Consider the following 54967-nt stretch of genomic DNA (forward strand, 5'->3'; position numbering starts at 1 on the left):
GCCGCGCAGGGCATTCGGGGCGTGCCGTTCTTCATCTTCGGCGAGAAATATGCGCTATCGGGCGCCCAGCCCGATGAAGTGTTTGATCGCGCTTTGGCCCAGACCATCGACGAGCTCTGACGCGGGCCGCGGTGACTGGCATTGCCGTGCCGTTCGTGTAGGCTCGCACCGCTCATTGTTCGAGGTCAGATCGGTGAAAATACTTGTCCGTATTGTGCTGGTGGCGGCACTGGTGCTGGTGATCGCCTATGCCGGGGTGGTCGGCTACATGTATGTCAATCAGCGGGCGCTGCAATATGACCCGGCCGGGCCGATCACCGCGCTGGCCGATACGACGCTGCGCGTCGCGCAAACCGTGACCATTCCATCCGGAGACGGGGTGATCAATGGCTGGTATCAGGCGCCGGCTGCCGGCAAGCCGCTGATCATCTACTACAAGGGCAATTCAGGCAGTTTCAGCGAGGAACACGAACGCTTCGAGCAGTTCGTGGCCGATGGTTATGGCTTTTTGTCGTTCGACTATCGCGGCTTTCCGTTGTCGCCCGGCGCGATCAGCCAGGCGGGGATTCTCGAGGATGCCACCAGTGCCTTTGACTGGGCCAGCCAGTTGGGCTTTCCCATCCTGATCTGGGGGCGCTCGCTGGGCACGGGGCCAGCGAGCTATGTCGCCAGTATCCGCGACGCCGAGGCCTTGTTGCTGGAGACCCCATTCCTGTCGGCCGCAACCGTGGGCAGTGAGCGCTATCCCTACCTGCCGGTGGCGTTGGTGATGCAGGATCAGTTCCCGGTCAATCATTGGATCGTTGATGTCGCGGAGCCGGTGCTGGTGGCGCATGGCACGGGCGATCTCACCATCGATGTCAGCAATGGCCAGCGGGTCTATGACCTGGTGCCCAACAAGGATGAGCTGTGGATCGAGCCGGGGGCCGGGCATGGCGATCTCTGGGATGGGGGCATCTGGCAGCGCGCCAAACCCTTCTTTGGGCGGGCGATGGCCGCTCGGTGACGGCACCGCTCAAGACGCCGATGTCGTCGCCGCGGACCCGCTTTTGAAACGAGCGGCGGCGCACTGTCGTGGCCGGGCTGACCGATCGCGGTCGAGCTGCAGCGGATGGCTTTCGGCTCCTGGACCATCCTTGCACACCAGAGCTGAGCTGGCGCGAACTGGACACAGCAAAACGCCGCCCCGAGGGACGGCGCTGCAAATTTCTGTGCGACAGTGCGCTTAGTTGCGCGGCGTTGTCGCTGCGCTAGGACGCACGGGCTGACCCGGACGTGGTGCCGGAGCCGGCAGACCACCTTCACGCTGCAGGCGCTTGCGAGCCAGCTTGCGGGCCCGGCGAATTGCCTCGGCCTTCTGGCGAGCCTTCTTCTCAGATGGCTTTTCGTAATAGTTACGAAGCTTCATCTCCCGGAACACGCCTTCGCGCTGCAGCTTCTTTTTAAGCGCGCGGAGCGCCTGATCAACATTATTATCGCGAACGACTACTTGCAAAGGTCAACCGCCCTTTCGAAGCTTGGACATGTGGGTTTGGATCGTGGCGCCGCGGCAAGATACCCCGTCGCCGACCAGCAGGGCTGATCACCGTGGGCCGCTCTATAGCTCAGCTATCGGACCTTGTCCACCGACTCGTGGAGAAAAACCAGGGAAGTCGTGCGGTACGGCTTGCCTGAATTGCCGGCGCGGCAAACAGTCCGCACAATGGGTTACCCAAGGAGGCGGGACTTGACTGATACACTGATGCTGCTGCCGGGTTTGAACTGTGACGAGCGGTTATGGCGCGATGTTGCAGCCGGGCTGGCCGACATTGCAGACTCCAAAGTGGTCGATCTGAGTGTTGGAGAAACGATAGCCGGCATGGCGCACCTCGTGCTGGCGGCGGCACCGCAGCGATTCTGTCTGGCCGGGCTATCCATGGGTGGCTATGTGGCGCTCGAGGTCATGCGACAGGCGCCGGAGCGGGTAATGGGGCTGGCCCTACTCGATACCTCGGCCCGGCCGGACGACGATGCCCGGCGCGAGGTGCGGCGGACCGGCATGGCAGCGGCGGCGCAGGGCAAGTTCGGGCTGGTGGTGCGGGCAATGCAGCCGGGCCTGCTGGCGCCGCAGCATCTGGACCAGCCGGTGGCTGCCGAGGTGATCGCGATGTCCGAGCGGACCGGAGCCGAGGTCTATCTGCGACATCAGCGGGCGATCATGGAGCGAATCGACTCGCGTCCGTCGCTGGGCGCGATTGACGTGCCGACGCTGGTGGGGGTGGGAGAGTCTGATACGCTGACACCCCCGGAACTGGCGCAGGAGATGGCTGGTGCCATCCCGGAGGCAGTGCTGGTGGTGTTTGCGGGCGCCGGGCATATGTCGACCATGGAGGCGCCCGAGGCCGTGGGCGCGGCGATGCGCGCCTGGCTGGCGCGCGTCGGATGGTTCAGAAGCGGCGGGTGATGCGGTTGATATGGCCCATCTTGCGGCCCGGGCGGGCTTCAGACTTGCCGTAGAGATGAGGTTGGGTATTACCGGCGGGCACACGGGCGACATCATCGCCGATGAGATTTTCCATCACTACATCGGCCATGCGCGCCGGGTCGCCCAGCGGCCAGCCGAGCACGGCGCGGATGTGCTGTTCGAACTGGTCGGTGAGGCAGACTGCTTCGGTCCAGTGGCCTGAATTGTGCACGCGGGGCGCGATCTCGTTGACAATCAGGCTGGGGCGGTCGGTGCCGGGCACCACGAAAAACTCGACGCCGAGCACGCCGACATAGTCGAGTGCCACCACGATGACCTTGGCCAGCATGGCGGCATGCTTTTCGACGCCGGGCGCGATATTGGCCGGCACCGTGCTGGTGTGCAGGATGTGGTTGGTGTGGACGTTTTCGGCCGGATCAAAGCTTTTGACTTCGCCGCTGGCATTGCGGGCCACTACAACCGAGATTTCCATTTCGAACGGCACAAAGGCCTCAAGCACCAGCGGCTTTGGCTCAAGTGCCGCAAAAGCTGCTGCAGCATCAGTGCGCTCGCGCAGCACCCGCTGGCCCTTGCCGTCATAGCCCAGCCGCGTGGTCTTGAGCACGGCTGGCAGACCCAGTGCGTCAATGGCGGCCTCCAGATCGGCCAGCGTCGCGACGGCGCGATAGGCCGCGACGGGAATGTTCTTGCTGGCCAGGAAGGTCTTTTCGGCCAGCCGGTCCTGGGCAATGGCCAGGGCGTTAACCCCCGGATGCAAAGGCTTGCGTGCGGCCAGCAGTGCGGCCGTGGCCGCCGGGACGTTCTCGAATTCATAGGTGATGACATCGACTGCATCGGCAAAGGCGGCGAGTGCAGCCTCGTCGTCATAGGCCGCCACGGTCTTGTGCGGGGTAACCTCAAAGGCCGGGCTATCGGGGTCGGGGCAGAAGATATGGGTGCGCATGCCCAGGCGGCTGGCCGCGAGCGAGAGCATGCGCCCGAGCTGGCCACCACCGAGAATGCCAATCATGCTGCCGACGGGCAGCGGCGTGGTATTTTGCGTCACAGTCTACTCGGTATCGGCAGGAAACAGGGGGACAGCGGCCGTCTGGCGGGCACGATAGCGGTCGAGGCGATCAGCCAGATCATCATCGAACAGCGCCAGCACGGCGGCGGCAATCAGTGCGGCGTTGATGGCGCCGGGCTCGCCAATGGCCAGCGTGCCGACGGGAATGCCGCCGGGCATCTGGACGATGGAGAGCAGGCTGTCCTGCCCGTTAAGTGATTTGGAGCGGACCGGCACACCAAACACCGGCAGCGGGGTCATGGCGGCAATCATGCCGGGCAGGTGGGCTGCACCCCCAGCGCCGGCGATGATGACCTTGAAGCCCTCGGCCCGGGCATTGCTGGCAAATTCGAACAGACGCTCAGGGGTGCGGTGGGCCGAGACAATGCGCGCCTCATACTCGACCTCGAGGGCTTCGAGGGTTTCGGCGGCGAGACGCATGGTGGGCCAGTCCGACTGGCTGCCCATGACGATGGCGATCTGTGGTTGGGTGAGCACGGCCGATTCCCCCATCGGTCTTTGCAAAGCGCGGACCTAGCCTAAATGTTGCCATACATCAAGGCTGCGGCGCCATCAGGCGATGATATCGGGCAGAAGAATATTCTCCAGCTCGGTGATGCGATCCTTGAGCGCCAGCTTGCGCTTTTTGAGGCGCTGAATGAGCATGCGATCGGCCACATGAGACTGGGTCAGCGTATCGATTGCCGCATTGAGATCGCTGTGTTCCTGGCGTTTTGTTGCCAGTTCCAGACCATATTTGGCTTCTTGTTCTTTGGTGAGCGACAACATCAATTCGAGCGCACCCAAACCCCGTAACACATACCCTTGGTTAACCGATCAGACGGGCATTTGCACCCAATTTTCCATGCACCCATCAAGACGGTCGACATTGCGTGAATTATTTGTGACGATCAGTCGTCCACAGAGGCTTGCAAGGAGTTGTTATGACGACTGAAGGGCATATCGCGGCGCTCGAACGGCGCCATCAAGAGTTGGATCGCCAGATCGAGGCCGAGCTGCATAATTCCAAGGCCGACAGTCTGACGGTTACCGCGCTGAAGCGCAAAAAACTCGAGATAAAGGACGCACTCAACAAGTTCAGCATGACAGGATAAGACGGCGGCGCCGTTTCCCCCAATTGGGGTGGAGGGTCACAGTGAAAGCTGCGGCCCTTTTTTGTTGCCGGAGTGCGGCGATGCGGTCAGAGACCGAGAAACACCCCGCGTGCACCATCCCAGACCAGTTTGAGCGCGAGCAGAAAAACCAGCCAATAGGCAATGCGATAGAACAGTTGCATCGAAATGCGGCGGACCAGGAAGATGCCGGCAAAGACACCGGCAATCCCAACCGGGATGAACATGGCCGAGAGCTGCAAATTGTGGACGTTGAGCTGACCCAGAAAGAAATAAGGGATCAACTTGGCGGAGTTGACGATGAAAAAGAACACCGCACTTGTGCCGGCGTAAATCGCCGGCGGCAGACGTTGGGGCAGTGCATAGATCTGGTATGGCGGACCACCAGTGTGGCTGATGAAACTGGTGAAGCCGGCAAAACTACCCCAGAATATGCCCCAGGGACGTGATGGCGGCAGTCCCTCGAGTTTCTTGCGCAGTGGCAGGATGGCGTCGAGAATGAACAGCAGGGTCACGATGCCGACAAACAGCAATACCATATCGTCGGACACGAAAGACCACAGCACCCAGCCGACAAGCGTGCCCACGGCGGCTCCCGGCAACATGATGCGCAGCAGACGCCAGTCCACGTCATTGCGATAGGCATAGACGGCGATGATATCCATGGCGATCAGTACCGGCAGCAATACGCCTGCGGCGTCACGGGCCGGCATGATCAGGCTGAGCAGGGGCACGCCAACCATGCCCAGACTGCCCAGTAGGCCCGCCTTGGACAAACCGACGAGCAGTACGGTGAAAACGGCGACCGCGACGAAATAGGGATCGAGCATGGGCATGAAGTCAGTCCGGGAGGGTGCGTACTACTCGGTACGCCCAGGCTCGTCGTTGTCAAGCCTGGGGGCGGACGTATCCGCCTTCATGGTCGCGTTGAGCAGGCCCATGGCGCTCCGGACCATGCCGATATAGGCCTGTTCGTCGCCGCGGACCGCAAAACTGTCCTGCAGCAATTGATTATCATGTTCTTCGAAGGCGCGAGCCAGACGCTCGGCCTCATCGGTATCATAGCCAAGCCTGACAAGCACCTTGGCGCCCAGATTGATGGCGGAGAGGAAGGTCTCACGCTCGAAGACCTCGATGCCCATGGCCATCAGTTCATGGGCATGACCACGATCAACGGCACGGGCTGCGACGGTGACGTGGGGGAAATGGCGGTGAACATTGCGGGCAACGGCCAGAATGCGATCGCGGCCCCCAACAGCGATGACCACCAGATCTGCACGCTGCACACCAGCGGCATGCAGCAGATCAAGGCGGGCGGCATCGCCATAGAACACCTTGACGCCAAATCGGCGCACCAGGGCAATCTGAACCGGATCATCATCGATCAGGGTCATTTCGAAGCCCTGCGCGCGCAGCATGCGCGTGACGATCTGGCCGAAGCGACCATAGCCCAACACAACGATCTTGCGTTGTTCATCAATGGATTCGTCGGGGGGCGGTGTAGCCCGGCCATGGAGGCGCGGGGCGATTAGCTTGTCAAAGATGAACAGCAGCAGCGGCGTGGTGACCATGGAGAGCGCCACGACCACGCTCATAATGTCGTAGTCGGCGGTGGCAATGGCGTTCTTGGTGCGGGCCAGTTGCAGCACAACAAAGGCAAACTCGCCGGCCTGGCTGAGCATGACCGCGAACAGCATGCGGTCGGCAAAGTGCATGCGGAACATCGACGCCAGAGCGAACAGGACCACCATTTTTATGGCGACCAGCCCGATGACGATAATGGTGATGCGGATCGGATCGGTGGCCAGAACGGAGAAGGCGATCGACATGCCCACCGAGATGAAGAACAGCCCCAGCAGCAGCCCCTTGAAGGGCTCCAGATTGCTCACCAGTTCATGGCGATACTCGCTGTCGGTGAGCAGCACGCCGCCGATAAATCCCCCGAGTGCGGGGGAAAGCCCAAGTTGCTGCGTGACAAAGGCGGCGCCAACCACCATGGCCAGCCCCGTGGCGGTAAAGGCCTCGCGCACGCCGGTGCGGGCGACATAGCCCAGCAGCGGGTGCACCAGATAGCGGCCTGCCAGCAGGGCGGCGATGAAGGCACCGACCACGGAAAGCGGCATCAGCCAGTCGACAGGATTCTCCAGCGCCGCAACGGCCTGGTTGACCTCGGCATCTATGGCCGCACCACTGCTGGCAATGGCGAGCAGGGGAATGGCCGCCAGCACGGGAATGATGGCGACATCCTGCACCAGCAGCACGGCGAGACTGGCCCGGCCGGTGTCGGTAGCGGTGATGCCGCGCTGCTCGACGGTTTGCATGGCAATGGCGGTCGAGGACATGGACAGCGCCAGTGCCATGATGACGGCGACATTCCAGGACATGCCGGTCAGCGTCAGCAGTAGGGTGATGACCGCTGAGGTGACAATGACCTGGGTGACGCCCAGGCCGAGCACCTTGTGACGCATGCGCCACATTTCCCTGGGCTGCAGATCCAGGCCGATCAGAAACAGCATCATGACAATGCCGAATTCGGCAATGTGGCGGATGGTATCGGTGTCGGCCACCAGGCGCAGGCCATAGGGGCCGATCAGCACGCCAGCGGCAAGATAACCCAGCACCGTGCCGAGACCCGCGGCCTTGGCCAGGGGGACCAGCGCCACGCTGGCCGCCAGCAGGACGAAAATGGCCAGCAGGAGGTTGTTTTCCATTCTGCTGGCCAGTTCCTAGTTAGTTGTCGGAATCGTTGTGAACCGATTTGAGCTTGGAGAAAACCGAAGCAGCATCGAAATCGTCCTGCGCTTCGGCGGGGCGATGATCGTTGGCCGCAAATTCGCTGTTCTCGTCACTGTGGCCACGGGCGCCGGAGCGGGCCAGGGCTTCCTCGGCGGTCATCAACATGGTGCCTTCTTCGGCCTGATCAACGCCCGGACCACCCTTGGAAGCGCGCCCGACTTCCAGATCGAGGTCAATCTGGCTGCACAGACCCAGAGTGACGGGGTCCATGGCGGCCAGATTGGCGGCATTCCAGTGCGTGGACTCGCGCACCGAGTCGATGGTCGACTTGGTGGTGCCGACCAGACGCATGATCTGGGCGTCCTTGAGTTCGGGATGATTGCGTACCAGCCACTTGATGGCGTTGGGACGCTCATTGCGACGGGAAATCGGGGTGTAGCGCGGGCCCTTGCGCTTGGCAGCGGCGACGCGAACCTTGGGTTCGCTGAGCTTGAGGCGGTAGGCCGGATCGGCTTCGGCCTTTTCGATCTCTTCGCGAGTCAACTGACCGTTCTGGATCGGGTTGGCGCCCATGATGCCGCCGGCGACGTCGCCATCGGCAATGCCCTGAACTTCGAGCGGATGCAGCGTGCAGAAGGCGGCGATCTGGTCGAACGACAGCGCAGTGTTGTCGACGAGCCAAACGGCAGTCGCCTTGGGCATCAACAGTGGCTGGGTCATGATAAATCTCTCCTGCAGGCGCGGCCGGTTTTCCTCCGGACCGCTCCGCCTCTTTGCTTCATGCTGAGGGGGAACTTCGCCAATATATGGATTCCTGGCCCGATCCGCAATGGTAATATGGCATTTGCCCACTGGCTGGTCGGCTATTGCCCGGCGCCGAAGGGACTCACCAGCACCAGTTTGCCGATGTGACCGCGGGCTTCCATGCTGGCATGGGCCTGCGCCGCCTGTTCGATCGGGAAGCTGGTGACCATGGGCCTGGTGAAACCGGGTGCTGCCAGCGCCGGCAGCAGGTGGGCCCTAATATAGCTGGCGATGACAGCCTTGGTCGCCGCCGTCTGGGGGCGCAGCGTCGAGCCCGAGAGCGTCAATTGCTTGGCCATGATGGTGCGCAGCGAGATTTCGGCCTTGGCCCCGTCAAGGGTTGAAACCTGCACAATGTGTCCGCCACGGGCCGAGGCGGCCAGATTGGTCTGGGCCATGGCGCCGCCAATGATGTCGAGCACGCGATCAACGCCGCGACCCTCGGTAAGCTCGAGCGCGCGGGTCGCAATATTCTCGCTGGTGTAATCAATGGTGGCGACCGCGCCCAGGCGGGTGGCATAGTCGGCCTTGGCGGCGGAGGAGACAACGGCGATCGCGCGGGCGCCCAACAGGGTGGCGATCTGGATCGCGGCGCCACCAATGCCGCCGGCAGCGCCGTGTATCATGACACTCATGCCGGGATCGAGCCCGGCGCGCAGCACCAGGGTCTGGGTCACGGTAAACCAGGTTTCAGGTAGGGCGGCTGCTTCGCTGAGGGTCCAGCCAGCGGGTACCGGCAGCGCCTGGCCCGCCGGGACGGCGACAAAATCGGCATAGCCGCCGCCATTGGTCAGCGCCATGACCTGATCGCCAATCTGCCAGCCCTCGACAGCGCTGCCGATTGCGGCGATCACGCCGGCAACTTCCAGACCGGGTAGGGGCGAGGCGCCGGGTGGGGGATCATATTGGCCACGCCGTTGCGCCAGATCGGGACCGTTGACGCCGCTGGCGGCGACGCGGATCAGCAGGTCGCCTGCGCCGCAAGCCGGCATGGGCCAAGGCTGGCGCCGCAGAACGTCTGGGCCGCCGGGCGTGCTGATGGCGACAGCGTGCATGGTGTCGGGCAGGGTATGGGCTTGGGTCATGGCGCCATGCTGTGCGAAGTGGGTTTGTTCCGCAAGCCCGTCACGCTAAGCTGAAAAATCCTAGTGCAGGAGGCCGCCATGGACGAAGACATAAACAGCAAGCCGAGGGCGCATGAGGTCGGCATGGTGATCGATACGATGTCGGTCGAAGAACTCACCGAACGCATTGCCCTGCTCGAAGCAGAGATTCTGCGCCTGCGCGCGGCAATTGATGCGCGGGGGCAGACGCTGCAGGCGGCGAAGTCGATCTTCAAGTTCTGACGGCCCGCTACGGGCACCATAGTTCGTCGGCTGCCCGCGGCGGACGGGATTGAGCGTCGCCGGGGGCCGTAGCGGTGCGGATGCGGCGGGACTGATCGTGATGGTCGCGATTGGCGCTGCCCCGCGCCCCGTCAACCTGAGCGCGACGAGCGGTGTCGGGCGTCGTGCCAGCGATAGCCATCAGACCCATAAGCAGGCCAGCGGCGGCGCTGGGGGACAGGCTGGTCATATCTTGCTCTCCATCAGGGCACGGCGACACGATCAGCTAGGCAGCGAGAGACTGCTGGTCGTCGGAGCGACTCATTGATTGTGCGTTGACTCCAGTTGCCCTGCCCTGCGGGTGGAAGTGAACAGCTCGACAAATGTTAGGGTTAAGAAATCGAGTCTTGTTAACTCGCAATTAACAGTTTGACCGTAACCTCTCATTATTCAGTTTGTTCTGAATTTTTCAGAGCGGTTTCTCCCTCTGTTTGACGCCTCCCTGTTAACTTCGAGAGCGGTTCATCCCGCTCTTTTTTCTTTTCAGGCGTCTATTGCTCATCCCCTTGCCGTTGTTTTAAAACTCCGTTCATTGTCATGGTGCGTGATAGGATAGGATAATGGCTGGCGTAAGCGTCGGCAGTGGTTGGTGCGTGAGGAGACAGCTGGTTGGCGGATGTGAACGAGACTGGATCGGCCATCGCGATTGGCCCCCGCATCGTGGCCGCAGGTGGCTTTGGCGTGTTGTATCGCGAAGGCATGGCGCTGATCGAGGATGTGGCCGGTTATCTGGATGGCGAGGGTCGCGGCGATAGCCGTATTCTCAGCCGCGAGGCCTCCTTCGTCTACGCCACCGAATCCATGCGCCTGACCACACGGCTGATGCAGCTGGCCTCTTGGCTGCTGCTGCAACGCGCCGTCAATGAAGGTGAAATCACCAAGGAAAATGCCCGCTCCGAAAAGGAAAAGGTCAAGTTCTCGGCGACGCCGTCGCAACGCGGCGGCCCGGGCTATGACCAATTGCCGGAGAAGTTGCGCGAGTATATCGACAAGGGTGACCGGCTATTTGATCGGGTCATGCAGTTTGACGCGCTGGAACGCGGCAAGATGAGCGAGCTTGATCCGGGCACCGCCAATGGCATTGCCGATCAGTTGGCGCGGCTGAAGGCAGCCTTTGCCCGGGCTTAGGGCCGCCACCGTGTTGAGGATACCGCAGCGACATAAAAAAACCCGGCACGATGGCCGGGCTTTTCAATTCTGTCGCAGGCTGGCTTAGATGCCCAGACCCTTGAAGCGCTCCTTGAAGCGCGAAACGCGGCCGCCGCGATCAAGCAGCTGGCCCGTGCCGCCAGTCCAGGCGGGATGGGTCTTGGAGTCGATGTCCAGCTGCAGCGTGTCGCCCTCTTTGCCGTAGGTCGAACGAGTCTGGTACTTGGTGCCGTCGGTCATCACCACATTGATCACGTGGTAGTCCGGATGGATATCAGCCTTCATGGTATTCGCCTCAAATCAAACGGGCGCCGCAGCGCCCGGAGAGCATCTAGAATTGGTGTTGGCCGCTTCATACAGAAAGCCCATGCACTCTGCAAGGGCGTGGCGCGGCAATTTCACGCCGGACAAAGCGGTTGCCGCCCGCCTGACCAGTCCCTATATCGGAGCCACAGCGCGGCCCGGAAGTTCCGGACCCCATCTCTACAGAGTGGCGTGACCGAGCGATGACAGACCAGACCGTTCCGGTTCAGGCCGATTCCAGCAACACCCAGAATAAACCCGAGATCGCACCAGTGACGCCGCCGCGCAAGCTGCAGCCGCTGCGTCGACTGGTACCGTTCATTCTGAAGTATCCGGTGCGGCTGTCCCTCACCGTGCTGTTCCTGCTGATTTCGGCGGTGTCGTCGCTCTCGATTCCTGCCGTGCTCGGCGGCGCCATTGATGAGGGCTTCATCGAACAGAACCTGGAGAATGTTGGCCGCTATGGCTGGCTGATCGTGGGCATTGCCGCGATCATGGCATTGGCCAGCGGGGCGCGGTTCTATTTCATCTCGGTGATTGGTGAGCGCGTGCTGGCCGATTTGCGCCAGGCGGTGTTTGTGCACCTGCTGCGGCTGGACGCCCGCTATTTCGATACCAATCGGGTCGGCGAGCTGACCAGCCGTCTCAATGGCGACGTGGCGGTGATCCGCAATGCGGTCGGGTCCAGCTTCTCGCTGGCGCTGCGCTCGGTGGTCACCATTATCGGCGCGCTGATCATGATGTTCCTGACCAGCCCGGTGCTGACACTGGCGGTGGTTATTGCGGCGCCAGCGCTGCTGCTGCCACTGATCGCCTATTCGCGCCGGCTGCGCGGCATGTCGCGCCGTACCCAGGACGCACTGGCTGATCTGAGCGCCATGGCCACCGAGATGCTGGGCGCGACCCGTACCGTCAAATCCTTCACCCAGGAAAATACCCAGGCGGCGATTTATGATGCGCGCAGCGAGGACAGCTATCGGGCCGAAGTGCGTCGCCTCGGCGCGCGCTCGGTGCTGGTGGGCATGGTCATCTTTCTGGGTACATCGGCCGTGGTGTTCCTGGTCTGGTGGGGTGCCCGCGCCGTATTTGCCGGCACAGTCACCGCTGGCCAGCTAACGCAGTTTCTGGTCTATGCGCTGATGGCCTCTGGCGCCCTGACCAATGTCAGCGAAGTCCTGGGCATCCTGCAGACCGTGGCCGGGGCAACCGAGCGGCTGACAGAAATTCTCGATACCGAAGCCAACATCAAGGATCCGGTCAATCCAGTACCGCTGCCCGTGCCGGCGCTGGGAACAGTGGCCTTCGAGAATGTCGATTTCGGCTATCAGACCAGCGGCTTTGAACGCGTGCTGACCGATCTGAGCTTTACCGTGGACTTGGGTGAAACCGTCGCCCTGGTTGGGCCGTCCGGCTCGGGCAAGTCGACCACCCTGGCCCTGCTGCAGCGGTTTTACGATGTCGGGGCCGGGGTCATCCGCGTCGACGGCATCGACATTCGCGATGTGCGGTTGGAAGAACTGCGCCAGCGCTTTGCCTATGTCGAGCAGGAACCCACCATCTTTGCAGGCACGATTGCCGACAATATCCGGTTTGGTAAGCCTGAGGCGAGCCAGGCCGAGGTCGAGGCTGCCGCCAAGGCCGCTTTGGTGCACGATTTTGTCGTGGAATTGCCGCTCGGCTATGATGCGATTGTCGGCGAGCGCGGCGTCATGCTGTCGGGCGGACAGAAGCAGCGGCTGGCGATCGCCCGCGCGATCCTGAAAAATGCGCCGATCCTGCTGCTCGACGAAGCCACCAGCGCGCTGGATGCCCAGAGCGAGCAACTGGTGCAGATTGCCTTGGAGCATTTGATGCGCGGCCGTACCACACTGGTGATTGCCCACCGCCTGGCAACGATCCGCGATGCCGACAAGATCCTGGTGCTGGATGGTGGCCGGATCATTGATCAGGGCACGCATGACCAATTGGTGGCCAAGGGCGGTCGCTATGCCGAACTGGCCAAGCTGCAGTTCCGGCTGGACAACATCCCAGCGGTCTGAGGGTCAGCCCTCGGTCAACTTGAATTCGATACGGCGGTTGCGGCGATAGGCTTCGTCAGTCGTGCCCGGATCAAGCGGGGTAAACTCACCAAAGCCCGCGGCCACCAGCCGGTTGGGTGAAACGCCCTTGCTGACCAGATATTGCGCCACGGAAATGGCGCGGGCTGCTGACAGCTCCCAATTGGATGGGAAGCGCGCATTGCTGATCGGGCGGCTGTCAGTATGGCCGTCAATACGCAGCACCCAGTTGATGTCGGTCGGAATTTCAGTTTCGAGCTGCAGAATTGCATCGGCCAGGGCATCGAGGTCGGGCAGGCCCTCGGGCTGCACATCGGCCTCTCCAGGGCCGAACAGTACTTCGGACTGGAAGACGAAGCGGTCGCCTACCACGCGCACATCGGCGCGGCCCTCCAGGATTTGCCGCAGGCGGCCAAAGAAATCGGAGCGATAGCGGGTGAGATCCTGCACGCGTTGGGCCAGAGCGACATTGAGGCGCCGGCCGAGGTCGGCGATCTGGGTGCGCGACTGCGTGTCGCGGGCCTCGGAGGCCTCTAACGCGGTTTCCAAAGCGCCGATCTGGGTGCGCAAAGCGGCCAATTGCTGGTTGAGCAGCGCCACCTGGGCATTGGCCTCGTCGGACAGTTCCTGGGCTTCCATCAAGTCGCCCTGCAGGCCGGCAATGGCGGCGTCCTTTTCATCGGCACCCTCGCCAATGCCAGCAAGCTGGCTGGCAAGGCTGGCATTGTCGGCCTGGGCACTGCCCAGGGTGGCGGTGAGATTGGCGATCTGGCTGTTGAGATCATCGGCATTGGCGCGCTCGAGCTGCAGCAGATCGGTCAGTTCGGCGATCTGGCTGTTAAGGCGGGCGAGCGCGGTGTCACGGCCCTGCAGTTCCTGGCCCAGGAAGAACTGGGTCAGCATGAACAGGCTGAGCATGAAGATGATGACCAGCAGCAGGCTGGATAGGGCGTCGACGAAACCGGGCCAGTAATTGGCCTCGATGCGCCGGCGGGAACGGGCTCCCGGCATGGGTCTAGTTCCGCCGCTCGTTGTCGGACTGGGTCAGGACGGCGTCGATCAATTCGCGCAATTTGCGGTTGGTTTCACCTTGCTCGTCGATGTGCTTGCGCAGATCGTCCTGCTCGGTGCGGATATGCTTGACCAGGCCGTCAATGCCGCGCGCCAGTTCCGCCATGGCGCGAATGGCGTTCTGGCTGGAGTTCTGGTTCTGCATCGAGCTGCCGAGCTTGTCGAACATGGCCTGCATTTCCGGCCCGCCGGCATTGGCCTGCATGGCACTGACCGGGTGATCGAGCTCGGTCATCGAGGTCATCCAGTCTTCGAGGTCGGTATAGAATGCGTTCTGGGCCTGGCTGGTTTGCAGGTCGAGAAAGCCCAGCACCAGCGAGCCGGCGAGGCCAAACAGGCTGGAGGAGAAGGCGGTGCCCATGCCGGCCAGCGGCGCGGTCAGCCCTTCCTTGAGATTGGAAAACAGGGCGGCGGAATCGCCGGCGGTGACGTCGAGCTGGTTGATGACCCCGGCGACCGAGGTCACGGTCTGCAGCAGGCCGTAAAACGTGCCCATCAAGCCGAGAAACACCAGAAGTCCGGTCAGATAACGCGAGGTATCCTTGGCCTCATCAAGCCGGTTGCCGACGCTGTCCAGGATCGAGCGCATCGAGGTCGGGGTGATCACGGCTTCGCCGATGCGCTCGCGCAGAATGCCAGCAACGGGGGCCAACAGGATCGGGGCGCGCACATCGGTAGTGGTGCCGTCCTGCAGTGAATTGACCCATTTCACTTCGGGGAACAGCCGCACGACCTGGCGGAAGCTGAGAAAGATGCCGATTGCCAGGGCGAAGAAAATCATCGAGTTGATGAAGGGGTTGGCCCAGAAGAATGTGGAGATGGTGCTGAACAGGATGGCGCCAACCAGCACCACCAGCACCAGAAAAATCAGGATCTTGATCAGATAAACAGTGGGACTGCCGAGGTGGTAAGGATCGTAGCCTTGCGTCATCTATGCCCTCTGCCTCGCCCCGAACCGCAAATCACTGCGCGCAAGACTAGTCAGACCTGCGTTATGGGGCAATGACAAAGGTTAATGGGCGGGCAGCTGTGAACGCGGCGCCCGGGCAGGACGCCGCGTCGGAGCGATCCTACTGGATTGGCTTGAGTTCCTTGAGCAGCGCGGGCTGCAGGGTTTCATTGCCCGCCACGATCTGGCCATTCCAGACCGAACCGGGCGAACCGGCATAGTCGGTGACAAAGCCCCCGGCTTCCTTGACCATCAGCATGCCGGGCGCGACGTCCCACGGGGCCAGCCCAGCTTCCCACAGCGCGTCATAGCGGCCGGCGGCCAGCCAGGCCATGTCCATGGCGATCGAGCCGGAGCGGCGAATGCCAGCCACGGCCGGATTGATATGGGCCAGCTGACGCAATTGCAGGCTGTCATTGGCCGTGCCCTGGGTCTTGATGCCGGTGCAAACCACGGCGTCGGCCAGCGACTTGCGACCGGCAACGCGCAGGCGCTTGCGATCATTGAGCCAAGTGCCGCCGCCCTTTTCGGCGGTGTAGAGTTCATCGAGCACGGGATTGTAGATCACCGCCGCGACGATCTCATTGGCGCGTTCGAGCGCAATGGCCACGGCAAAGAGCGGGATTGAGTGCAGGAAATTGGTGGTGCCATCGAGCGGATCAATGATCCAGCGGTGCTGGCCATCGGTGCCGGCCACTTCGCCACCCTCTTCCATCAGGAAGGCATAGGTGGGACGGGCCTTTTGCAGCTCGGTGAAAATGATCTGCTCGGCGCGCAGATCGGCCTTGGAAACGAAGTCGGCAGGGCCCTTGCGGGAAACCTGCAGGTTTTCGACTTCGTTGAAGTCCTTGGTCAGCGATCGACCGGCCTTGGTGGCCGCGCTTACCATGACATTGAGAATTGCAGAACGTGCCATTGTCAGTCCGCCCGACGCAAATAGGTGGTTTCGGTGGTGTCGACGACGATGCGTTCGCCAACGGCGATAAAGGGTGGAACCATGACCTTGAGGCCATTGCCGACCTTGGCCGGCTTGAACTGGTTGGAGGCAGTCTGTCCCTTGGTGACCGGATCGGCCTCAATCACTTCGAGTACCACATTGGGCGGGAAGCGGACACCCAGCGGGGTGTCTTCATGCATTTCGAGGGTGATCTTCATGCCATCCGAGAGGAAGGCGGCGCGCTCGCCGACGAAAGCCTTGGCCAGTTCGACCTGCTCATAGTTCTGCTGATCCATGAATACCAGACTGTCGCCCTGCTCGTAGAGATAGGTGAAGTCGCGGAATTCGAGTTCGACCTGCTCAACGGTTTCAGCCGAGCGGAAGCGCTCATTGAGCTTGGTGCCGGTCAGGATCGCCTTGAGTTCGACCTGGGCATAGGCGCCGCCCTTGCCGGGCTTGACGTGATCGACCTTGACGGCGACCCAGAGGCGGTCCTGGTGGTTGATGACAAAGCCGGGGCGAATTTCATTGCCATTGATCTTGGCCATGCGGGTGGGTGCTTTCGGGTGCGCGACGGTTGGAGGGGGCCACGCGCGCCGGATGCGGCTGGCCGAAGTTGATTGGGCTGATGGGCGTGGCGCTTATTGCCCCAGAACGCCGGTGGGTTCAAGGGTTTTGCGGTTCACTCGATGGGGGCGCGTCGGGCGCCTCGGGATCGGCCTCGCTTGCCGGTGCCGGATTTTCGCTGTCCGGAGCTGTTGTGGTGGGGATTTCGAGGATCGTCTCGATGGTGGGCGCATCGGACGGCACGGGCGACGGCCAGAGCCGGGCGCGCTCCTCAGCCCTGGCCAGGTCCTGCGGCGGAATGGAGATCAACAGCCGGTCCAGCGAGGGATCGTTCAGACCCTGGCGCCGCGACAAGGCGCGCCACATCGCTGCGCCCTCAAGATCGAGCGGCACGCCTTCGCCAACCGCGAGCAGCTTGGCATACCGGTTCTGTGCCACGGCGTTGCCGGCCTCGGCGGCACGGGCGTACCAGCTCGCGGCAGCCTCGACATCCTTGTCGACCCCCTTTCCCATATAGAGCAGGGTGGCATAATCGACCTGAGCGGCGGGCAAATTCTGGATGGCGGCGCGTTCGATATAGCGCGCGCCCGCCTCGGGGTCGGGCGGCAGCCCGGCGCCTTCGATCAGCATGGTGCCGTAGTCATATTGCGCCTCGGGCAGTTCGGCGTCTGCGGCCTCCTTCATCAGGGTGGCGGCGGTGGCGAGGCTGGGCGAGGCATAGACGCCTTCGATATGGAGCAGCGCCATATTGTATTTGGCCGGGATATAGCCGGCCTCGGCAGCCTTGCTGAACAGGTCGGCGGCGCGGGCGCGGTTCTTCGGCACGCCGACGCCCTCCTGATACAGCAGCGCCAGCTCGAAAGTGGCCAGCATGTTGCCATTGTTGGAGGCCAGCTGATACCAGCTGGCCGCGCGCTGGTCGTTCTGCGCGACGCCCAACCCCTTGGCGTAAATTTCGGCAATCAGGGTCTGCGCGGCGGCATCACCCTGTTCTGCGCGAGGGAGGGCGAATTCCAGCGCAGTCAGGAAATAGCCGCGCTGGAAAGCGCCAAAAGCCAGATCGGTGGGGACGCGGGGGCCAAAGACCTGATCGCTGATGCGTTCGCCAGGATTTTCCTGGGGCGCTGCGACCACTGCGGCGTCCTGCGCCACGGCGGGGAGGGGCAGAAGCAGGGTCAACAGCGCCAGATGGCGGAAACGCGGTTTGCTCATGGCGCCGTCAACGCGGCGCTGAGGGCGCTGGCGGCGGCGGCAGGATCGGGGGCCGACCAGATCGAGCTCGACAGCGCCAGAAATTCGGCGCCGCGGGGGTCGACGGCTGGGGTGGCGCCGGGGTCGCTGAGCACGGCGGGAATTTCAAAGGTTGCGGCCCACCATTCGGCAAGGTCAGCGGCAGCGGCGTCACTGCTGCCCTCGAGTGGGCCGAAGAACAGATAATCCACGTCGAGTTCGCCAGCCGTCATGGCGTCATGGCGGGTTGGCGCAGGCCCGGTACCAACGATCATGGCCGGCTTGACGGCGGCGAGCACGGCTTTGACCGCCGCTGGTCCGCCCGTGACGTGGACGCCATCTGCGCCGAGCCGCTTGGCCAGAACCGCATCATCCTCGATCAGCACGGCGCAGCCAGCACTCTGGCCGACACTCACCAATGGCGCAGCCAGCTTGGCATAGGCCGCATCGTCGAGCTTGCCACGGCGCACCAGCAGGGCCGAGAAGGCGGCGCTGTTCAGCACGGCCAGCAGCGTCTGGGCAAAGCTGGCTGGATCGGCGACGTCCGGGGTAATCAAATACAGCTGCGGGGACATGGTTCTCAATACTCGACGCTATCGACCTCTTCATGATCGGCCATTTTGGCAACAAAGAGGAGGCCCCTCCATAGGGGATGGGCAAACGCGGCGCAAAAGAAAATGCGCGCCCCCCGGTTGGAGGGGCGCGCAGCAGTGTGACGTTGGGACGTCAGGTAGAGCTTTAGGCGGCCTTATCGAGTTCGCCGGTCCATTTGCCCAGCGCGGCCAGCGAATTCATATGGGCGCGGTGGGTGAAGGCGGCCTGGGCGGCGGGAAAGTTTTCCCGACGACCGGCCCAGGTGCGCAGCGCGACATTCTGCAGCGCGCGGCCATAGGAGAAGGTCAGCGGCCAGGGCTTGCCGGCTATCTGGCTCATGGCATTGAGGTGCGCGGTGGCTTCTTCGTCGGTCTGGCCGCCGGACAGGAAGGCTATGCCGGGCACGGCAGCGGGCACATGCTCGCGCAGCACCTGGACGGTGCGGCGGGCGACTTCCTCGACGCTGGGACGATCGCGCGAATTGATGCCGGGCAGGACCATATTGGGCTTGAGCAGCATGCCGCTGAGATCGACGCCGGCCAGGCGCAGTTCCTTGAAGGTGGCCTCAAGCACTTCGCCGGTCACTGCGGCGCAGCGCTCCAGCGAGTGGTTGCCCGGGTCGCCGTCGCCGACCACTTCGGGCTCGACCACGGGAACGATGCCGGCTTCCTGGCAGAGGATGGCGTAGCGGGCCAGGGCGTGGGCATTGGCACGGATATTGTTGCGGGTGGGAGCCACGTCATTGATGGTGATCACCGCGCGCCATTTGGCAAAGCCGGCGCCGTGGTCGGCGTAGCGCACCAGGCGCTGGCGCAGGCCATCGAGACCCTCGGTGATCTTTTCGTTGTGGTCGCCCGGCATGGGGAAGGTGCCCCGGTCGACCTTGATACCCGGAATCACATCGGCATCGGCGAGAATGGCGCGGAACGCGGTGCCGTCGGCAGCAGATTGGCCCAGCGTTTCTTCGGTGAGAATGACGCCGGAGATATAATTGGTCATGGCCTTGGTGGAGCGGAACAGCATTTCGCGATAATCGCGGCGCAGATCGAGCGTATTGGGCAGATTGATCTTGTCAAACCGCTTGCCGATCGTGCCTTCGGATTCGTCGGCGGCCAGGATGCCCTTGCCGGGCTCCATCAGTTTCTGGGCGATGGCATTGAGCGACTTCGTCATGATCAGACCTCGGCAATGGGATTGGCCGAGAGATTAGACTTTGGTTACCGTCACGGCGATTAGACCTAGGGTTATTAGACCAAAGGCGCATCTTGTATGGAAGATGTCGGAACGGTTTGAGCTTGGCTCCGTTGTGCTTTACAATCCTCCTCAGTCAGGCGCTTCCCCGGCGCCTCTTTCGAATCTCTTGGCGCGCTGGCGCCTCCCAATCAATGGATGACAATGATGAGCACGCAACCGCACGTGACCTTTAACGACGGCCATGCCATTCCCCAGATCGGCTTGGGCGTGTGGAAAGCCACCGACGAAACCGCGGCCACCGCTGTCGCCGCGGCGCTGGGGGCAGGTTACCGCCATATCGATACCGCCGCGATCTACGAGAATGAAAGCGGCGTCGGCACCGGCATGGCGCAGGCCGATGTGGCGCGCGCCGACATCTTTCTCACCACCAAATTGTGGAACGAGGCGCAGGGCTTTGATTCCACGCTGCGGGCAATGGACGAAAGCCTCAAGCGCCTGGGCACCGACTATGTCGATCTCTACCTGATCCACTGGCCATCGGCGTTTCGCGGCAAGTTCGTCGATACCTGGAAGGCGATGATCCGGCTGCGCGAGGAGGGCAAGGCGCGCTCCATCGGCGTCTCCAATTTCGAGGGCGACTACATCGACCAGTTGATCGCCGAGACCGGCGTGACGCCGGCGATCAACCAGATCCAGCTGCATCCGCTGTTCCAGCAGGCCGCGATGCGGGAAAAGAACGCCAAGCTGGGCGTGATCACCGAGAGTTGGAGCCCGCTGGGCCAGGGCAAGCTGCTCGATCATCCCGGGCTGGCGGCCATAGCCGCCCGGCACGGCAAGAGCGTGGCCCAGGTCATCATCCGCTGGCATATCGAACTGGGCCTGGTGGTCATTCCCAAATCGGTGACGCCGAGCCGCATCGTCGAGAATTTTGCGGTGTTTGATTTCGCCCTCAGCGACCAAGACAAGGCGCAGATCGCGGCGCTCGACAGCGCCGATGGCCGCATCGGCTCGGATCCGCTGACGGCGACTTTCTAGGTCAGCAAACGAAACAGAAGGCCGTCACCCAGGGGGTGGCGGCCTTTGCGTTCGATCTGATTATCGACTTACTTCTTGAGCGCATCCACTCCCGGCAAAGGCTTGCCTTCCATCCACTCAAGGAAGGCGCCGCCAGCGGTTGAGACATAGGTGAAGTCGTCCTTGACGCCGGCATGGGCGAGGGCGGCAACGGTATCGCCGCCACCAGCCACCGAGACCAGCTTGCCCTCATGGGTGCGTTTGGCGACATGTTTGGCAATGGCCACCGTGCCCGCATCGAAGGGGTTCATTTCAAAGGCGCCCATTGGGCCGTTCCACACCACGGTATTGGCGTCGTCGATGGCGCCAAGAATGCGCTCGATCGAGGAGGGGCCGATGTCGAGCATCATGGCGTCATTGTCCATGGCATCGACGCCATAGAGCCGGGTGGGCGTATCGGCCTTGAAGTGCCAGGCCATGACCGCATCGATGGGCAGGATGATGGCGCAACCACTGTCGATGGCCTTGTCCATGATGCGCAGGGCCGTTTCGGCCAGATCCTTTTCGCAGAGCGACTTGCCGACGCCATAGCCCTGGGCATGCAGGAAAGTGTTGGCCATGCCCCCGCCGATGACCAGGCCATCAACCTTGGTGACCAGGTTTTCCAGCAGATCGATCTTGGAGGAGACCTTGGCGCCACCGACAATGGCAACCACCGGCTTTTTCGGTTTGCCCAAACCGGCTTCCAGCGCCTCGAGCTCGGCCTGCATGGCCAGTCCCGCGGCAGCAGGCAGGAGATGAGCGAGCGCCGAGGTCGAGGCATGGGCCCGGTGGGCCGCCGAGAAGGCGTCGTTGACATAGACGTCGCCCAGGCTGGCCATGCGCTGGGCCAGTTCGGAGTCATTGGCCTCTTCGCCGGGATGGAAACGGGTATTTTCCATGATCAGCACAGAGCCGGCCGGCGCCTCGTCGATGGCCTTTTGCGCGGCGCTGACATCGGTCCAGTCGGTGGCGACAAAGCCCACGGGGTGACCGGTGGCGTCGGCAACCGCGCCGCAGACCTGTTCGAGCGAGAATTCGGGATCGACCTTGCCCTTGGGGCGGCCGAAATGGCTGAGCAGGATGGCCTTGCCGTCGTGCTTGACGATCTCGCGGATGGTCGGCACCAGCCGTTCAATGCGGGTGGCGTCGCTCACTTGGCCATCGGCCATGGGGACGTTGAGGTCGGCCCGCAGCAGCACGCGCTTGTTGGTGAGATCAAGCTCATCAAGGGTTTTGAACGTCGCGCTCATGGCTCAGGCCTCCGGAATATCTATCCGCCGTGGCGTAGCAGAGCGCTGCGAGAGGGGGAAGGCAAGCCGTGTAAAAAAGATGGCGCCCGCCCTTGCCGATCAGTCGGTGCGGACGAACAGGCCGGGATAGTCGAGCACCAGGCCGTCGGCATCGACGGTGATGATCCGCTCAAAGCCGTCACCAACCGACTGGAAGCGAAAGCGTGTGTCGTCGAGCCTGGTATAGACCTGCTCGTGGCGCTGTACGCTCATGGCGTCGGCGTCGATCCAGGCCATGGTAAAGCGCTGCGGCTGATCGATGATCCAGTCGCAGCGCCACAGGGGCAGCGAGTTGGTCAGCGGCGTCGCCGAGATATCGACATCGATGCAGCCACGCAATTCGGGCAAGGGTTCGGCGCGATCATCGCTCCAATTGCCAGCGCCGTCGCTGAACAGTTCAAGCACCTTGCCGTCAGCGCGTTCCAGCCGAACGGTGCGGACATGCCCCGTCTCGTCCAGCTTGAGGCGGTAGAACAGGCCGTGCTGGAGCGTGATGATGGCGCCGCGCACCCGGGTATCTTTGCTGGTGGTGGTGACATGGCAGTGCTCAAGCCCCTCGGGGTCGAGGGCGCGCCAGCGGAAAGAGCGATCAAGGCTCATGGGTGACCCGGTGCGGTGAAATCGTGGTCATCATTGCCAAGCTTGGGTCGAGTGGCAATCGGGTACAGCAATAAAAAGGGCGCCCCAGTGGGACGCCCTTTTTGTCGTGCAGTCCGGCAAGAGCCTAGAGCAACTTGCCCATCGCCACGGCAGTGTCGGCCATGCGGTTGGAAAAGCCCCATTCATTGTCGTACCAGGCCAGGATGGAGGCAAAATTGCCGCCCATGACCTTGGTCTGATCAAAGGCCAGGGTCGCCGAATGGCTGTCGTGGTTGAAGTCGATCGAGACGTTGGGCTGGATGGTGTAGCCCAGAATGCCCTTGAGCGCGCCTTCGGCATATTGCTTGATGGCGGCATTGATCGCATCGGCAGTCATGTCGCGCGTGGTGATGAACTTGAAGTCGACGCAGGAGACGTTTGGCGTCGGCACGCGGATCGAGACGCCGTCCAGCTTGCCCTTGAGGTCGGGCAAAACGAGGCCAATGGCCTTGGCGGCACCGGTCGAGGTCGGGATCTGACTCAAGGCCGCAGCGCGGCCGCGATAGAGATCCTTGTGCATGGTGTCGAGCGTGGGCTGATCACCGGTATAGGAATGAATGGTGGTCATCATGCCGCGTTCGATGCCGAATTCCTTGTGCAGCACATAGGCGACCGGCGCCAGGCAGTTGGTGGTGCAAGAGGCGTTCGAGACCACTACGTGGTCCTTGCTCAGCTGCTCATGATTGATGCCGTAGACGACGGTGAGGTCGGCGCCCTCGCCAGGAGCCGAAATCAGTACCTTCTTGGCGCCGGCCTTGAGGTGGGCGCTGGCTTTTTCCTTGGAGGCAAAGATGCCGGTGCATTCGAGTGCGATGTCCACCTTCATGGCGGCATGCGGCAGCTCGGCCGGATCGCGCACAGCGGTTACCTTGATCGGCCCGCGGCCCACATCAATGGTATCGCCATCGACGGTGACGGTGCCGTTGAAGCGGCCGTGCACGCTGTCGAAGCGGAACAGATGGGCATTGGTTTCGACCGGGCCGAGGTCGTTGATGGCGACCACTTCGATATCGGTGCGACCCGATTCGATGATGGCACGCAGGATGTTGCGGCCAATACGACCAAAACCATTGATGGCGACGCGGACTGCCATGGGAAGACGCTCCTTTGGAGGGGTTCAGAGAAGGGAGGCTGGGCTCTCTTACAACTGTGCTGTGACCGCTTCAACAACGGCTTTAGCCGTAATGCCAAAGTGCTCATATAGCTCGTCGATCGGGCCGGAGGCGCCAAAGCCATGCATGCCGATGAAGCGACCCTTGTCGCCAAGCAGCTTGTTCCAGCTCATCTCCGTGCCTGCTTCAATGGCTACGCGGGCCTTGGCCTTGCCAATGATCTCGGCGCGATAGGCGTCCGACTGCTTGGCAAACAGTTCCATGGATGGCACCGAGACGACGCGGGCCCTGATGCCCTTGTCGGCCAGGAGCTTCATCCCGTCGAGCGCGATTGTCACTTCCGACCCGGTGGCAAAGATCACCGCCTGGGCGTCGAGCTCACCGGCAAGGGTGTAGGCGCCCTTGGCCGATTTGTTCTCGGCGGTATATTGGGTGCGCACGGTCGGCAGGTTCTGGCGCGACAGGGCAAGAATGGACGGTGCGCTGTCGCTTTCCATGGCCAGTTGCCAGCATTCGGCGGTTTCCACCGCGTCGGCCGGGCGGAACACCAGCAAGTTGGGAATGGCGCGCAGGGCGGACATATGTTCCACCGGCTGGTGGGTCGGGCCGTCTTCACCCAGACCGATCGAATCATGGGTCATCACATAGATGACGCGCTGATGCATCAGCGCCGAGAGGCGGATGGCCGGACGGGCGTAATCGGTGAAGCACATGAAGGTGCCACCATAGGGGATCAGGCCGCCATGCAGGGCGATGCCGTTCATGGCTGCGGCCATGGCATGCTCGCGAATGCCGTACATCATGTAGCGGCCGGAATAATTGTCCGCCTGGAAGGGCAGGGTTTCCTTGGTATTGGTCAGGTTCGAGCCGGTCAGGTCGGCCGAGCCGCCCTGGGTTTCGGGCACAATGGCGTTGATCACGTCAAGCGCCATCTGGCTGGCCTTGCGGCTGGCGACCTTGGGCTTGTCGGTGGTCAGCTGCTTTATGTAATCGTTCATCGCATTGGCAAAACCGGCGGGCAGTTCGCCCGCCATGCGGCGCTCGAATTCGGATTTTTGCGCCGAAGCACCCAGCCGCGACAGCCATTCACCGCGTACATTCTGCGCACGACGGCCAGCAGCGCGCCAGATGTCCAGCGTGGCGGCGGGGATTTCAAAGGCGGGATAGGTGATGCCGAGCGCCGCCTTGGCGCCAGCCAGTTCCTCGGCGCCCAGCGGCGAGCCATGTACCTTGTTGGTGCCGGCCTTCTTGGGCGAGCCGAAACCGATGGTGGTCTTGGCGGCGATCAGCGTGGGCTTGTCGGCCTTCTTGGCAGCCAGCAGCGCCTGTTCGATGGCAGCCTGATCGTGGCCGTCGATCGCGATGGTGTTCCAGCCCGATGCCTTGAAGCGGGCGATCTGGTCGGTGCTGTCGGCGTTGGAGACCGCGCCATCAATGGTGATGTTGTTATCGTCCCAGATCACGGTCAGCTTGTGCAGCTTGAGGTGACCGGCCAGGGCAATGGCTTCCTGGGAGATGCCTTCCATCAGGCAGCCGTCGCCGGCCAGGCACCAGGTGTGGTGATCAACCAGCTCGGCGCCGAATTCGGCAGCCAGCTTGGCTTCGGCCACCGCCATGCCGACGGCATTGCCGATGCCCTGCCCGAGCGGGCCGGTGGTGGTCTCAATGCCTTCGGCATAGCCATATTCAGGGTGGCCAGCGGTTTTGGAGCCGAGCTGGCGGAAATTCTTGATCTGCTCAATGGTCATGTCCTGGTAGCCGAGCAGATAGAGGCTTGAATAAAGCAGCATCGAGCCGTGGCCGGCCGATAGCACGAAGCGGTCGCGGTCAGCCCATTTGCTGTCAGCGGGATCGAACTTCATTACCTTGGTGAACAGCACGGTAGCGATGTCGGCACAGCCCATTGGCAGGCCGGGATGGCCGGAATTGGCCTTTTCCACCGCGTCCATCGACAAGGAACGGATCGCATTGGCCAAATCGTTCTGCTGAGCTGTATTGGTCATCAAGGTGCGCTTTCTTTGGGTCTGAAATCTGGGGAGAGTCGTACCGAAAGCCTCCTCCCAGAGGCGGGTTCGAGGCATAACAGGTTCGGATTGTCTGTCAATGACAAGGCAAGCGCCGATAGCGCCAAACGGTTGCATTGCGGCCTGCGCTGAGGCAGGCTGGGGCGGCCGGAATGGCCGCGCATTGAGGACCGTAGCAGTAATGAGTGACACGGAACTTGAAGATGGTTTGACCACCGCCACTGCGCGCTTTGATCGCGCGTTGGCGCAACTGAGCCAGTCGGTGCAAAATCTGGGCACAAGGATGCGCCAGCATAACCGCATGGAAGTCGACACCCAGCGGCTGGTGCATGAGCGGGCGCGGCTGGCCACCGAACTGGACAAGTCCGCCGCCCGCGCCAAGCGGCTCGACGATAGCGCGCACGATGTGTCGCGCCGGCTGGTCGAGGCGATGGAAACGGTGCGCTCAGTGCTGGCCAAGGCGGAGTAGCGGCATGCCCGAAGTCAATGTCGAGATCAATGGCCGCAAATACCGCATGGCCTGCGAAGAGGGCCAGCAGCGCCATTTGATCGGCCTGGCGGAGCGGTTCGACGCCCATGTCGAACAGCTCAAGGGAGCAGTTGGGGAAATTGGCGACAACCGGCTGACGGTGATGGCTGGCATTGCGGTCGTCGATGAACTGGCCGAAGCCGAGCGCAGGATCGAGGCGCTGGAAGCCGAAGTGCTGGTGCTGACCCGGGCCGGCCAGGAAGTGGCCGCCGAGATCGAGGCGCTGGAAATCAGCTTTGCGGAAAAACTGACCGATGCTGCAAGAGCCCTGGAAAGTGCCGCCGGCGTTCTGGACGATACGGCGCCGGTCCCGCAAGGCTGAACAAGGGACCGCACCTCTCGGCCCACCGAAACGCTGAAGAACAGCTTGGTGGTGGCGTGCGCAGCCCCTTCTGTGTCGACAACCCATAGACCATCGGCAATGCACGGAATCCCGAGTAGGACTGGCATTGGCTAGAGCGACCACATGACGGCCGGATGAATTGACAATCAAAAGGGTAGGGGGCTTTGCAGAGGGGGATGAAGCGCCTATATCTGCGGGGCTGCCCGGTGCGTGTGGATTCCAAATATCCTCGGGGCCTTATCGATCTTAAGGGAGCTGTCCCTGACCGGACCCGTGGGTCCGGACATACGGCGCCCACCTACGTAAAGTAGGTTCCGGGATCGCGTATCCCACGGCCAGGGCGGCACCTAATTCTCGAGCAGGTTACAGCGCGGCGCATGGTTGACGACACTATCGAAGACGCCAAGGCCGCCATGCGGTTGCGGGCCCATGCGGCGCGCGCGGGGCTGTCACAGTCCAGCCGCACGGAAGCTGCCGCGATTGTGGCGCAGCATTTCTTTGACAACATCGTTCTGCAGCCCACTGATGTGGTTGCCGCCTATTGGCGGATACGCGACGAACTGGATTGCCAACCCATTCTCGTTGGGCTGATGGATCGCCACCAGACGGTGGTGCTGCCCGTCGTGCTCGGGCCCGACCAGCCCCTGCAAATGCGGGTGTGGGAGAACGGCGCTGCGCTTTATGAGGCGGGCTTTGGCACACTGGCACCAGCTGAACTGGCGCCTCAGGCCGAACCTGATATCGTCATCATGCCGCTACTGGGCTTTGACAGCCAAGGCACGCGTCTTGGCTATGGCGGCGGCTATTATGATCGGACCCTGGCGCATATGAGCAAGACCCCAAAACTGATTGGCCTGGCCTTTGCTGCCCAGGAACTGGACGCCATTCCCCGCGATAGCCATGACGTGCCGCTTGATGCGATTATTACCGAGGCCGGTCTGCGCCATTTCGGCGCCACGGCATGAGACTATTATTCTTAGGCGATGTGATGGGGCGGGCGGGCCGTGATGCGGTCAATGAGCGCCTGCCCGGACTGATCGAACGCTACAAATTCGACTTCGTGATCGTAAATGGCGAGAACGCCAGCCACGGCAAGGGGCTGACCGCGCCGCATTTCAACGCCATCCGCAATGCGGGGGCGGACGTGGTTACGCTGGGCGACCATGCGTTCGACCAGCGCGAGACCATTTCCTATATCGAGCGCGAAAACACGCTGGTCCGGCCGATCAACATGCCGCCCGGCACGCCGGGCCGCGGGGCCATGCTGATAACCGGCCGCAACGGTCACAGCGTGCTCGTGGTCAATGCCCTGGGCCGGGTGTTCATGGGCCCGGCCGATGATCCGTTCCGCGCCGTCGAAGCGGCCATTGCTGCCTGTCCGCTGGGTGAACAGGCCGACGCCATCGTGGTGGACTTCCACACCGAGGCGACCTCGGAAATCCAGGCCATGGGCCATTTTCTCGATGGCAAGGTCAGTCTGGTCGTCGGTACTCATACCCATATTCCCACCGCCGATCACCGCGTGCTGCGCGGCGGTACGGCGCTGATGGCCGATGCGGGCATGTGCGGCGATTTCGACTCGATTATCGGCACGGATACCGAGGAGCCGCTCAACCGTTTCCTCACCGGCATTCCCAATGGCCGGTTTTCGCCCTCCGAGGGCGAGGCTACGCTTTGCGGCATTGCCATCGAGACCGATCCGCGCAGCGGGTTGGCGCGCCAGGCCTTGCCGCTGCGCATCGGTGGCAGCCTTGCCCAGGCCATGCCGGTCTTTGCCTAGCCGATCGCCAAGCTGGCGATGCGGTCGCCATCCAGGGTGAAGCGGTAGGTCAGGTTGGCCGGGCTGCCGGGGAAATTGCCTGAGACCCTGCCGACCACAACAGTGGTCTCTGCATCAGCGGTCATATCGACGATCTCGACAGTGACCGCGTATTTGGCCGTCGTATGCTCGAGCCAGACGCGAATGGCGGCGGTGCCGATATGCGTCTGGCCCTCGTCCTTGACGCGGGCCTCCGGCGCAAACGGGGCCAGCATGGCGGCGATATCGTGGCGGTTGGCGGCAGCGAAATAGTCGGCAAGCGGCGTAGGAAGCGTCGGGCTCATCATGGTGGTCCTTGTGTTGGCGGTGGCCAGAGATAGGGCTACACTGGCGCTATCGACAAGAACCGACGAAAAAGTAAGGTACCCACTTTTGAGTAAGTCCATTCATCCCGTTCCCGGCTCGGCGGCCGACCGGGTGGAGCAGGCGCTGCAATTTCTCGAGGGGCGCTGGAAGCTGCTGATCCTGTTTCGCCTGTTCGGCGGCCAGGTGCAGCGCTTTTCCGAGCTGGAGCGCTCGATCCCGGCGATATCGCAGAAAATGCTGATCCAGCAATTGCGGCAGATGGAGGCCGACGGCATCGTGCGCCGCATCGTGCATCATCAGGTGCCACCGAAAGTGGAATACAGCCTGACCGCTTGGGGACAGGCGCTGTGTCCGGCGCTCGACGCGCTGCTCGGCTGGGCAGAAACCCGGCCGGCTGAGAAATCGGGAAGCGCTGAAACAGTCGAGGTCTCTTGAGCGGCGGCGCTCTTTATTTTTGCCGATCATCCCCCTATAAGCGGGCAAAATTCGTCAGAAGCATCCGCGAGGGATCGAATGGCCGGCCATTCACACGCCAAGAACATCATGCACCGCAAAGGCAAATCCGACGCGGTGCGCTCCAAGGTCTTTTCCAAGCTGGCCCGCGAAATTACCGTGGCGGCCAAGATGGGCATGCCCGATCCGGCGTTCAATTCGCGGCTGCGTCTGGCCGTGGTCAATGCCCGCGCGCAGTCCATGCCCAAGGACAATATCGACCGCGCCATCAAGAAGGCCATCGGCTCGGATGGCGAGAATTTCGAAGAGATCCGCTATGAGGGCTATGGCCCCGGCGGGGTTGCCATCATTGTCGAGACGCTGACCGACAATCGCAACCGGACGGCGTCCAATGTGCGCTCGTATTTTTCCAAGTGCGGCGGCGCGATGGGCGAAACCAATTCGGTCGGCTTCATGTTCGACAAGGTTGGCGAGATCGTCTACCCGGCGAGCGCCGCCACTGAAGATGTCATCATGGAAGCCGCCATCGAGGCCGGTGCCGACGACGTCGAGAGCAGTGAAGACGGTCACTACGTCACCACCACCTTCGAGGCGATGGTGGAAGTTGCGGCAGCGCTGGAGCAGGCGCTGGGCGAGGCGGAATCGGTCAAGGCCGTGTGGAAGCCGCAGACCGAGACGCCAATCGATGCCGAGAAGGGCGCGACGCTGATGCGGCTGATCGCCATGCTCGAAGAAGACGATGACGTGCAGAACGTCTATTCGAACTTCGAAATGAGCGACGAAGATATGGCCAAGCTCGACGCCTAGTGGCATATCCGAGCGGGCGACAATGGGAGGGCGGTGCTGCTGGCGCCGCCCTTTTTTATGCCGTGTGCCGCAGGGCGGGTGATGGCGCTTCGGTGACACTGACGACGGCGGCGCGGTTGCGCCCGGATTTCTTGGCCTGATACAGGCGCTGATCGGCGATGCGGAACAGTTCGGCAAAGCGTGCCCGCCCCTCAAACACCGCGCCGCCAATGCTGACGGAGAGCGTGTGTCGGTGATTGTGGGGGGTGAAATTTGCCAGATAGACCGCCCGGCGGATGCGTTCGGCGATGGCCTCGGTCTGGTGATAGTCCAGGTCGGGCAGATAAACCGCAAACTCCTCTCCGCCCATGCGACCTACCAGGTCGCCCGTGCGCAATACTGAGCGGATCGAGCGCGCGATAATGGCCAGGGCCTCGTCGCCGAAATCATGGCCGTACAGGTCGTTGATGGCCTTGAAATTGTCAGCGTCGATCATCAACAGCGCGCCGGTTTCTCCCGCGCGGCGCTGAGCCAGCAGCAGGTTGGCCTTGGCGGTGAAGGCACCTCGATTGAGGCAGGAGGTCAGGCTGTCGGTGCGCGCGACTACACCCAGCCGGGCATTGCTGCGCTGCAGTCCGCGCAGCCGCAAGCCCACAAACAGAAACATCGGCACGCCCAGAATGGCCGGCAACAGCGTGGCACTGACAACCGAGCGCTGCAGCGCAGAGCCGCCGAGATCGGCGAAGAGTAGTACGTTGAAGGCGACCGAAACAGCGACGCACACTATGGTTCCCAACAGCGTCCAGCGGCCAACGCTGGACCAGCTCTGCAGGGCAGTCAAAGTCTTGGAAGGCAACATTGGACGGGCTCCGGCTGAGGTCGCGCTGGCGGCGTGCGCCAGGACAAATGGGAAATAGTGGGCACCTTGGTCTGGTTGCTAACGGGTCGAAGTCAGGCCGCATGCGCCATGGCAACGCAATCGCGGCCTGCGCTTTTGGCTTGATAAAGGCGTTGGTCGGCGTGGCGATAGAGCACGGCATAGTCGGTTCGTGCGGCATAGGTGGCGCCGCCGATCGAGACCGAGAGCGGCCATGTTGTGCCCCCGGGGACGAAGGTGATGGCAGTAACCGCACTCCGGACGCGTTGGGCGATGCGGTCGGCGACGATGGAGTCGGCGCCGGGCAGGAAAATGCCGAATTCTTCACCGCCCAGGCGCCCGACGACGGCCTCGGATGCAGTCGTGGCGGTATGGATGGCGTCGGCGATCTGGCGCAGGGCCAGGTCGCCGTGGTCGTGACCGAACCGATCATTGACGCGTTTGAAATTGTCGGCGTCGACCACCAGCAGGGCACCGCCATTTCTGGCGCGGTGGTCGAGCCAGTGCGCGACCTCGTTGGTAAAGGCGCCACGTGTGCGGCAGCCGGTTAGCCAATCCGTGCTGGCCAGTTGCTCAAGCTGCCGGTTAACATGGCGCAATTGTTCATGTTGCATCGTCAGCAGGAAGATCATGGGGCCGCCCACCAAGACCGGCATGAAGATGGCAACGAGCAGGCCGGTAAGACCGGGGCCAGCGGAAAAAGTTTCCATGATGACAATGGTCAGGACGACGGAAAACACCACCGAAATGGCGAGTATCCCGCTCGCCACACGTCTTATCCGCCGCCATGATCGTCGTGGCAGCGCGGTGTTTGATCCGGTCATTTGGTGTTCCCTGCATCCCTGCGGCGGAAACTAGGGCGGGGCGATAAAGAATGTGTTGCGCCGTCAGAAATAATTTTAGCGAAGTGGCGGTTTTCCACTGGCCTTGTTGCCAGTTTGTTCACATAGAACTTGGTAGGATTGGCGCCTGTGATTAAGGATACCGCATGAGCTTATCCACACGAATCATCGGCATTGATCCGGGCCTGCGCAGATGTGGCTGGGGGGTGATCGAAACCCGCGGCAATCGCCTGACCTTTATTGGGGCCGGCACGGTGACGCCACCCGTCGATGGCTCGCTGGCTGACCGGCTGGCTGCGCTGTTTGCCGGGCTGGGTGTGGTGCTTGACCGCTTCGCGCCCGAGGAGGCGGCGGTGGAAGAAACCTTCGTCAATGCCGGGGTGCGCTCGGCGCTGATTCTGGGGCAGGCGCGCGGTGTGGCGCTGCTGACGCCGGCGGCGCGCGGGCTGCCGGTGGCCGAATATGCCGCCAATCTGGTCAAGAAGTCCGTGGTGGGCACGGGGCATGCCGGCAAGGGGCAGGTGGAGCTGATGGTCAGAACCCTGCTGCCGACTGCCGATTTCAAGGGGGCCGATGCGGCCGATGCGCTGGCGATCGCCATCTGTCACGCCCATCACCGGGTGGCCCTGCAACGGTTGAGGGCCAGTGCATGATCGGCAAGCTCAAAGGGCTGATTGACAGTTATGACGATGATCGGGTGCTGATCGACTGTGGTGGGGTGTGCTACGAGGTTTTCTGCTCAGGCCGCACGCTGCAGGCACTGCCGCGCGTTGGCGAGGCCGGTGTGGTGTTCATCGAAACCATCGTGCGCGAGGACATGATCCGGCTCTACGGCTTTGCCAGCGAGACCGAAAAAGCCTGGTTCAACCTGCTCTCGACCGTGCAGGGCGTGGGCGCCCGGGTTGCGCTGTCGATCCTGTCCGTGCTGTCGCCCTCCGAGCTGTCCAGCGCCATTGCGCTGCAGGACAAGGCGATGGTCGGTCGCGCCAGTGGCGTGGGACCGAAACTGGCGCTGCGCCTGGTGACCGAACTCAAGGGCAAGGTGCCCACCGGCATCGGCATTGACGCGGGTGCCCTGGGGCTGCAAACGGCACTGGGCGACGGCGTGGCGCCCGGAGCCATCACCGACGCGGTATCGGCGCTGACCAATCTGGGCTATTCGAGCGCCCAGGCCTCTGCCGCGCTGGCACGGATCGTGGCGCGCGACGGCGATGGCATGGCCACCGAAAAACTGATCCGGCTGGGATTGCGGGAGCTGAGTAGTTGACTGATCTGACCTCCCCGGCGGCGGGCCGCGATGACAATCTCGACGTCTCGCTGCGCCCCTCCGGCTTTGCTGAATTCGTGGGCCAGGCGGCCGCGCGGGCCAATCTCGAGGTATTCATCGAGGCGGCCAGGCAGCGCGGCGCGGCGCTCGATCACGTGCTGTTTGTCGGCCCGCCGGGCCTGGGCAAGACCACGCTGGCGCAGATCATCTCGCGCGAACTCGGCGTCGGCTTTCGCGCCACGTCGGGGCCGGTGATCGCCAAGGCCGGTGATCTGGCGGCGCTGCTGACCAATCTGGAAGATCGCGATGTGCTGTTCATCGATGAGATCCACCGGCTCAGTCCGGCGATCGAGGAAATCCTCTATCCGGCGATGGAGGATTTTCAGCTCGACCTGATCATTGGCGAAGGCCCGGCGGCCCGTTCGGTGCGGATCGATCTGGCACGCTTCACCCTGGTGGGCGCCACGACACGGGCCGGGTTGCTGACCACACCCTTGCGCGACCGCTTTGGCATTCCGGTGCGGCTCAATTTCTACACGCCTGAGGAACTGGTGCTGATCGTGCAACGTGGTGCGCGGCTGCTCGGCATGCCGATGGCGCAAGACGGCGCGATGGAAATCGCCCGCCGCTCGCGCGGTACGCCGCGCATTGCCGGCCGGCTGCTGCGCCGGGTGACCGATTTTGCCCTGGTGGACGGCTCGGGCGAGATCACCCGATCGATTGCCGACAAGGCGCTGCTGCGGCTCGATGTCGATGCGCGCGGGCTCGATCAACTGGACCGGCGCTATCTCAGCACCATTGCCGATTTCTATGACGGGGGTCCGGTGGGCATCGAAACCATTGCGGCGGCGCTCAGCGAGCCGCGCGACGCCATCGAGGAAATTGTCGAGCCCTATCTGCTGCAGCAGGGCTTTATCCAGCGCACCCCGCGCGGCCGCATGCTGACCGGCGCGGCGTTCCAGCATCTGGGCAAAACCGTGCCGCAGGGCTTTGTCGGCCTGCAGGCCGGCCTGTTTGAGGAGCCCGAGGCGTGAGTGTCCATCACTTCCCCATCCGCATCTACTACGAAGACACCGACTTTTCTGGCAATGTCTATCATGCAGCATATCTGAAATTCTTCGAGCGGGGGCGCACCGAGTTTCTGCGCGATGCGGGTATTCACCATGCCGAACTGGCGGCGCAGGGCCTAGCCTTTGCGGTGCGCTCGATGGAGATCAAGTTTGATGGCGCAGCCCATATTGATGATCTGCTGACCGTGACCACCGAAGTGGCCTCGGCCACCGGAGCGCGGCTGACGCTGCAACAGGCCATTTCGCGCGGTGACACCGTGCTGACGCGGGCCAGCGTCTTGGTGGTGGCGATCAAGACGGCGGGCGGACCGGCGCGGATGCCGGTGGCCATTCGGGATCTGGCTGTATCCGAAATGTGATCCGGTGCCACCGGCAATCGGATCAGTTTGAGCCGCTCAGGTGCTGCCAATCACAACTTGTTGGGTCGTGCGGGCGGACTCGCTTTGTTAACCATTCCTTGACCATAATTGCGGCAAAGCGAACATGTGTCCGGCTTCTTGTCCGCAAAGGTCCGGTCTCCGGGCATTTCTCTTAATTTTGACAGATTTCGACCCCATCGCCTGATGGCTAAGGGTCGGTGCGTGAACCGGGCCAAAAAGGATCACTACATGGAAGCCATGGACGCTGTGGGGGCCGTTGTGCCGCACACTGATTTTTCCATATGGGGTTTGTTCTGGGCCGCAGACTGGATCGTCAAGTCCGTCATGCTGGGATTGCTGGGCGCCTCGATCTGGTGCTGGGCGATCATCATCGACAAAACCATCATCTATCGCCGCACCAATGCCGAGATGAACCGCTTCGAGCGGACCTTCTGGTCGGGGCAGTCGCTTGAAGAGCTGTATCAGATGCAGTCCGAGAAGCCTTCGGGCGGCATGGGCGCGGTGTTTGTTGCCGCGATGAAGGAATGGAAGCGCAGCCACGAGCAGAATGCCGCCAGCTTTCTGGGCATGCAGCAGCGGCTAGACAAGGTGCTTGATGTGGCGATTTCGCGCGAAAGCGACATCCTCGAAAAGCGGCTGGGCTTTCTGGCGACGATCGGCTCGGCCGGTCCGTTCATCGGGTTGTTCGGCACGGTGTGGGGCATCATGAATGCCTTTACCGCAATTGCCGCGTCCTCCAGCACCAATCTGGCGGTCGTTGCCGGGCCGATTGCCGAGGCGCTGTTTGCTACCGCCATTGGCCTGGTCGCGGCCATCCCGGCGGTTATCGCCTATAACAAGCTCAGCTCGGACGCCTCAAAGATGGTGGGGCGCCTGGAAGGCTTTGCCGACGAGTTCTCCACCATTCTCAGCCGCCAGCTCGAAGCGCGGAGCCACTGATATGGGGATGGGCGCAGCAACAGGGCGCGGTGGCGGTGGCGGGCGCGGCCGTCGCGGGCGCAAAAAGGCCGTGATGAGCGAAATCAACATCACACCCATGGTGGACGTGATGCTTGTGCTGCTGATCATCTTCATGGTGGCGGCGCCGATGATGACGGTCGGGGTGCCAGTCGATCTGCCCCAGACTGCCGCCAATGAAATGCCGAGCCAGACCCAGCCCATTACCGTGGCGGTGACGCCCGAAGGGGTGATCTATGTCGACGACGATATCGTGGCCGAAGCCGACCTGACCAGCACGCTGACCAGCATGGGGGCCAATGGCGCCGAGGACCGCATCTTTCTGCGCGGCGATACCACGGCCGATTATGGTTCGGTCATGCGGGTGATGGGTATTCTGTCGGCCGCCGGCTTCAGCAAGATCGGTCTGATCACCGAGCGGGAACCGGGCTAGTCCAGTGCGCATTGGCGTCACCGCATCGATCATTGCCCATATCGCCGTGCTGACCATCGGCCTGATCAATCTGGGGTGGACGCGACCGCTGACGCCGGTGGTGGAGTCGATCTCGGTCGATCTGGTGCCGGTGGAAGAATACTCCAATATCCGTGCCGGCCAGCTCGACAGCACGATTGTCGATACGCAGACGCCCTCGATTGTCGAAGATGACCAGCCGGCCGAAATTGCCCAGCCTACCGGCAATACCGAGCAGGATCAGGCGGTGCCCTCGCCGGCCGATATCCCGACACCGGCCCCGGTGACCAATGCGGCGCCGCTGCCGGAAACCCAGCCTGAACCGGCCCCGACGCCCGAGCCAGAGCCGGCCCCGGCACCCGAACCCACTCCAGAACCCGAGCCGGCCCCGACGCCGAGTCCGGTTCCAGCCGTGCGCCCCGAACCGGCACCGACCCCTGAGCCGGTGGTTGAAGCCACGCCGGAGCCAACGCCCGAGCCGACCCCGGTGCCGACGCCGGAGCCGGAAGCACCGGCCGTCGCTGCGCCGACCCCAGCCGCGCGGCCAGCCAATCTGGAGCAGAAGCGCCAGCAGTTTGCCGCCGCCGAAGCCGAACGGAAGAAAAAGGAAGAGGCAGAGCGCCAGCGCGCCGCTGCGGCGCAGCAGGCCGCCCAGCAGCAGGCCGCGCCACAACTCGATGCCTCGCTGGCCGATGACATTTCTGCCATTATCAACACCGATAAGACCACCGGCGCGACTACCGGACAGGGTGGGGCGCCCACGCTGGGCGATACGACGGGCACTTCGGCGCGGTTGAGCCAGTCGGCCATTGATGGCCTGGTGGCACGGGTCAAGACCTGCTGGAACCTGTTGCCGAGCGATATCAACAGTGGTCTCGATGTGGTGGTACTGGTGACGCTCAATCCGGATCGCAGCGTGGCGGCAACGCAGATTATTTCGGCGGACCCGTCGCCGGCCGGTGGTGCGGTCGCCCGGGCCGCGCAACGCGCCATTACGGCGTGCGGGCCTTACGATATGCTGTCGAGTGACAGCTATGACAGCTGGCGGCAGATCGAAATGGAACTGCGGCCGTGAGTTTGAATTGGTATTTTAGGCGCGCCCCGGGGCGCACCAGCGACGAGATTGGAGACGACAGATGACCCTGCTTACTCGGCGCAATGCGCTTAAACTCGGCCTCGCCGGTGGCGCGCTGCTGGCGGGCTCCTCGCTGGCCATGGCGCAGTTGCGCATCGTGGTGGAGGGCGCCAATTTCCAGCCCCTGCCCATTGCCATCCCTGATTTTGCCTCTTCCGATCCGGCTTTTGGCCGTGAGATCGCCGAGATCGTGCGCAATAATCTGCGGCGCTCCGGCCTGTTCCTGCCGCTCGATCCGGCCTCGCTGCCGGTGCAGATGGGTGACGTCGATGCGACGCCGGACTTCCCGACCTGGCGCACCGCCAATGTCGATGCGCTGGTGATGGGGGGCGTCGAGCGGGGCGCGCAGATTTCCTCGTCGGTACGCGTCTGGGATACCCAGCAGGCGGCCCAGGTGGTCGGCAAGAGCTACAATACCGACGCCAATTCGAGCCGCCGCGTGGCCCATATCATTTCCGATGCGATCTATGAATCGCTGGCGGGGAGCACGGGTTATTTCGACACGCGGGTAATCTATGTGGCCGAGAGCGGCCCCAAGGCCAACCGCGTGCGGCGCCTGGCGATCATGGATCAGGATGGCGCCAATGTGCAGTATCTGACCGACGGCGCCTCGATGGCCCTGACGCCGCGCTTTTCGCCCGATGGTGACATGGTCACCTATATGAATTTTGCCGATGGCAACCCGCAGGTCTATCTGCTGCAATTGTCGACCGGTCGCCAGCAGCGCCTGACCGATGTGGGGGCGATGACCTTTGCGCCGCGCTTTTCGCCTGATGGCGGCACGGTCGCGTTTTCGGTGGAACAGGCCGGCGCGACCAATATCTACGCCACCAGCATCAATGGCGGGCAGCCCCTGCAACTGACCTCGGGGGCCGCGATCGACACCGGTCCGTCCTATTCGCCCGATGGTAGCCGGATCGTGTTTGAAAGCGACCGGGGCGGCGCGCCGCAGATTTACATGATGAGTGCGGGTGGCGGCAATGCGCAGCGCATCAGCTTTGGTCAGGGCAGCTATTCGACGCCGGTGTGGTCACCCAAGGGCGATCTGATCGCGTTTACCCGGCAGTCGGGCGGCCAGTTCAATATCGGCATCATGAACGCCGATGGTTCGGGCGAACGGATGCTGTATTCGAGCTTCCACGCTGAGGGCCCCACCTGGGCGCCCAATGGGCGGGTGATCATGTTCTTCCAGGATCCGGGCGGTAATGATGGTCCCAAGCTGATGAGTGTGGACATCTGGGGCCGCAATCTGCTGACCATTCCCACCGAAAGCTATGCGTCCGATCCGGCCTGGTCGGATTTGCGCCGCTAATTGGCAATCTGCCGAAACGGCATCAGGATGGTCAGCGGCAGACAGGCGGCTGGCCAACTGGCTTTTACCTCAAGCACTTAACCATAGTGCGCCGTCGCCCAGACCGGCTGCGCCACACTATGATCACGAAAAAGCCAGCATTCCCGCCACATTGGCGCCGTGATAGAGATTGATTAACCAAGTCAGCAAACCCGGCCTTAACACTAAGTGCGGTAAATCCCGAACTTAAGATTTTGCCTTTCCAGGAGCCTTCCCGTGGTAATCACCGCACCGTTCAATACTGCATTGCGTGCCGCCGCGATGCTGCTTTTCGTCGTGGCGATCGCCGCCTGTTCGCGCACGCCCAACACCATGCCGACCGGCGTGGGCAATCTCGGGCCGGGCGGCGGCGCGCCGGGCAGCCAGCAGGAATTCCTGGTCTCGGTTGGTGATCGGGTGTTCTTCACCACCGATTCCAGCTCGCTGACCCCAGAGGCCATGGCCACGCTCGACAAGCAGGCCGCCTGGCTCAACCAGTACCAGAACTATCGCATCATGGTCGAAGGCCATGCCGATGAGCGCGGTACGCGCGAATACAACATCGCCCTGGGCGCCCGCCGTTCCTCGGTGGCGGTCAATTACCTAGTGTCGCGTGGTGTCAGTGCCAACCGCATTACCAGCCAGTCTTTCGGCAAGGAACGCCCGGTGGCGATCTGTAACGATATTTCCTGCTGGAGCCAGAACCGCCGGGCTGTTACAGTGGTACAGTAATCAGGACAACCGGCTTTCCCCCGAGGGAGAGCTGAGCAAATCCAGTGCAAACTGGAGGCAAGAGCGCCCGGAGCCATGTAAATGGCCCGGGCGCTTTGTTTTGACCAAAATTGGCCTTTATTTGCACGTCTGCAAGGGTTCATGGTCGATCGGCATAATTGGACGAATGGAGGCGCAGCATCTTGACGAGATTCAATTCAACCAAAGCGCGGACGCGAATGGCCCTGGCCAGTGTGCTGGCGCTGGCGGCGATGAGCCCGGTAGCGGTCAATGCGGCCATCTTCGCCACGCCGCCGGCCAATCCTGGTCATGTGCCGAGCGAGGCCCGGCCCGCGCGCATTCTGGTGGCACAAGCCGCCGATACCGCCCAGTTGATGGTGCGCATCCAGCAGCTTGAGGAGCAGAACCGCCTGCTCAATGGCCAGATCGAGGGTTTGACCTTCCAGCTCACGCAGATGCAGGAAATCGTCAACCGCATGGCCGAAGACAATGAGTTCCGGTTCCAGGCGCTGGAAGGCGGTGGCAGCCCAAAAACTGAGGCGGCAACCCAAGCAGGCGGCGCGATGCAGCCTGAGGCCTTGCCGCAGGACCCAGCCCACAGTGCTGAGGACGCCGCAGGCGTCCCGATGACCGATATTCCCGAGCAGGGCGTGCAGCCCTTGCCCGGTGAAATCGAATTTGATCCCACCTTCACCGATGGCAGCGTGGTGCCGATGGACGATCTGGGCAATTCGGCCGATCCGCTGGTTGGCACTGGCGCGACGGGCGGCGTGGACCTGGTGACGGGCGAGCCGCTCAATCTGAGCTATGATCCGGCTGCCGACGCCACCGGCAATGCCGATGCCGATGCGCAGTTCGCCGCCGGCTTTGCCGCCATCTCCAGCGGCGACTACCCGTTTGCCGAGGAGCAGTTCAGCCAGTTCATCGCGCTCTATCCCGACAACCCGCAAGTCACCGAAGCCGCCAATCTGCTGGGCGACGCCTTGTTGTATCGCCAGGCCTATAGCGAGGCGGCCGATGTGTTGCTGAATGCGTTTCAGAAAGCCCCGGACAATGAGCGCGCGCCCGACCTGCTGCTGAAACTGGGCATGGCCCTGTCGGGAGCCGGCGAGCGCGAAACCGCCTGCCGTACCCTTTCGGAAGTCGACAAGCGCTACACCGATCTGTCGCCAGTGTTCCTGACCCGGCTGGCCGAGGAAAAAGCCCGCGCCGAATGCCCGCCCGTCTAGGCCCCGATCTATCCACCGAGGCCGGGCTGCAGGCATTGTTTGCCGGTGTCGCGGGCGAGCCCGCCATTGGCCTGGCGGTGTCGGGCGGCGCGGACAGTCTGGCGCTGCTGCTCCTGGCGCAGCGCTGGGCAGCCAGCCTCGACCGCCCACCGCGTCTGCACGTCTATTCGCTCGACCACGGCCTTCGGCCCGAGGCCGCTGCCGAGGTCGCCATGGTGCTCGGTGTCTGCCAGGCGCTGGGGGTGGCGGGCACGGGCCTGCGCTGGAACGGGGTCAAGCCGGATGCGAGGCTGCAGGAAGCCGCCCGGCTGGCGCGCTACCGCCTCATCGGCGCCGCCATGGCTGCCGATGGCGTTACGGTGCTGCTGACCGCCCATCACCAGCAGGATCAGGCCGAGACCGTGCTGATGCGCCTGGCGCATGGCAGCGGCATTGAAGGCCTCAAGGGCATGGCGCCGCAGGCCCGTATCGAGGGTGTGCGCGTGCATCGGCCCCTGCTTGATGTGCCCCCCGCAGCGCTCGCTGGCATCGTCGCCGCCGCCGGGTTGGTGCCGGCTGCCGACCCATCCAATATCGACCCGCATTACGAGCGCGTGCGCTGGCGCCAGGCCATGCCGGCCCTGGCCGAGCTCGGTCTGGATGCGCCGACGCTGGCGCTGTTTGCCGAGCGCATGGGGCAGGCCGATGCGGCCATCGCGCAACTGGCCGAGGCCGGTTTTGCCGCAATGGTGACCCTTGACGGGTTCGGCGCGGCGCGCATTGCGCTGGCACCCTTTGCGGGCCTGAACCCGGCGGTTGCCACGCGGGTGCTGGGCCGGGTGCTCAATATCGTGGGCGGGCGGCAGAAGCCGCGCGCGCTGGGGCAGGTCGAGCGCCTGCGCCAGGCGATTGTCGACAATGACCTGCCCCGCGCCACCACGGTGTTGGGCTGTGTCGTGCGGATCAAGGACGAGGCGATTGCGGTGGCGCGCGAGCCGGGGCGCAGCCTGCCGGCCGATGCGGTGCTGGCGCCGCATGGCGAGCTGGTGTGGGATGAACGCTTCCGCATCATCAATGGTTCGGGAGCGACCGATCTGACCGCCAGCGTGGCCGACTATCTGCCGCGCCACCGGCTGGAACAGTTTTTGGGCTGCAAGGTGACCGCGCCGGCCGAAGCCATTCGCACCGCGCCGATTGTGCGTGACGCGGCCGGCGGCGTGCTTTCGCTGGGCGGCTGGTCGTTTGATGAGCGCATCACCGTGCAATTGCTGATTGATTGATCGGTGTGCAGGCATCTCCGCCCGCGATCGCGTGCTGAATTTGTCGCGCAGCGCGCCCCGCATGGGCGCTGGACCGGTGTTGCGCCATGCCGTATTAACCCCGTCAGCACATTGTGACTGGACGGGCGGCGCAAACCGCCGCAGGTCTGGGCCTTGTAACACCCCCATGCCGGACATACATTCGGCACACTAACCGCGCCTCCTGGCGCAGTGCTCCCCGGGACAGGATTGATGAACGGAAATTTCCGCAACTTCGCCATCTGGCTGGTCATACTCTTTATGCTGATGGGCCTGTTCCAGGTCTTTCAGTCGTCGACCCGCTCGATTTCGGTCGCCGACAAGAGCTATAGCCAGTTCGTCAGTGACGTCGAGACCGGTCGGGTCAAGAGCGTCACCATCACCGACGACGTGGTTTCCGGTGCGCTCGCGGATGGCACCCGGTTTGAAACCGTGTTGCCCGCTGGCGCCGATATCATTTCGCGGCTGGAGAGCAAGGATGTCTCGATCACGGCGCGGGCGCCCGAATCCAGCCCGTTCTGGACCGTGCTGCTGTCGTCCTGGTTGCCGTTCATTGTCATCATCGGCGTGTGGTTCTTCTTCATCCGGCAGATGCAGGGTGGCGGCAAGGGCGGCGCGATGGGCTTTGGCAAGTCGCGCGCCAAGCTGCTGACCGAGTCGAGCGGCAAGGTGACGTTTGAGGACGTGGCCGGCGTTGACGAGGCCAAGCAGGATCTTGAGGAAATCGTCGAGTTCCTGCGCGATGCTGGCAAGTTCCAGCGTCTGGGTGGCCGGATTCCACGCGGTGTGCTGCTGGTGGGCCCGCCGGGTACCGGTAAGACGCTGCTGGCCCGTTCGGTCGCCGGCGAAGCCAATGTGCCGTTCTTCACCATTTCGGGTTCTGACTTTGTCGAAATGTTTGTCGGTGTCGGCGCCAGCCGTGTCCGCGACATGTTCGAGCAGGCCAAGAAGAATGCGCCCTGCATCATCTTCATCGACGAAATCGACGCCGTCGGTCGCCAGCGTGGCGCCGGGCTCGGTGGCGGCAATGACGAACGCGAACAGACGCTGAACCAGCTGCTGGTCGAGATGGATGGCTTTGAGGCCAATGAGGGCGTGATCCTGATCGCTGCCACCAACCGTCCCGACGTGCTCGATCCTGCCCTGCTGCGTCCCGGCCGCTTTGACCGTCAGGTCGTGGTGCCGAACCCGGACGTTGCCGGTCGCGAAAAGGTGCTCAAGGTGCACGTCCGCAAGGTGCCGTTGGCCCCCGATGTGGATCTCAAGGTGCTGGCCCGCGGTACGCCCGGTTTCTCCGGCGCTGACCTGATGAACCTGGTCAACGAAGCGGCCCTGATGGCGGCACGGCGCAACAAGCGTTTTGTCACCCATGCCGAGTTCGAAGATGCCAAGGACAAGATCATGATGGGCGCCGAGCGGCGGACCATGGCGATGTCGGAGGACGAGAAGAAGCTGACCGCCTATCACGAAGCTGGCCATGCCATCATCGCGCTCAAGGTTGCCGGCATTGATCCGATCCACAAGGCAACGATCATTCCGCGTGGCCGTGCCCTGGGCATGGTGATGACCCTGCCCGAGAGCGACAGCTATTCGTTCAGCCGCGAAAAGGCGCTGGCCCGCCTGACCATGCTGTTTGGCGGCCGCGAGGCCGAGATCATCAAGTTCGGCCCGGAAAAGGTGACCAGTGGCGCCTCGGGCGATATCCAGATGGCCACAAGCCTGGCGCGTTCGATGGTGATGGAATGGGGCATGAGCGAAAAGCTCGGCCGCGTCCGCTACAAATCCAACGATCAGGAAGTGTTCCTGGGGCATTCGGTGACGCAGAGCCAGCACATGAGCGACGATACTGCCCGTATCATCGACCAGGAAGTGCGCAAGCTGATTGAAGATGGCGAGGCCTCCGCCAAGGAGATTTTGACCAAGTATCACGACCAGTGGGAAGCCATTGCCCAGGCGCTGCTCGAATATGAGACGCTGACCGGCGATGAACTGCGCGCCCTGATGGAAGGCCATCAGCCGGTCCGTCCCGATGACAGCGGCCCGTCCACCAAGGCGAGCGGCGTGCCGTCGGCCGGCAAGGCCACCAAGAAGCGCCCCGATGCGCCACCCGAAGGCGGGCTGGAACCGCAGCCGGGTAGCTAGGAAGACCAGAAAATTGCCAGGGCCGCCGCAAGGCGGCCCTTTTGCATGGCAATGTTTTCCGCTATGCCGCCACAAAGTGGTATTATCGCAGGCGACCGGACCGCCGGCGCGACAAGGGGCGACAGACAATGGTACGCAAGTATTTTGGCACCGACGGCATCCGCGGGCTGGCCAATGGCCCCAAGCTGACCCCCGAACTGGCGCTCAAGGTGGGAATGGCCGCCGGCAAGAAATTTGTGCGCGGCGATCATCGCAACCGCGTCGTCATCGGCAAGGATACGCGCCGCTCGGGCTATATGATCGAGCAGGCGCTGACCGCCGGCTTTACCGCCGTCGGCATGGATGTCTATCTGCTCGGGCCGATGCCGACGCCTGCCGTGGCCATGCTGACCCGTTCGCTGCGCGCCGATCTGGGGGTGATGATTTCAGCCTCGCACAACCCGTTCGAAGACAATGGCATCAAGCTGTTCCGCCCCGATGGCTACAAGTTGAGCGACCAGATCGAGCTGGAGATCGAGCGCCTGATCGACAGTGACATGTCCGATACGCTGGCACATGGCCGCGATATCGGCCGGGCACATCGCGATGAGGAAGCGCGCACGCGCTATATCGAATACGCCAAGCGCACCCTGCCGCGGAACACCGACCTGGCCGGGCTGCGCGTGGTGCTCGATTGCGCCAATGGCGCCGCCTACAAGGTTGCCCCGATTGCCCTGTGGGAACTGGGGGCGGAAGTGTTCACCATTGGCGACAAGCCCGATGGTTTCAACATCAACGACAAGGTCGGCTCGACCGCGCCTGAAGCGGTGGCTGCCAAGGTCCGGGAAATGCGGGCCGATGTGGGCATTGCGCTGGATGGCGACGCCGACCGCGTCATCATCGTGGACGAGAAGGGCAATGTGGTCGACGGCGACCAGTTCATGGCGGTGATTGCCGAAAGCTGGCTGCAGCGCGAGGTGCTGATGGGCGGCGGCATCGTGGCCACCGTGATGTCCAATCTGGGGCTGGAGCGCTATCTGGGCTCGCTGGGGCTGACGCTGGAGCGCACCCAGGTGGGTGATCGCTATGTGCTTGAGGCCATGCGCGCCAAGGGCTTCAATGTTGGTGGCGAACAGTCCGGCCATATCATCCTGTCAGATTTCACCACCACCGGCGATGGCCTGGTCGCGGCGCTGCAATTGCTGGCCGTGCTCAAGGCGCAGGATCGCCCCGTCTCGGAAATTTGCTCGCGTTTCACCAAGGTGCCGCAATTGCTGCGCAGCGTGAAGTTCAAGTCGGGCAAGCCGCTGGAGCACAAGCTGGTCATCGCCGCGATTGCCGATGGGCAGGCCATGCTGGGCGCCGGCGGGCGGTTGGTTGTGCGGGCTTCGGGCACCGAGCCGGTGATCCGGGTCATGGGTGAGTGCGATGATGCCGGTCTGGTTTCAACGGTCGTTGGACAAATCGAGGCAGCTATTCGCGAGGTTGCCTGAAGTCGTTGTCATTGAAATGTTTTGGTAACACTTGTTAATGATGTAATAATGCAATCCTGATATCGAGTAGTTCGGTAAGGTTAAGTGCTTAGGTTAAGTCACATTTAAGGAAGTTGCTCGATATTGTCGGGGAACCCACTTTTGTCGTGGCACTCAAAGGACACTTAATCATGCGCAAGCTCATTGCTGCGATCATGGTGGCAGGAGCCGCACTTGTCGGCGGCCAAGCCATCGCCGCTGATTTTCCGTATTATCCACCGGTGATCGAAATCCCCGATGTCGATTATGGCGTTGAGGGCTCGTTCTATCTGCGCGGCAGCGCTGCGGGCAACCTGCTCTGGTCGCGCAACCAGCAGTTCTATTGTCCGCCAGCCACGGGTGGCGGTTGCGGTGCTGCCGGCACCGTCGTCACCGAGACCGCGTCTGAAAACGGTTATGGATACAGCCTGGGTGCGGGCTTTGGCTACGAGACCGGCGACGGCCTGCGCGCCGACGTCACCGTCGACTACCTGCACAATTCGGGCCTCGCCAATGATCGTGGGCAGAAGCTCACCATGCGTACCGGTATTGCCCTTGCCAACCTGTACTATGATTTCGGCTTCGGCGATGTCGGCTCCGCACAGGGTGGACCAGGTGCCTATGTGGGCGCCGGCTTCGGCGGTGCGTATAATTACCTCGAGAGCCGTGGTCCCTGGACGGGCTACGATCCCGACGGTGGTTCCTTCTCGAGCGCCGCTGCGCTGATGGCCGGCGTCACCTACGATATGGGCTCGATTGTTGCCGACCTGGGCTATCGCATGATCTACATGCCGCAACTCAGCAATGGCAGCAACGCTCTCGGCAAGCCCCAGGGGCCGTACTTCATCAACGACAATTTCATCCACGAAGTGCGCGGCACGCTGCGCTATCGCTTCAACTAGGCAGGGTCAGGCGGACCGCCACGACGGCTCGCCGCTGATCCACGATCAAGCCGGCACCCCATGGGTGCCGGTTTTTTGTTGTCGTGGCGGTCGACAGCACGCCTTCCCCAGTGCACTGCTCGGGAGATGGAGGAGGACGCAATGAAAATTCTGGTCATCGGTGCTGCGGGCATGGTGGGACGCAAGCTGGTTACGGCGCTGCTGTCGGCGGGGACGCTTGGTGGTCGAGCCATCTCTGCCATCACGCTGGCGGATGTGGTTGCGCCAGCCGCGCCGGGCGGCGCGATTCCCTGCCCATTGGTCGCGGCCGATTTGTCGGTCGAGGGTGTTGCAGCGGCTCTGGTGGCGGATCGACCGGACCTGATCTTTCATCTGGCGGCAATTGTCTCGGGCGAGGCGGAAGCCGATTTCGAGAAGGGCTACCGGATCAATCTGGATGGGACGCGGCAATTGCTTGAGGCGGTCCGCCTGGCGGGGCAGCGCGCGCCCTATTGCCCGCGTCTGGTGTTCACCTCCTCCATCGCGGTGTTCGGCGAGCCGCTGCCCGCGCTGATCGGAGACCACCACGAGCACACCCCGCTCACCAGCTACGGCACGCAGAAGGCGATTTGCGAACTCCTGCTGGCCGACTATTCACGTCGCGGGTTCGTCGATGGCATCGGCATCCGGCTGCCGACCATTGCGGTGCGGCCCGGCAAGCCGAACAAGGCGGCGTCGGGGTTCTTCTCGGGGATCATTCGCGAACCCTTGGTGGGGCTTGAAGCGGTGTTGCCGGTCGCCGACACGGTGCGGCACTGGTTTGCCAGTCCGCGCGCTGCTGCCGGTTTTCTGCTGCATGCGGCTACATTGGACACGGCAAAGCTGGGCCATCAGCGCAATCTGTCCATGCCGGGCCTGGCGGTGACGGTCGGCGAGCAGATTGCAGCGCTTGAGCGTGTGGCGGGGCCACAGGCCGTGGCGCTGATCCGGCTGATACCGGACCCGGTGATTGCCGGGATCGTGGCCGGCTGGCCCAAGGCCTTCGCGGCCACTCGGGCGCGTGCGCTGGGGTTCAAGGGTGACACCAGCTTCGAGGAGATCATCCAGATCCATATTGCGGACGAACTGGGGGGCCGCATTGGCGGCCAGCACACATCAATGTGAACTGCCGGCGCGTCGCGGATCGAGGTTGGTGCTACCGGCCGCATCAGCGATCCAGCGATTGTCGTATTATCGGGGTAACCGATAACGGGTTGTGATTGGGGCTGGAAAATGCCCCAATTCGCCCGCACCAGTCCACCCCAATGCTGCGCGTATCAGTTGACTGCAAAGGGCAGGCTCTATGTCGGAAGTCAAAATTCGTTCTCCCTTGCTGGCCGCCGGCGCCATTCTGCTCAGCGTTGCCCTGCTGATAACGGGCAATGGCTTGCAGGTCATGCTGTTGCCCATCCGGGGCGGCATGGAGGGCTTTTCGGCGTTTCAGGTCGGCTTGCTGGGCTCGGGCTACTTCTTTGGTTTCGTTCTGGGCTGCGCCTTCTCGCCACTCCTGATCATAAGGGCGGGGCATATCCGAACCTTTGCGGCCCTGGTGTCGATCGCGTCGGCAGCTGCGCTTGGCTACCCGCTGGCCGTCGATCCCCTGACCTGGGTGCTGCTGCGCATGATTACCGGCTTCTGTCTGGCCGGGCTCTATCTGGTGGTGGAAAGCTGGCTCAATGACCAGGCGACCAATGAAACACGTGGCGCTTTGATCTCGACCTATGTGACGGTCAATTTCACCGTCATCACCCTGGGCCAGATGATGGTGACACTGGTGAGGCCGGATTCGTTTGTGCTGTTCTCGATAGCCTCCGTACTGGTGTCGCTGGCAGCAGTACCCATCGTCATGACGCGCTCGAGCCAGCCGCCGCCGGTCACCATTGTGCGGTTTCGGCCCAGGCACATGTTCCAGCTGTCGCCCACCGGTACGGTGTCGATCTTTCTGGTCGGGGTGGCGACCGGCTCGTTCTGGTCGCTGGGGCCCAGCTATGCCAATGCGGCGAGCGGCAATGTGACCGACGCCGCGCTGTTCATGAGCGCCGCCGTGATGGGTGGCGCTGTGCTGCAATGGCCGGCCGGCAAGATCTCCGACACGATTGACCGCCGCCTGGTGATGATCGGGCTGGCGCTGCTCTCGGCGGTGATCGGGGCGGTGATTGTGGTCATGCCGCATGTGACCTGGCTCTGGCTGACACTCGGCTTTGCCTTTGGCGCGGGCCTGCTGCCGGCCTATGCCATTGTGTCGTCGCACGTGTTCGACTTTGCCGACCGCTCGGACTATGTGGAGATTTCTGCCGGCCTGCTGCTGCTCAATGGCCTGGGCTCAACGGTGGGTCCGGTGCTCACGTCGCTGACCATAGAACTGTTCGGGCCGGGCGGCATGTTCATCACCAATGGCGTGGTGATGATCGCCCTGATCGGCTTTGTGGCCGAGCGCCTGCGCCGCCGCGAAGGGCTGCCCGAGGCAGAAAAAGAGCACTTCGATCTGGGTACTGCCGGCGCCGTTTCGGTGGTGGGCGATGAAGAGGCCGTCCAGCTCAGCGATCTGGTGGTGCAGGAGCCGGCCGCCTGAGGGCGGTCACGCCTCAGGGTTTGTCAGGGTCGGGGCGGTCGCGCTCGGGCACATCATCGTCATAGAGGATGCGCTCGGCCGCGCCGTCGAGGTCGTCATACTGACCATCGCGCAGCGTCCACAAGAAGATGACGAGGCCGGCGGCCCCCAGCACGACCGAAATGGGAATGAGGAAGAAGAAATCGCTCATGTCGTCACCGCAGGCGTGCGGACCCTTCGCAGCGGCCGGCGCAGGCTGGCATAGCCGCCCCAGCCCAGCCGCAGCGCGTTGAGCACGACGACCAGCGAGGATGCCGACATGGCGATGGCGGCCATGAACGGATTGACCAGGCCGGCAACGGCGATGGGCAGGGCAATCAGGTTGTAGAGCACCGAGAGGGCCAGGTTCTGCTTTACCAGCCACCCGGCATCGCGGGCTACCGCCAGCGCCAGGGGAATGGCTGACAGATCATCGTGCAGGAAGACGAAGTCGGCGGCGCTGCGGCCGACATCGGCGGCGCTGGAAGGGGCCATCGAGACATGGGCGGCAGCCAGCGCCGGCGCGTCATTGAGGCCATCGCCCACCATCAGCGTCTTGTGGCCCTGGGCGGCGAGCGCGGCGATGCGGTCGGTCTTGCCGCCGGGCAGGATGGCACTGGCATGGCGGGCAATGCCAAGCGCATTGGCAATGGCGGCCACCGGTGCTTCGCGGTCACCCGAGACAATCTCCAGGTCCAGGTGGCGCTCCTGCAGCGCGGCGACAGCACGGCGTGCGCCGGGCCGCAGGGTATCGCTGAAGGCAAATGGCGCGAGCAGGCTGCCATTGCGGCTCAGCACCGTGCCGCTGCTGCCCTTGGCGTCATCGAGCGCCCAGGCGGCGCGGCCGAGGCGATAGACAGCGCCATCAAGCGTGCCCTCGACCCCGAGGCCGGGATGTTCGGAGACTGTGGCGAAGGCAATGCCAGTGGCCTGTGCTGCGCCGGCCCGGGCGATGGCCTGGGAATAGGGATGGCGGGAATAGCTGGCCAGTGCCGCCGCTTGCCCCAGCACGTCCGGAGAAACACCATCCAGATCGAGCACTTGCGGGGCGCCGTGCGTCAGCGTGCCGGTCTTGTCAAAGACGATGGTGTCGATTTCGGCCAGCCGTTCCAGCGCCGAGCCATCCTTCAGCATGATGCCGGCATCAAACAGCCGCCTCGCCGCCACGACCTGCACCATGGGCACGGCCAGACCCAAGGCGCAGGGGCAGGTTATGATCAGCACGGCGATGGCCACGGTGACGGCATTGTGGACGTCGCCATTCAGCGCCATCCAGCCGACAAAGGCGGCCAATGCCGCCAGATGCACCACCGGTGAATAGAGCTCGGCGGCGCGATCAGCGATGCGACGATAGCGGTTGCGGCCGCTTTCGGCCGCCTCCATCAGGCGCACCATCTGGGCGAGCGTCGAATCCTGTTCGGCGGCCTGGGCGCTGATGGTCAGCGGTCCGGTCAGATTGAGCGTGCCCGCCTCAAGCACCATGCCCGGCGCAGCAGCCACCGGCAGGGCCTCGCCATTGATCAGGCTGCGGTCGAGATCGGACATGCCCTCGAGCACAAGGGCGTCGACCGGCACGCGTTCGCCGGCCGCCAGCAATATGGTCATGCCGGGGGTGATTTCGCGCAGCGGCAGATACTCGCGACTGCCGTCCTCGGCCAGCACCAGCGCGCCGCGCGGGGCCAGCTTGACCAGGCCCTTGACGGCGGTGCGGGCGCGTTCGCGCATCATGTGGTCGAGCGTGCGGCCGATCAGCAGAAAGAAGATCAGCGACACGACCGCGTCGAAATACACCTGCTCGCCGCTATGGACAGTGTCATAAAAGCTCAGCGCAAAGGCCAGCGCAACGCCGATGGTGATTGGCACATCCATATTGGTGCGGCCGTGCCGCACCGCATTCCAGGCCGAGCTGTAAAACGGGCGACCGGAATAGAGCAGGGCGGGCAGGGCCAGGCCCGCGCAGATCCAGTGCAGAATGTCGCGGGTGGCGGGGTCGGCGCCGGCCCAGACCGAGCCGGACAGCATCATGATGTTCATCGAGACAAAGGCGGCCACTGCCAGCGCCCGGATCAGGGCGGGCAGGGTGCGGTCCTGCTGCGCGTCGAGGGTTTCAAACAGGTTGGACGGATAGCCCAGATCGGTCAATGTCTTGACGATGGGGGGCGGCGTGGCGTCGGCGCGCCAGCGTATGGCAACCCGCTTGGTCGACAGATTGACCCGCGCGGACACCACGTCATCGAGCGCGCCGAGGGCTTTTTCGATGCTGCGAATGCAACCGCCGCAATGGATCGAGGGCACGGACAGATCGGTCTGTCGCAGGCCCTCGCCAATGTCCCGGCTGGCCAGGCGCAATTCATCATCGCTGGGGCCATGCTGGATCGGACCTGCCACGGCCTCGACGAATGCCGGCGGTGGCAGGCAGCAGGTCATGTTCTATTCTCGAACGGCGGCGTAGGCATGCCAGGTGGCATGACCAAGCAGGGGGAAGATGATGATCAGGCCCACCAGCGCAGTGCCCACGCCAATAGCAGTGAGGATCAGCACGATGGCGGCCCAGAGCAGGGCGGCGGGCATATTGTTCCACACCAGCGACATTGACAGGCCCATGGCCGAAAAGGCGTCCAGGCGGCGGTCGAGCATCATGGGGATCGAGAAGGCGCTGATGCCAAAGGCGAAAGCCGCGAACAGACCGCCGATGGCCGTGCCGGTCAGCATCAAGGAAATGCCGGTGGGGGTGGTGAGCAGCATGTTGACCAGGTCGTCGGCGCCGGGAAATGGCCGCACGCCGAAGAACAGCGCATAAAGGAGTACCGCTGCGCGCATCCAGACCAGCATCAGCATCAGCAGGATGGTGCCAACATAGAGCAGATGGGTACCGCCGCCACGTCCAGGGAACACCATGTTCCAGAAGCTGACATGCTCACCGGCCTCGAGCCGGCGGCTCTTTTCATAAAGACCCGTGGCCAGCAGGGGCCCCACCACGAGAAACCCCGCCAGGGCGGGAAACAGGATCTGGACCCAGCCAAATGTCACCATGGCGCCGATGGTCAGCAGCGACAGCAGGGCAATGCCCACCCCATAGAGCAGGCTGGGCAGCGGGCGGTCCCACAGATCACGCCAGCCCAGCGCCAGCCACTGCAGCGCGGCGGTGGCGGGCAGGTGGCGATTGTGATCGACCTCCCTGGGCAGTGCCGGAACGGTATCGGGAATGGGAAGCAGGGTCTTGGCCATGAAGCGATCCGATTTCGTTAAGTTCAGCAGGCCGATTTGGCGGCTCGATAGGTGCCGTTCTCGCCAGCGTCCTGGAGATGGGTGATGCAGTCGGGCTGCGAGGAAAAGGCCACATAGACCAGGTGTGCATTGGCCGCCAACAGAACGGCAACGATCACCACGGCCGCGATCACCACCATGCGTCTTGTGCCGCGCGGGCGGGTGTCGACGTCATGGAGGTGAGCGGGGTGGTGAGCGGGCGCTGTCATGGCGTGCCGGCTCGCAGATCAAGGACATAGAGCGCCAGCAGCTTGATCTCGGTGGGCGACAGCCGCCCTTCCCAGCTTGGCATGACGCCCGTGCGGCCGGCATAGACAGACTGGCGAATGGCGGCGCGGTCGCTGCCATAGGTCCAGAACTCGTCGGTCAGATCGGGCGCACCGGTATCGGTCATGCCCTTGGCCGTCTCGCCATGGCAGGCGGCGCAATTGTCGGCAAAAATGGTCGCGCCGGCCGCCAGAATGTCCGGGGCGGTAGCGGCGGCCACATCAGGCTGGGAGAGGGCCTGCACATAGGTAACGACGGTGTTGATGTCGGCGGTGTCGAGCATCTGGTCGCGGCCAAACGCCAGCATTTGGGCAAAGCGCGTGTCGGGACTGGAGCCGTTAATGCCCACGCTTATGGTCTCGGCGACGATTTCGGGATCATCCCCCCACATCAGGGGGGCGTGCACCAGATTGGGGAAGCCGGGATTGCCCAGCGCATTGGTGCCGTGGCAGGCAGCGCAATTGTCGCCAAACAGGGCCTGGCCGGTCTCGCGCACGATATTCATCAGGGGCTCGTCGGCCTGAATGGCGGCAAAATCCTCGGCGTCGATCCGGCTGGTCCAGGTTGCCCGGTCCATCTGCGCCTGTTGCACGATCTGGGCGATCTGGGTTCGCTGGTCAACGCCCAGCAGCCCGCGGAAATAGCCATTGATGCCGGGCCAACTCGGATTCAATACGGTCCAGGTCACTGCAAACAAAGTGGCCACAAGCAGGAAGACCCAGATCGCCCGGGGCACCGGTGTGTTGAGTTCCTTGATACCGTTCCATTCGTGCCCGGTGGTCATCTGCCCCGAGAACTTGTCGCGTTCACCTAGCGCCATGGACGGTCCTCCTCGTCGCTGATGGGCATTTTGGCGGCTTCATCAAAGCCCTTCTTGTTGGCAGGCCAATAGGTCCACACCAGCGCAATCACGCTGAGGGTGATGAGATAGAACAGGCCGAACGACTTGGAAAAGCCGACGACGGTGTCGTGATCGAACGGCATCTATTCGGCCTCCGCCAGGTTGGGTTGGTGCGCCGCATTGGTGAGGTTGCCAAGCACCTGCAGATAGGCAACCAGCGCATCCATGTCGGTGACCCGATCGGGAACGCCATCAAAAGTGCGGACATTGGTGGCCTCGCCATAGCGCTCGAAAACCCCGTCGGCACTGGGGGTGTCGGGATTGGCCTGGCCAAAGGCGTCCAGCGTGGCATTGGCGATCTGCTCATCGGTATAGGGCACACCAACAGCCCGCAATGCCGCCAGGTGCTGACCCAGATCGTCGGTCCGCAGCGTGTCGCGCAGCAGCCAGCGATAGGCCGGCATCTTGGACTCGGGCACCACATCGCGCGGATTGTTCAGGTGCAGGGTCTGCCAGTCATCGGAGTACTTGTTGCCCACGCGCGCCAGATCGGGCCCGGTGCGCTTGGAGCCCCACAGCATGGGATGGTCGTAGCTGCTTTCCACGGCCAGCGAATAGGGGCCGTAGCGTTCGACTTCGTCGCGCAGCGTGCGGATCATCTGGCTATGGCAAGCATAGCATCCTTCGCGGATATAGATGTTGCGTCCAGCCACTTCGAGCGGGGTATAGACCCGCATGTCGGGGGCCTGTTCCACGGTTTCGTCGATGGTGAACAGCGGCGCGATTTCGACCAGGCCGCCGATCGAGGCAACCACGATGATAAACGCGACCAGGCCGATAGCGCTGCGTTCCAGATTGTAGTGAAGGCCGAACATCAGTCTATTCTCCGGCTTGCAGTGCGGGGGTGTCGAGAGCGACCTCGTCGGGTGCCGTCGCGGGCATCCGAATGGTCATCCAGACGTTGTACAGAGCGACCGATGCACCAAGCAGGAACAGCAGACCACCAAAGGCACGGGCGATATAGTAGGGGTGCATTTCCACCAGGCTATCGACGAAGGAATAGCTCAGCGTGCCGCTCTCGGTATAGGTGCGCCACATCAGGCCCTGAATGACCCCCGAGTTCCACATCGCAAAGACGTAGACAATGGTGCCCGACAGGGCGAGCCAGAAATGCACCTCCACCAGCTTGTTGGAGTACATGGCCGGCTTCTTCCACATGGTTGGCACCAGGGCATAGATTGAGCCAAAGGTGATCATGGCAACCCAGCCGAGCGCGCCGGCATGAACGTGACCCACGGTCCAGTCGGTATAATGCGACAGCGAGTTGACGGCCCGGATGGCCATGAACGAGCCTTCGAACGTGGTGATGCCGTAAAAGATCGCGGCGAGCGTCATGAAGCGCAGCACGGCGTCGTCACGCACCTTGTGCCAGGCGCCGTTGAGGGTCATCAGGGCGTTGCCGGCCGAGGCCCAGCTTGGCACCAGCAACACGACCGAAAAGGCCATGCCCAGCGTCTGCACCCAATGGGGCAGGGCGGTGTAGTGCAGGTGGTGCGAACCAGCCCACATATACATGAAGGTGATGCCCCAGAAGCTGATGATCGACAGGCGATAGGAGTAGATGGGACGACCGGCCCGCTTGGGCAGGTAATAGTACATCATGCCCAGGAAGCCGGCGGTCAGGAAGAAGGCCACGGCGTTGTGGCCGTACCACCATTGGGTCATCGCATCCTGCACGCCCGAGAACAGCGAATAGGATTTGGCGCTGCCGAACGATACCGGCACGGCCAGATTGTTGACGATATGCAGCATGGCCACGACCAGGATGAAGGCCATGTAATACCAGTTGGCCACATAGATATGGGGCTCCTTGCGGCGGGCCAGCGTGCGCATGTAGATCGCGAAATAGGTGACCCAGACAATGACCAG

Annotated in this window: 62 protein-coding genes and 1 other RNA gene (2 of these 63 running past the window's edge); 31 read left to right on the forward strand and 32 right to left on the reverse strand. The window is 63.0% G+C overall.

Annotation, left to right across the window (positions count from 1 at the left end; genetic code table 11):
- A protein-coding gene (locus tag ABFY71_RS14560; RefSeq protein ID WP_347946732.1) for a DsbA family oxidoreductase crosses the window boundary here: on the forward strand, window positions 1-120 show its end. Its footprint begins 519 nt before the window's first position; 120 of the gene's 639 nt are visible here — the last part of the coding sequence; its start codon lies beyond the left edge, outside the window; it ends in the stop codon at window positions 118-120.
- A 73-nt stretch (window positions 121-193) separates the two neighbouring features.
- Window positions 194-1006 carry an alpha/beta hydrolase gene (locus ABFY71_RS14565; protein WP_347946733.1) on the forward strand — a complete coding sequence of 271 codons (813 nt, stop codon included), beginning with the start codon at window positions 194-196 and terminating at the stop codon, window positions 1004-1006.
- Between the two features lie 219 nt (window positions 1007-1225).
- Here the strand turns inward: ABFY71_RS14565 and rpsU are convergent, their stop codons facing one another.
- The gene (gene rpsU / locus ABFY71_RS14570) at window positions 1226-1495 is read right to left on the reverse strand and encodes a 30S ribosomal protein S21 (RefSeq protein ID WP_305581087.1); all 270 of its coding nucleotides are present in this window, start codon (window positions 1493-1495) and stop codon (window positions 1226-1228) included.
- Window positions 1496-1726: 231 nt separating this feature from the next.
- Between rpsU and ABFY71_RS14575 the strand changes: the two genes are divergently transcribed.
- The gene (locus ABFY71_RS14575; RefSeq protein ID WP_347946734.1) at window positions 1727-2443 is read left to right on the forward strand and encodes an alpha/beta fold hydrolase; all 717 of its coding nucleotides are present in this window, start codon (window positions 1727-1729) and stop codon (window positions 2441-2443) included.
- Here the strand turns inward: ABFY71_RS14575 and ABFY71_RS14580 are convergent.
- From ABFY71_RS14580 to ABFY71_RS14590, 3 genes are all read right to left on the reverse strand, one after another.
- The gene (locus ABFY71_RS14580) at window positions 2427-3473 is read right to left on the reverse strand and encodes a 5-(carboxyamino)imidazole ribonucleotide synthase (RefSeq protein ID WP_347946798.1); all 1047 of its coding nucleotides are present in this window, start codon (window positions 3471-3473) and stop codon (window positions 2427-2429) included. The genes ABFY71_RS14575 and ABFY71_RS14580 overlap by 17 nt on opposite strands.
- Before the next feature lie 39 nt (window positions 3474-3512).
- Entirely contained in the window at window positions 3513-4007 is a 495-nt protein-coding gene (purE, locus tag ABFY71_RS14585; RefSeq protein WP_347946735.1) for a 5-(carboxyamino)imidazole ribonucleotide mutase, read from the reverse strand.
- Between the two features lie 75 nt (window positions 4008-4082).
- Complete coding sequence (locus ABFY71_RS14590; protein ID WP_305581109.1) at window positions 4083-4298, reverse strand: YdcH family protein; 216 nt, start codon at window positions 4296-4298, stop codon at window positions 4083-4085.
- Between the two features lie 155 nt (window positions 4299-4453).
- Between ABFY71_RS14590 and ABFY71_RS14595 the strand changes: the two genes are divergently transcribed.
- Window positions 4454-4624: a YdcH family protein gene (locus ABFY71_RS14595; RefSeq protein ID WP_305581079.1), complete on the forward strand. Its 171-nt coding sequence runs from the start codon at window positions 4454-4456 to the stop codon at window positions 4622-4624.
- 86 nt (window positions 4625-4710) lie between these two features.
- On the opposite strand, the gene ABFY71_RS14600 is transcribed toward ABFY71_RS14595, so the two are convergent.
- The 4 genes from ABFY71_RS14600 to ABFY71_RS14615 form a co-directional block, all read right to left on the reverse strand.
- Window positions 4711-5478: a sulfite exporter TauE/SafE family protein gene (locus ABFY71_RS14600; RefSeq protein WP_347946736.1), complete on the reverse strand. Its 768-nt coding sequence runs from the start codon at window positions 5476-5478 to the stop codon at window positions 4711-4713.
- Between the two features lie 24 nt (window positions 5479-5502).
- Complete coding sequence (locus tag ABFY71_RS14605) at window positions 5503-7353, reverse strand: monovalent cation:proton antiporter-2 (CPA2) family protein (protein ID WP_347946737.1); 1851 nt, start codon at window positions 7351-7353, stop codon at window positions 5503-5505.
- 19 nt (window positions 7354-7372) lie between these two features.
- Window positions 7373-8098 (reverse strand): DUF1013 domain-containing protein, encoded by a 726-nt coding sequence (locus ABFY71_RS14610; RefSeq protein WP_347946738.1) that lies wholly within the window; start codon window positions 8096-8098, stop codon window positions 7373-7375.
- A gap of 143 nt (window positions 8099-8241) precedes the next feature.
- Window positions 8242-9267: an NAD(P)H-quinone oxidoreductase gene (locus tag ABFY71_RS14615; protein WP_347946739.1), complete on the reverse strand. Its 1026-nt coding sequence runs from the start codon at window positions 9265-9267 to the stop codon at window positions 8242-8244.
- Between the two features lie 78 nt (window positions 9268-9345).
- Here ABFY71_RS14615 and ABFY71_RS14620 point away from each other — a divergent pair, with 78 nt between their 5' ends.
- Window positions 9346-9528, forward strand: a complete 183-nt coding sequence (locus ABFY71_RS14620) for a DUF1192 domain-containing protein (protein WP_305581068.1) — start codon at window positions 9346-9348, stop codon at window positions 9526-9528.
- 7 nt (window positions 9529-9535) lie between these two features.
- Here the strand turns inward: ABFY71_RS14620 and ABFY71_RS14625 are convergent, their stop codons facing one another.
- Window positions 9536-9757, reverse strand: a complete 222-nt coding sequence (locus tag ABFY71_RS14625; protein WP_347946740.1) for a hypothetical protein — start codon at window positions 9755-9757, stop codon at window positions 9536-9538.
- Between the two features lie 428 nt (window positions 9758-10185).
- On the opposite strand from ABFY71_RS14625, the gene rcdA reads away from it, so the two are divergent.
- Complete coding sequence (gene rcdA, locus ABFY71_RS14630; protein WP_347946799.1) at window positions 10186-10695, forward strand: protease adaptor protein RcdA; 510 nt, start codon at window positions 10186-10188, stop codon at window positions 10693-10695.
- Window positions 10696-10779: 84 nt separating this feature from the next.
- Here rcdA and rpmE read toward each other — a convergent pair whose 3' ends face one another.
- Entirely contained in the window at window positions 10780-11001 is a 222-nt protein-coding gene (gene rpmE / locus ABFY71_RS14635; RefSeq protein WP_305581065.1) for a 50S ribosomal protein L31, read from the reverse strand.
- A gap of 221 nt (window positions 11002-11222) precedes the next feature.
- On the opposite strand from rpmE, the gene ABFY71_RS14640 reads away from it, so the two are divergent.
- Window positions 11223-13058 (forward strand): ABC transporter transmembrane domain-containing protein, encoded by a 1836-nt coding sequence (locus ABFY71_RS14640; protein WP_347946741.1) that lies wholly within the window; start codon window positions 11223-11225, stop codon window positions 13056-13058.
- A gap of 3 nt (window positions 13059-13061) precedes the next feature.
- On the opposite strand, the gene ABFY71_RS14645 is transcribed toward ABFY71_RS14640, so the two are convergent.
- The 7 genes from ABFY71_RS14645 to ABFY71_RS14675 form a co-directional block, all read right to left on the reverse strand.
- The gene (locus tag ABFY71_RS14645; protein ID WP_347946742.1) at window positions 13062-14087 is read right to left on the reverse strand and encodes a peptidoglycan -binding protein; all 1026 of its coding nucleotides are present in this window, start codon (window positions 14085-14087) and stop codon (window positions 13062-13064) included.
- 4 nt (window positions 14088-14091) lie between these two features.
- Window positions 14092-15078: a flagellar motor protein MotA gene (locus ABFY71_RS14650; RefSeq protein ID WP_305581059.1), complete on the reverse strand. Its 987-nt coding sequence runs from the start codon at window positions 15076-15078 to the stop codon at window positions 14092-14094.
- A 139-nt stretch (window positions 15079-15217) separates the two neighbouring features.
- A complete protein-coding gene (locus tag ABFY71_RS14655; RefSeq protein WP_347946743.1) occupies window positions 15218-16012 on the reverse strand; it encodes an inositol monophosphatase family protein in 795 nt (264 codons plus the stop codon).
- A 2-nt stretch (window positions 16013-16014) separates the two neighbouring features.
- Window positions 16015-16581 (reverse strand): elongation factor P, encoded by a 567-nt coding sequence (gene efp / locus ABFY71_RS14660; RefSeq protein WP_305581055.1) that lies wholly within the window; start codon window positions 16579-16581, stop codon window positions 16015-16017.
- 118 nt (window positions 16582-16699) lie between these two features.
- Window positions 16700-17812: a tetratricopeptide repeat protein gene (locus tag ABFY71_RS14665; protein ID WP_347946744.1), complete on the reverse strand. Its 1113-nt coding sequence runs from the start codon at window positions 17810-17812 to the stop codon at window positions 16700-16702.
- Window positions 17809-18405: a thiamine phosphate synthase gene (locus ABFY71_RS14670; RefSeq protein ID WP_347946745.1), complete on the reverse strand. Its 597-nt coding sequence runs from the start codon at window positions 18403-18405 to the stop codon at window positions 17809-17811. The genes ABFY71_RS14665 and ABFY71_RS14670 overlap by 4 nt, the downstream gene beginning before the upstream one ends.
- A 163-nt stretch (window positions 18406-18568) precedes the next feature.
- The gene (locus ABFY71_RS14675) at window positions 18569-19597 is read right to left on the reverse strand and encodes a class I fructose-bisphosphate aldolase (protein WP_347946746.1); all 1029 of its coding nucleotides are present in this window, start codon (window positions 19595-19597) and stop codon (window positions 18569-18571) included.
- 225 nt (window positions 19598-19822) lie between these two features.
- On the opposite strand from ABFY71_RS14675, the gene ABFY71_RS14680 reads away from it, so the two are divergent.
- A complete protein-coding gene (locus ABFY71_RS14680) occupies window positions 19823-20653 on the forward strand; it encodes an aldo/keto reductase (RefSeq protein WP_347946747.1) in 831 nt (276 codons plus the stop codon).
- Window positions 20654-20721: 68 nt separating this feature from the next.
- Here ABFY71_RS14680 and ABFY71_RS14685 read toward each other — a convergent pair whose 3' ends face one another.
- The 4 genes from ABFY71_RS14685 to tkt form a co-directional block, all read right to left on the reverse strand.
- On the reverse strand, window positions 20722-21924 hold the full coding sequence (locus ABFY71_RS14685; protein ID WP_347946748.1) for a phosphoglycerate kinase: 1203 nt from the start codon (window positions 21922-21924) through the stop codon (window positions 20722-20724).
- 99 nt (window positions 21925-22023) lie between these two features.
- Entirely contained in the window at window positions 22024-22563 is a 540-nt protein-coding gene (locus ABFY71_RS14690) for a putative glycolipid-binding domain-containing protein (RefSeq protein WP_347946749.1), read from the reverse strand.
- Window positions 22564-22687: 124 nt separating this feature from the next.
- Entirely contained in the window at window positions 22688-23695 is a 1008-nt protein-coding gene (gap, locus tag ABFY71_RS14695) for a type I glyceraldehyde-3-phosphate dehydrogenase (protein WP_347946750.1), read from the reverse strand.
- 48 nt (window positions 23696-23743) lie between these two features.
- The gene (gene tkt, locus ABFY71_RS14700) at window positions 23744-25717 is read right to left on the reverse strand and encodes a transketolase (RefSeq protein WP_347946751.1); all 1974 of its coding nucleotides are present in this window, start codon (window positions 25715-25717) and stop codon (window positions 23744-23746) included.
- 202 nt (window positions 25718-25919) lie between these two features.
- Between tkt and ABFY71_RS14705 the strand changes: the two genes are divergently transcribed.
- The 5 genes from ABFY71_RS14705 to ABFY71_RS14725 all read left to right on the forward strand — a co-directional run bounded on the left by ABFY71_RS14705 (window position 25920) and on the right by ABFY71_RS14725 (window position 28390).
- Window positions 25920-26207, forward strand: a complete 288-nt coding sequence (locus tag ABFY71_RS14705; RefSeq protein WP_305581327.1) for a DUF4164 family protein — start codon at window positions 25920-25922, stop codon at window positions 26205-26207.
- Window positions 26208-26211: 4 nt separating this feature from the next.
- Window positions 26212-26589 carry a cell division protein ZapA gene (locus tag ABFY71_RS14710; protein ID WP_347946752.1) on the forward strand — a complete coding sequence of 126 codons (378 nt, stop codon included), beginning with the start codon at window positions 26212-26214 and terminating at the stop codon, window positions 26587-26589.
- 214 nt (window positions 26590-26803) lie between these two features.
- A non-coding RNA gene (gene ssrS / locus ABFY71_RS14715) (6S RNA) lies at window positions 26804-26961 on the forward strand.
- A 26-nt stretch (window positions 26962-26987) separates the two neighbouring features.
- The gene (locus tag ABFY71_RS14720; protein ID WP_347946753.1) at window positions 26988-27575 is read left to right on the forward strand and encodes a 5-formyltetrahydrofolate cyclo-ligase; all 588 of its coding nucleotides are present in this window, start codon (window positions 26988-26990) and stop codon (window positions 27573-27575) included.
- Window positions 27572-28390, forward strand: coding sequence for a TIGR00282 family metallophosphoesterase (locus ABFY71_RS14725; protein ID WP_347946754.1), 819 nt, complete (start codon window positions 27572-27574; stop codon window positions 28388-28390). The genes ABFY71_RS14720 and ABFY71_RS14725 overlap by 4 nt, the downstream gene beginning before the upstream one ends.
- On the opposite strand, the gene ABFY71_RS14730 is transcribed toward ABFY71_RS14725, so the two are convergent.
- Window positions 28387-28815, reverse strand: coding sequence for a nuclear transport factor 2 family protein (locus ABFY71_RS14730; RefSeq protein WP_347946755.1), 429 nt, complete (start codon window positions 28813-28815; stop codon window positions 28387-28389). The genes ABFY71_RS14725 and ABFY71_RS14730 overlap by 4 nt on opposite strands.
- Here ABFY71_RS14730 and ABFY71_RS14735 point away from each other — a divergent pair.
- Both ABFY71_RS14735 and ABFY71_RS14740 read left to right on the forward strand, forming a co-directional pair.
- Complete coding sequence (locus tag ABFY71_RS14735) at window positions 28715-29170, forward strand: winged helix-turn-helix transcriptional regulator (RefSeq protein ID WP_431021543.1); 456 nt, start codon at window positions 28715-28717, stop codon at window positions 29168-29170. The two genes, ABFY71_RS14730 and ABFY71_RS14735, sit on opposite strands and share 101 nt — an antisense overlap.
- A gap of 78 nt (window positions 29171-29248) precedes the next feature.
- Window positions 29249-29995 (forward strand): YebC/PmpR family DNA-binding transcriptional regulator, encoded by a 747-nt coding sequence (locus tag ABFY71_RS14740; RefSeq protein ID WP_305581335.1) that lies wholly within the window; start codon window positions 29249-29251, stop codon window positions 29993-29995.
- A gap of 55 nt (window positions 29996-30050) precedes the next feature.
- On the opposite strand, the gene ABFY71_RS14745 is transcribed toward ABFY71_RS14740, so the two are convergent.
- On the reverse strand, window positions 30051-30833 hold the full coding sequence (locus ABFY71_RS14745; protein ID WP_347946757.1) for a GGDEF domain-containing protein: 783 nt from the start codon (window positions 30831-30833) through the stop codon (window positions 30051-30053).
- 92 nt (window positions 30834-30925) lie between these two features.
- Window positions 30926-31621, reverse strand: a complete 696-nt coding sequence (locus tag ABFY71_RS14750; protein WP_347946758.1) for a GGDEF domain-containing protein — start codon at window positions 31619-31621, stop codon at window positions 30926-30928.
- Between the two features lie 218 nt (window positions 31622-31839).
- On the opposite strand from ABFY71_RS14750, the gene ruvC reads away from it, so the two are divergent.
- From ruvC to ABFY71_RS14830, 16 genes are all read left to right on the forward strand, one after another.
- Window positions 31840-32346 carry a crossover junction endodeoxyribonuclease RuvC gene (gene ruvC, locus ABFY71_RS14755; protein WP_347946759.1) on the forward strand — a complete coding sequence of 169 codons (507 nt, stop codon included), beginning with the start codon at window positions 31840-31842 and terminating at the stop codon, window positions 32344-32346.
- Window positions 32343-32960 carry a Holliday junction branch migration protein RuvA gene (ruvA, locus tag ABFY71_RS14760; protein ID WP_305581343.1) on the forward strand — a complete coding sequence of 206 codons (618 nt, stop codon included), beginning with the start codon at window positions 32343-32345 and terminating at the stop codon, window positions 32958-32960. The genes ruvC and ruvA overlap by 4 nt, the downstream gene beginning before the upstream one ends.
- Entirely contained in the window at window positions 32957-33994 is a 1038-nt protein-coding gene (gene ruvB, locus ABFY71_RS14765; RefSeq protein ID WP_347946760.1) for a Holliday junction branch migration DNA helicase RuvB, read from the forward strand. Before ruvA ends, ruvB begins: the two co-directional genes overlap by 4 nt.
- On the forward strand, window positions 33991-34389 hold the full coding sequence (gene ybgC, locus ABFY71_RS14770; RefSeq protein WP_347946761.1) for a tol-pal system-associated acyl-CoA thioesterase: 399 nt from the start codon (window positions 33991-33993) through the stop codon (window positions 34387-34389). The genes ruvB and ybgC overlap by 4 nt, the downstream gene beginning before the upstream one ends.
- A 258-nt stretch (window positions 34390-34647) precedes the next feature.
- Window positions 34648-35349 carry a protein TolQ gene (tolQ, locus tag ABFY71_RS14775; protein ID WP_305581359.1) on the forward strand — a complete coding sequence of 234 codons (702 nt, stop codon included), beginning with the start codon at window positions 34648-34650 and terminating at the stop codon, window positions 35347-35349.
- Between the two features lies 1 nt (window position 35350).
- Window positions 35351-35800, forward strand: coding sequence for a protein TolR (gene tolR, locus ABFY71_RS14780; protein ID WP_305581349.1), 450 nt, complete (start codon window positions 35351-35353; stop codon window positions 35798-35800).
- Between the two features lie 4 nt (window positions 35801-35804).
- Complete coding sequence (locus tag ABFY71_RS14785) at window positions 35805-36893, forward strand: hypothetical protein (protein WP_347946762.1); 1089 nt, start codon at window positions 35805-35807, stop codon at window positions 36891-36893.
- A 61-nt stretch (window positions 36894-36954) separates the two neighbouring features.
- On the forward strand, window positions 36955-38265 hold the full coding sequence (gene tolB / locus ABFY71_RS14790) for a Tol-Pal system beta propeller repeat protein TolB (protein WP_347946763.1): 1311 nt from the start codon (window positions 36955-36957) through the stop codon (window positions 38263-38265).
- 300 nt (window positions 38266-38565) lie between these two features.
- Window positions 38566-39015, forward strand: coding sequence for a peptidoglycan-associated lipoprotein Pal (pal, locus tag ABFY71_RS14795; RefSeq protein ID WP_305581361.1), 450 nt, complete (start codon window positions 38566-38568; stop codon window positions 39013-39015).
- 182 nt (window positions 39016-39197) lie between these two features.
- Window positions 39198-40244 (forward strand): tol-pal system YbgF family protein, encoded by a 1047-nt coding sequence (locus ABFY71_RS14800; protein WP_347946764.1) that lies wholly within the window; start codon window positions 39198-39200, stop codon window positions 40242-40244.
- Window positions 40229-41503, forward strand: coding sequence for a tRNA lysidine(34) synthetase TilS (tilS, locus tag ABFY71_RS14805; RefSeq protein ID WP_347946765.1), 1275 nt, complete (start codon window positions 40229-40231; stop codon window positions 41501-41503). The genes ABFY71_RS14800 and tilS overlap by 16 nt, the downstream gene beginning before the upstream one ends.
- 231 nt (window positions 41504-41734) lie before the next feature.
- On the forward strand, window positions 41735-43663 hold the full coding sequence (gene ftsH, locus ABFY71_RS14810; RefSeq protein ID WP_347946766.1) for an ATP-dependent zinc metalloprotease FtsH: 1929 nt from the start codon (window positions 41735-41737) through the stop codon (window positions 43661-43663).
- A gap of 128 nt (window positions 43664-43791) precedes the next feature.
- Complete coding sequence (glmM, locus tag ABFY71_RS14815; RefSeq protein WP_347946767.1) at window positions 43792-45135, forward strand: phosphoglucosamine mutase; 1344 nt, start codon at window positions 43792-43794, stop codon at window positions 45133-45135.
- A gap of 170 nt (window positions 45136-45305) precedes the next feature.
- On the forward strand, window positions 45306-46055 hold the full coding sequence (locus ABFY71_RS14820) for an outer membrane protein (protein WP_347946768.1): 750 nt from the start codon (window positions 45306-45308) through the stop codon (window positions 46053-46055).
- Between the two features lie 141 nt (window positions 46056-46196).
- Entirely contained in the window at window positions 46197-47198 is a 1002-nt protein-coding gene (gene denD, locus ABFY71_RS14825; RefSeq protein WP_347946769.1) for a D-erythronate dehydrogenase, read from the forward strand.
- Window positions 47199-47376: 178 nt separating this feature from the next.
- Window positions 47377-48645, forward strand: coding sequence for an MFS transporter (locus tag ABFY71_RS14830; RefSeq protein WP_347946770.1), 1269 nt, complete (start codon window positions 47377-47379; stop codon window positions 48643-48645).
- A 13-nt stretch (window positions 48646-48658) separates the two neighbouring features.
- Here the strand turns inward: ABFY71_RS14830 and ccoS are convergent, their stop codons facing one another.
- The 8 genes in view from ccoS to ccoN are tightly spaced (at most 23 nt apart) and all read right to left on the reverse strand, a layout consistent with a single transcriptional unit that may run on beyond the window.
- Complete coding sequence (gene ccoS, locus ABFY71_RS14835; RefSeq protein WP_305581309.1) at window positions 48659-48835, reverse strand: cbb3-type cytochrome oxidase assembly protein CcoS; 177 nt, start codon at window positions 48833-48835, stop codon at window positions 48659-48661.
- A complete protein-coding gene (locus tag ABFY71_RS14840; RefSeq protein ID WP_347946771.1) occupies window positions 48832-51090 on the reverse strand; it encodes a heavy metal translocating P-type ATPase in 2259 nt (752 codons plus the stop codon). Before ABFY71_RS14840 ends, ccoS begins: the two co-directional genes overlap by 4 nt.
- A gap of 3 nt (window positions 51091-51093) precedes the next feature.
- Complete coding sequence (locus tag ABFY71_RS14845) at window positions 51094-51891, reverse strand: DUF2189 domain-containing protein (protein WP_347946772.1); 798 nt, start codon at window positions 51889-51891, stop codon at window positions 51094-51096.
- Window positions 51892-51914: 23 nt separating this feature from the next.
- Window positions 51915-52139 (reverse strand): hypothetical protein, encoded by a 225-nt coding sequence (locus tag ABFY71_RS14850; RefSeq protein ID WP_347946773.1) that lies wholly within the window; start codon window positions 52137-52139, stop codon window positions 51915-51917.
- Entirely contained in the window at window positions 52136-53017 is an 882-nt protein-coding gene (gene ccoP / locus ABFY71_RS14855) for a cytochrome-c oxidase, cbb3-type subunit III (RefSeq protein ID WP_347946774.1), read from the reverse strand. The genes ABFY71_RS14850 and ccoP overlap by 4 nt, the downstream gene beginning before the upstream one ends.
- Window positions 53008-53181 carry a cbb3-type cytochrome c oxidase subunit 3 gene (locus ABFY71_RS14860; RefSeq protein ID WP_305581300.1) on the reverse strand — a complete coding sequence of 58 codons (174 nt, stop codon included), beginning with the start codon at window positions 53179-53181 and terminating at the stop codon, window positions 53008-53010. Before ABFY71_RS14860 ends, ccoP begins: the two co-directional genes overlap by 10 nt.
- Entirely contained in the window at window positions 53182-53913 is a 732-nt protein-coding gene (ccoO, locus tag ABFY71_RS14865; protein ID WP_305581298.1) for a cytochrome-c oxidase, cbb3-type subunit II, read from the reverse strand.
- A 4-nt stretch (window positions 53914-53917) separates the two neighbouring features.
- Window positions 53918-54967, reverse strand: partial view of a cytochrome-c oxidase, cbb3-type subunit I gene (ccoN, locus tag ABFY71_RS14870; RefSeq protein ID WP_305581296.1) — the 3' portion only. 585 nt of this gene lie beyond the right edge of the window; the window shows 1050 of its 1635 coding nt (coding positions 586-1635); the start codon falls outside the window, past its right edge; it ends in the stop codon at window positions 53918-53920.

Origin of the sequence: Devosia alba (assembly GCF_039938915.1) — a bacterium.
In the GTDB taxonomy this organism is placed as follows: Bacteria; Pseudomonadota; Alphaproteobacteria; order Rhizobiales; family Devosiaceae; genus Devosia; species Devosia alba.

Coding starts and splice junctions, on each gene's coding strand:
- glmM (WP_347946767.1), top strand. CDS start 43,792: ATGGTACGCAAGTATTTTGGCACCGACGGCATCCGCGGGCTGGCCAAT.
- ABFY71_RS14685 (WP_347946748.1), bottom strand. CDS start 21,924: ATGAGCGCGACGTTCAAAACCCTTGATGAGCTTGATCTCACCAACAAG.
- ABFY71_RS14655 (WP_347946743.1), bottom strand. CDS start 16,012: ATGGCACGTTCTGCAATTCTCAATGTCATGGTAAGCGCGGCCACCAAG.
- ABFY71_RS14640 (WP_347946741.1), top strand. CDS start 11,223: ATGACAGACCAGACCGTTCCGGTTCAGGCCGATTCCAGCAACACCCAG.
- ABFY71_RS14680 (WP_347946747.1), top strand. CDS start 19,823: ATGAGCACGCAACCGCACGTGACCTTTAACGACGGCCATGCCATTCCC.
- tolQ (WP_305581359.1), top strand. CDS start 34,648: ATGGACGCTGTGGGGGCCGTTGTGCCGCACACTGATTTTTCCATATGG.
- rpmE (WP_305581065.1), bottom strand. CDS start 11,001: ATGAAGGCTGATATCCATCCGGACTACCACGTGATCAATGTGGTGATG.
- ccoO (WP_305581298.1), bottom strand. CDS start 53,913: ATGTTCGGCCTTCACTACAATCTGGAACGCAGCGCTATCGGCCTGGTC.
- ABFY71_RS14710 (WP_347946752.1), top strand. CDS start 26,212: ATGCCCGAAGTCAATGTCGAGATCAATGGCCGCAAATACCGCATGGCC.
- gap (WP_347946750.1), bottom strand. CDS start 23,695: ATGGCAGTCCGCGTCGCCATCAATGGTTTTGGTCGTATTGGCCGCAAC.
- ABFY71_RS14590 (WP_305581109.1), bottom strand. CDS start 4,298: ATGTTGTCGCTCACCAAAGAACAAGAAGCCAAATATGGTCTGGAACTG.
- tkt (WP_347946751.1), bottom strand. CDS start 25,717: ATGACCAATACAGCTCAGCAGAACGATTTGGCCAATGCGATCCGTTCC.
- ABFY71_RS14690 (WP_347946749.1), bottom strand. CDS start 22,563: ATGAGCCTTGATCGCTCTTTCCGCTGGCGCGCCCTCGACCCCGAGGGG.
- ABFY71_RS14670 (WP_347946745.1), bottom strand. CDS start 18,405: ATGTCCCCGCAGCTGTATTTGATTACCCCGGACGTCGCCGATCCAGCC.
- denD (WP_347946769.1), top strand. CDS start 46,197: ATGAAAATTCTGGTCATCGGTGCTGCGGGCATGGTGGGACGCAAGCTG.
- ABFY71_RS14650 (WP_305581059.1), bottom strand. CDS start 15,078: ATGACGCAAGGCTACGATCCTTACCACCTCGGCAGTCCCACTGTTTAT.
- ftsH (WP_347946766.1), top strand. CDS start 41,735: ATGAACGGAAATTTCCGCAACTTCGCCATCTGGCTGGTCATACTCTTT.
- ABFY71_RS14730 (WP_347946755.1), bottom strand. CDS start 28,815: ATGGACTTACTCAAAAGTGGGTACCTTACTTTTTCGTCGGTTCTTGTC.
- pal (WP_305581361.1), top strand. CDS start 38,566: ATGCTGCTTTTCGTCGTGGCGATCGCCGCCTGTTCGCGCACGCCCAAC.
- ABFY71_RS14840 (WP_347946771.1), bottom strand. CDS start 51,090: ATGACCTGCTGCCTGCCACCGCCGGCATTCGTCGAGGCCGTGGCAGGT.
- ruvA (WP_305581343.1), top strand. CDS start 32,343: ATGATCGGCAAGCTCAAAGGGCTGATTGACAGTTATGACGATGATCGG.
- ruvC (WP_347946759.1), top strand. CDS start 31,840: ATGAGCTTATCCACACGAATCATCGGCATTGATCCGGGCCTGCGCAGA.
- ABFY71_RS14845 (WP_347946772.1), bottom strand. CDS start 51,891: ATGGCCAAGACCCTGCTTCCCATTCCCGATACCGTTCCGGCACTGCCC.
- ABFY71_RS14820 (WP_347946768.1), top strand. CDS start 45,306: ATGCGCAAGCTCATTGCTGCGATCATGGTGGCAGGAGCCGCACTTGTC.
- ABFY71_RS14745 (WP_347946757.1), bottom strand. CDS start 30,833: ATGTTGCCTTCCAAGACTTTGACTGCCCTGCAGAGCTGGTCCAGCGTT.
- ABFY71_RS14675 (WP_347946746.1), bottom strand. CDS start 19,597: ATGACGAAGTCGCTCAATGCCATCGCCCAGAAACTGATGGAGCCCGGC.
- ABFY71_RS14610 (WP_347946738.1), bottom strand. CDS start 8,098: ATGACCCAGCCACTGTTGATGCCCAAGGCGACTGCCGTTTGGCTCGTC.
- ABFY71_RS14665 (WP_347946744.1), bottom strand. CDS start 17,812: ATGAGCAAACCGCGTTTCCGCCATCTGGCGCTGTTGACCCTGCTTCTG.
- ABFY71_RS14705 (WP_305581327.1), top strand. CDS start 25,920: ATGAGTGACACGGAACTTGAAGATGGTTTGACCACCGCCACTGCGCGC.
- ABFY71_RS14615 (WP_347946739.1), bottom strand. CDS start 9,267: ATGACCCAAGCCCATACCCTGCCCGACACCATGCACGCTGTCGCCATC.
- ABFY71_RS14625 (WP_347946740.1), bottom strand. CDS start 9,757: ATGACCAGCCTGTCCCCCAGCGCCGCCGCTGGCCTGCTTATGGGTCTG.
- ABFY71_RS14600 (WP_347946736.1), bottom strand. CDS start 5,478: ATGCCCATGCTCGATCCCTATTTCGTCGCGGTCGCCGTTTTCACCGTA.
- ABFY71_RS14850 (WP_347946773.1), bottom strand. CDS start 52,139: ATGACAGCGCCCGCTCACCACCCCGCTCACCTCCATGACGTCGACACC.
- ABFY71_RS14740 (WP_305581335.1), top strand. CDS start 29,249: ATGGCCGGCCATTCACACGCCAAGAACATCATGCACCGCAAAGGCAAA.
- efp (WP_305581055.1), bottom strand. CDS start 16,581: ATGGCCAAGATCAATGGCAATGAAATTCGCCCCGGCTTTGTCATCAAC.
- ABFY71_RS14735 (WP_431021543.1), top strand. CDS start 28,715: ATGGTGGTCCTTGTGTTGGCGGTGGCCAGAGATAGGGCTACACTGGCG.
- ABFY71_RS14580 (WP_347946798.1), bottom strand. CDS start 3,473: ATGATTGGCATTCTCGGTGGTGGCCAGCTCGGGCGCATGCTCTCGCTC.
- ABFY71_RS14595 (WP_305581079.1), top strand. CDS start 4,454: ATGACGACTGAAGGGCATATCGCGGCGCTCGAACGGCGCCATCAAGAG.
- ABFY71_RS14605 (WP_347946737.1), bottom strand. CDS start 7,353: ATGGAAAACAACCTCCTGCTGGCCATTTTCGTCCTGCTGGCGGCCAGC.
- tolR (WP_305581349.1), top strand. CDS start 35,351: ATGGGGATGGGCGCAGCAACAGGGCGCGGTGGCGGTGGCGGGCGCGGC.
- ccoS (WP_305581309.1), bottom strand. CDS start 48,835: ATGAGCGATTTCTTCTTCCTCATTCCCATTTCGGTCGTGCTGGGGGCC.
- ABFY71_RS14620 (WP_305581068.1), top strand. CDS start 9,346: ATGGACGAAGACATAAACAGCAAGCCGAGGGCGCATGAGGTCGGCATG.
- ccoP (WP_347946774.1), bottom strand. CDS start 53,017: ATGGCGCTAGGTGAACGCGACAAGTTCTCGGGGCAGATGACCACCGGG.
- tolB (WP_347946763.1), top strand. CDS start 36,955: ATGACCCTGCTTACTCGGCGCAATGCGCTTAAACTCGGCCTCGCCGGT.
- ABFY71_RS14860 (WP_305581300.1), bottom strand. CDS start 53,181: ATGCCGTTCGATCACGACACCGTCGTCGGCTTTTCCAAGTCGTTCGGC.
- tilS (WP_347946765.1), top strand. CDS start 40,229: ATGCCCGCCCGTCTAGGCCCCGATCTATCCACCGAGGCCGGGCTGCAG.
- ABFY71_RS14645 (WP_347946742.1), bottom strand. CDS start 14,087: ATGCCGGGAGCCCGTTCCCGCCGGCGCATCGAGGCCAATTACTGGCCC.
- ABFY71_RS14720 (WP_347946753.1), top strand. CDS start 26,988: ATGGTTGACGACACTATCGAAGACGCCAAGGCCGCCATGCGGTTGCGG.
- ABFY71_RS14830 (WP_347946770.1), top strand. CDS start 47,377: ATGTCGGAAGTCAAAATTCGTTCTCCCTTGCTGGCCGCCGGCGCCATT.
- ABFY71_RS14725 (WP_347946754.1), top strand. CDS start 27,572: ATGAGACTATTATTCTTAGGCGATGTGATGGGGCGGGCGGGCCGTGAT.